This is a genomic window from Actinocrinis sp. (genome assembly GCF_035946395.1).
In the GTDB taxonomy this organism is placed as follows: domain Bacteria; phylum Actinomycetota; class Actinomycetes; order Streptomycetales; family Catenulisporaceae; genus Actinocrinis.
Genome location: NZ_DASYZI010000324.1, coordinates 1 through 48,921, shown reverse-complemented (window position 1 = coordinate 48,921; position 48,921 = coordinate 1). Strand labels below are relative to the sequence as shown.

Annotated in this window: 96 protein-coding genes, 2 tRNA genes and 1 pseudogene (1 of these 99 only partly in view); 87 read left to right on the top strand and 12 right to left on the bottom strand. The window is 68.0% G+C overall.

Going from position 1 to position 48,921, the window contains the following annotated elements:
• The 7 genes in view from VGS97_RS20335 to VGS97_RS20305 are tightly spaced (at most 29 nt apart) and all read left to right on the top strand, a layout consistent with a single transcriptional unit that may run on beyond the window.
• Positions 1 to 1,396, top strand: partial view of a hypothetical protein gene (locus tag VGS97_RS20335; protein WP_326855187.1) — the 3' portion only. Its footprint begins 1,670 nt before the window's first position; 1,396 of the gene's 3,066 nt are visible here — the last part of the coding sequence; its start codon lies beyond the left edge, outside the window; it ends in the stop codon at positions 1,394 to 1,396.
• Complete coding sequence (locus VGS97_RS20330) at positions 1,393 to 2,661, top strand: hypothetical protein (protein WP_326855186.1); 1,269 nt, start codon at positions 1,393 to 1,395, stop codon at positions 2,659 to 2,661. Before VGS97_RS20335 ends, VGS97_RS20330 begins: the two co-directional genes overlap by 4 nt.
• Before the next feature lie 16 nt (positions 2,662 to 2,677).
• Positions 2,678 to 5,653 carry a hypothetical protein gene (locus tag VGS97_RS20325; RefSeq protein WP_326855185.1) on the top strand — a complete coding sequence of 992 codons (2,976 nt, stop codon included), beginning with the start codon at positions 2,678 to 2,680 and terminating at the stop codon, positions 5,651 to 5,653.
• 4 nt (positions 5,654 to 5,657) lie between these two features.
• Positions 5,658 to 6,113 (top strand): hypothetical protein, encoded by a 456-nt coding sequence (locus VGS97_RS20320; RefSeq protein ID WP_326855184.1) that lies wholly within the window; start codon positions 5,658 to 5,660, stop codon positions 6,111 to 6,113.
• Between the two features lie 29 nt (positions 6,114 to 6,142).
• Positions 6,143 to 7,135, top strand: a complete 993-nt coding sequence (locus VGS97_RS20315) for a hypothetical protein (RefSeq protein ID WP_326855183.1) — start codon at positions 6,143 to 6,145, stop codon at positions 7,133 to 7,135.
• A 12-nt stretch (positions 7,136 to 7,147) separates the two neighbouring features.
• Positions 7,148 to 7,378 (top strand): hypothetical protein, encoded by a 231-nt coding sequence (locus VGS97_RS20310; protein WP_326855182.1) that lies wholly within the window; start codon positions 7,148 to 7,150, stop codon positions 7,376 to 7,378.
• The gene (locus VGS97_RS20305; protein ID WP_326855181.1) at positions 7,375 to 7,596 is read left to right on the top strand and encodes a hypothetical protein; all 222 of its coding nucleotides are present in this window, start codon (positions 7,375 to 7,377) and stop codon (positions 7,594 to 7,596) included. The genes VGS97_RS20310 and VGS97_RS20305 overlap by 4 nt, the downstream gene beginning before the upstream one ends.
• 54 nt (positions 7,597 to 7,650) lie before the next feature.
• On the opposite strand, the gene VGS97_RS20300 is transcribed toward VGS97_RS20305, so the two are convergent.
• The 4 genes from VGS97_RS20300 to VGS97_RS20285 all read right to left on the bottom strand — a co-directional run bounded on the left by VGS97_RS20300 (position 7,651) and on the right by VGS97_RS20285 (position 10,950).
• Positions 7,651 to 7,986, bottom strand: a complete 336-nt coding sequence (locus VGS97_RS20300; protein WP_326855180.1) for a hypothetical protein — start codon at positions 7,984 to 7,986, stop codon at positions 7,651 to 7,653.
• On the bottom strand, positions 7,983 to 8,849 hold the full coding sequence (locus tag VGS97_RS20295) for a hypothetical protein (protein ID WP_326855179.1): 867 nt from the start codon (positions 8,847 to 8,849) through the stop codon (positions 7,983 to 7,985). The genes VGS97_RS20300 and VGS97_RS20295 overlap by 4 nt, the downstream gene beginning before the upstream one ends.
• Positions 8,846 to 9,610 carry a glycosyltransferase gene (locus VGS97_RS20290; protein WP_326855178.1) on the bottom strand — a complete coding sequence of 255 codons (765 nt, stop codon included), beginning with the start codon at positions 9,608 to 9,610 and terminating at the stop codon, positions 8,846 to 8,848. The genes VGS97_RS20295 and VGS97_RS20290 overlap by 4 nt, the downstream gene beginning before the upstream one ends.
• 344 nt (positions 9,611 to 9,954) lie before the next feature.
• Complete coding sequence (locus tag VGS97_RS20285) at positions 9,955 to 10,950, bottom strand: NAD-dependent epimerase/dehydratase family protein (protein ID WP_326855177.1); 996 nt, start codon at positions 10,948 to 10,950, stop codon at positions 9,955 to 9,957.
• A 132-nt stretch (positions 10,951 to 11,082) separates the two neighbouring features.
• Between VGS97_RS20285 and VGS97_RS20280 the strand changes: the two genes are divergently transcribed.
• The 46 genes from VGS97_RS20280 (at position 11,083) to VGS97_RS20055 (ending at position 30,615) form a co-directional block, all read left to right on the top strand.
• The gene (locus tag VGS97_RS20280) at positions 11,083 to 11,958 is read left to right on the top strand and encodes a hypothetical protein (RefSeq protein WP_326855176.1); all 876 of its coding nucleotides are present in this window, start codon (positions 11,083 to 11,085) and stop codon (positions 11,956 to 11,958) included.
• 3 nt (positions 11,959 to 11,961) lie between these two features.
• Positions 11,962 to 12,285 carry a hypothetical protein gene (locus tag VGS97_RS20275; RefSeq protein WP_326855175.1) on the top strand — a complete coding sequence of 108 codons (324 nt, stop codon included), beginning with the start codon at positions 11,962 to 11,964 and terminating at the stop codon, positions 12,283 to 12,285.
• Positions 12,286 to 12,471: 186 nt separating this feature from the next.
• Entirely contained in the window at positions 12,472 to 12,756 is a 285-nt protein-coding gene (locus VGS97_RS20270; protein ID WP_326855174.1) for a helix-turn-helix transcriptional regulator, read from the top strand.
• Between the two features lie 164 nt (positions 12,757 to 12,920).
• A complete protein-coding gene (locus VGS97_RS20265; RefSeq protein ID WP_326855173.1) occupies positions 12,921 to 13,697 on the top strand; it encodes a hypothetical protein in 777 nt (258 codons plus the stop codon).
• Positions 13,698 to 13,734: 37 nt separating this feature from the next.
• Entirely contained in the window at positions 13,735 to 14,346 is a 612-nt protein-coding gene (locus VGS97_RS20260; protein WP_326855172.1) for a hypothetical protein, read from the top strand.
• On the top strand, positions 14,343 to 15,971 hold the full coding sequence (locus VGS97_RS20255) for a hypothetical protein (protein ID WP_326855171.1): 1,629 nt from the start codon (positions 14,343 to 14,345) through the stop codon (positions 15,969 to 15,971). Before VGS97_RS20260 ends, VGS97_RS20255 begins: the two co-directional genes overlap by 4 nt.
• Positions 15,968 to 16,171 (top strand): hypothetical protein, encoded by a 204-nt coding sequence (locus VGS97_RS20250; RefSeq protein ID WP_326855170.1) that lies wholly within the window; start codon positions 15,968 to 15,970, stop codon positions 16,169 to 16,171. The genes VGS97_RS20255 and VGS97_RS20250 overlap by 4 nt, the downstream gene beginning before the upstream one ends.
• The gene (locus VGS97_RS20245) at positions 16,168 to 16,716 is read left to right on the top strand and encodes a hypothetical protein (protein WP_326855169.1); all 549 of its coding nucleotides are present in this window, start codon (positions 16,168 to 16,170) and stop codon (positions 16,714 to 16,716) included. The genes VGS97_RS20250 and VGS97_RS20245 overlap by 4 nt, the downstream gene beginning before the upstream one ends.
• A complete protein-coding gene (locus VGS97_RS20240; protein WP_326855168.1) occupies positions 16,717 to 17,235 on the top strand; it encodes a hypothetical protein in 519 nt (172 codons plus the stop codon). It begins immediately after the preceding gene.
• The gene (locus VGS97_RS20235) at positions 17,225 to 17,410 is read left to right on the top strand and encodes a hypothetical protein (protein ID WP_326855167.1); all 186 of its coding nucleotides are present in this window, start codon (positions 17,225 to 17,227) and stop codon (positions 17,408 to 17,410) included. Before VGS97_RS20240 ends, VGS97_RS20235 begins: the two co-directional genes overlap by 11 nt.
• A gap of 341 nt (positions 17,411 to 17,751) precedes the next feature.
• Entirely contained in the window at positions 17,752 to 17,994 is a 243-nt protein-coding gene (locus VGS97_RS20230; protein ID WP_326855166.1) for a helix-turn-helix transcriptional regulator, read from the top strand.
• A gap of 104 nt (positions 17,995 to 18,098) precedes the next feature.
• The gene (locus VGS97_RS20225; RefSeq protein WP_326855165.1) at positions 18,099 to 19,007 is read left to right on the top strand and encodes a hypothetical protein; all 909 of its coding nucleotides are present in this window, start codon (positions 18,099 to 18,101) and stop codon (positions 19,005 to 19,007) included.
• Positions 19,008 to 19,030: 23 nt separating this feature from the next.
• On the top strand, positions 19,031 to 19,519 hold the full coding sequence (locus tag VGS97_RS20220; protein WP_326855164.1) for a hypothetical protein: 489 nt from the start codon (positions 19,031 to 19,033) through the stop codon (positions 19,517 to 19,519).
• Positions 19,516 to 19,821 carry a hypothetical protein gene (locus tag VGS97_RS20215; protein ID WP_326855163.1) on the top strand — a complete coding sequence of 102 codons (306 nt, stop codon included), beginning with the start codon at positions 19,516 to 19,518 and terminating at the stop codon, positions 19,819 to 19,821. Before VGS97_RS20220 ends, VGS97_RS20215 begins: the two co-directional genes overlap by 4 nt.
• On the top strand, positions 19,818 to 20,345 hold the full coding sequence (locus VGS97_RS20210) for a hypothetical protein (protein WP_326855162.1): 528 nt from the start codon (positions 19,818 to 19,820) through the stop codon (positions 20,343 to 20,345). The genes VGS97_RS20215 and VGS97_RS20210 overlap by 4 nt, the downstream gene beginning before the upstream one ends.
• The gene (locus VGS97_RS20205) at positions 20,342 to 20,596 is read left to right on the top strand and encodes a hypothetical protein (protein ID WP_326855161.1); all 255 of its coding nucleotides are present in this window, start codon (positions 20,342 to 20,344) and stop codon (positions 20,594 to 20,596) included. The genes VGS97_RS20210 and VGS97_RS20205 overlap by 4 nt, the downstream gene beginning before the upstream one ends.
• Positions 20,577 to 20,879 (top strand): hypothetical protein, encoded by a 303-nt coding sequence (locus tag VGS97_RS20200; protein ID WP_326855160.1) that lies wholly within the window; start codon positions 20,577 to 20,579, stop codon positions 20,877 to 20,879. Before VGS97_RS20205 ends, VGS97_RS20200 begins: the two co-directional genes overlap by 20 nt.
• The gene (locus tag VGS97_RS20195) at positions 20,876 to 21,163 is read left to right on the top strand and encodes a hypothetical protein (protein WP_326855159.1); all 288 of its coding nucleotides are present in this window, start codon (positions 20,876 to 20,878) and stop codon (positions 21,161 to 21,163) included. The genes VGS97_RS20200 and VGS97_RS20195 overlap by 4 nt, the downstream gene beginning before the upstream one ends.
• Positions 21,160 to 21,510, top strand: a complete 351-nt coding sequence (locus VGS97_RS20190) for a hypothetical protein (protein ID WP_326855158.1) — start codon at positions 21,160 to 21,162, stop codon at positions 21,508 to 21,510. Before VGS97_RS20195 ends, VGS97_RS20190 begins: the two co-directional genes overlap by 4 nt.
• Positions 21,511 to 21,513: 3 nt before the next feature.
• Entirely contained in the window at positions 21,514 to 21,753 is a 240-nt protein-coding gene (locus VGS97_RS20185; protein ID WP_326855157.1) for a hypothetical protein, read from the top strand.
• Positions 21,750 to 21,995, top strand: coding sequence for a hypothetical protein (locus tag VGS97_RS20180; RefSeq protein ID WP_326855156.1), 246 nt, complete (start codon positions 21,750 to 21,752; stop codon positions 21,993 to 21,995). The genes VGS97_RS20185 and VGS97_RS20180 overlap by 4 nt, the downstream gene beginning before the upstream one ends.
• Positions 21,992 to 22,393, top strand: coding sequence for a hypothetical protein (locus VGS97_RS20175; RefSeq protein ID WP_326855155.1), 402 nt, complete (start codon positions 21,992 to 21,994; stop codon positions 22,391 to 22,393). Before VGS97_RS20180 ends, VGS97_RS20175 begins: the two co-directional genes overlap by 4 nt.
• 9 nt (positions 22,394 to 22,402) lie before the next feature.
• Positions 22,403 to 22,975, top strand: coding sequence for a hypothetical protein (locus VGS97_RS20170; protein ID WP_326855154.1), 573 nt, complete (start codon positions 22,403 to 22,405; stop codon positions 22,973 to 22,975).
• A gap of 101 nt (positions 22,976 to 23,076) precedes the next feature.
• Positions 23,077 to 23,541 carry a FadR/GntR family transcriptional regulator gene (locus VGS97_RS20165; RefSeq protein ID WP_326855153.1) on the top strand — a complete coding sequence of 155 codons (465 nt, stop codon included), beginning with the start codon at positions 23,077 to 23,079 and terminating at the stop codon, positions 23,539 to 23,541.
• On the top strand, positions 23,538 to 23,834 hold the full coding sequence (locus tag VGS97_RS20160; RefSeq protein ID WP_326855152.1) for a hypothetical protein: 297 nt from the start codon (positions 23,538 to 23,540) through the stop codon (positions 23,832 to 23,834). Before VGS97_RS20165 ends, VGS97_RS20160 begins: the two co-directional genes overlap by 4 nt.
• Positions 23,831 to 24,013 carry a hypothetical protein gene (locus tag VGS97_RS20155; protein WP_326855151.1) on the top strand — a complete coding sequence of 61 codons (183 nt, stop codon included), beginning with the start codon at positions 23,831 to 23,833 and terminating at the stop codon, positions 24,011 to 24,013. The genes VGS97_RS20160 and VGS97_RS20155 overlap by 4 nt, the downstream gene beginning before the upstream one ends.
• Positions 24,014 to 24,190: 177 nt before the next feature.
• Positions 24,191 to 24,874, top strand: a complete 684-nt coding sequence (locus VGS97_RS20150; RefSeq protein WP_326855150.1) for a hypothetical protein — start codon at positions 24,191 to 24,193, stop codon at positions 24,872 to 24,874.
• A complete protein-coding gene (locus VGS97_RS20145) occupies positions 24,871 to 25,257 on the top strand; it encodes a hypothetical protein (RefSeq protein WP_326855149.1) in 387 nt (128 codons plus the stop codon). The genes VGS97_RS20150 and VGS97_RS20145 overlap by 4 nt, the downstream gene beginning before the upstream one ends.
• Positions 25,257 to 25,493: a hypothetical protein gene (locus tag VGS97_RS20140; protein WP_326855148.1), complete on the top strand. Its 237-nt coding sequence runs from the start codon at positions 25,257 to 25,259 to the stop codon at positions 25,491 to 25,493. Before VGS97_RS20145 ends, VGS97_RS20140 begins: the two co-directional genes overlap by 1 nt.
• 53 nt (positions 25,494 to 25,546) lie before the next feature.
• Positions 25,547 to 25,738: a hypothetical protein gene (locus VGS97_RS20135; RefSeq protein WP_326855147.1), complete on the top strand. Its 192-nt coding sequence runs from the start codon at positions 25,547 to 25,549 to the stop codon at positions 25,736 to 25,738.
• A 4-nt stretch (positions 25,739 to 25,742) separates the two neighbouring features.
• Positions 25,743 to 26,123 (top strand): response regulator transcription factor, encoded by a 381-nt coding sequence (locus VGS97_RS20130; protein ID WP_326855146.1) that lies wholly within the window; start codon positions 25,743 to 25,745, stop codon positions 26,121 to 26,123.
• On the top strand, positions 26,120 to 26,401 hold the full coding sequence (locus VGS97_RS20125) for a hypothetical protein (protein ID WP_326855145.1): 282 nt from the start codon (positions 26,120 to 26,122) through the stop codon (positions 26,399 to 26,401). The genes VGS97_RS20130 and VGS97_RS20125 overlap by 4 nt, the downstream gene beginning before the upstream one ends.
• The gene (locus tag VGS97_RS20120; RefSeq protein ID WP_326855144.1) at positions 26,401 to 26,670 is read left to right on the top strand and encodes a hypothetical protein; all 270 of its coding nucleotides are present in this window, start codon (positions 26,401 to 26,403) and stop codon (positions 26,668 to 26,670) included. Before VGS97_RS20125 ends, VGS97_RS20120 begins: the two co-directional genes overlap by 1 nt.
• Positions 26,667 to 26,915 carry a hypothetical protein gene (locus VGS97_RS20115; RefSeq protein ID WP_326855143.1) on the top strand — a complete coding sequence of 83 codons (249 nt, stop codon included), beginning with the start codon at positions 26,667 to 26,669 and terminating at the stop codon, positions 26,913 to 26,915. Before VGS97_RS20120 ends, VGS97_RS20115 begins: the two co-directional genes overlap by 4 nt.
• The gene (locus VGS97_RS20110) at positions 26,912 to 27,124 is read left to right on the top strand and encodes a hypothetical protein (protein WP_326855142.1); all 213 of its coding nucleotides are present in this window, start codon (positions 26,912 to 26,914) and stop codon (positions 27,122 to 27,124) included. The genes VGS97_RS20115 and VGS97_RS20110 overlap by 4 nt, the downstream gene beginning before the upstream one ends.
• Positions 27,121 to 27,411, top strand: a complete 291-nt coding sequence (locus VGS97_RS20105) for a hypothetical protein (RefSeq protein WP_326855141.1) — start codon at positions 27,121 to 27,123, stop codon at positions 27,409 to 27,411. The genes VGS97_RS20110 and VGS97_RS20105 overlap by 4 nt, the downstream gene beginning before the upstream one ends.
• Positions 27,398 to 27,595 carry a hypothetical protein gene (locus VGS97_RS20100; RefSeq protein WP_326855140.1) on the top strand — a complete coding sequence of 66 codons (198 nt, stop codon included), beginning with the start codon at positions 27,398 to 27,400 and terminating at the stop codon, positions 27,593 to 27,595. The genes VGS97_RS20105 and VGS97_RS20100 overlap by 14 nt, the downstream gene beginning before the upstream one ends.
• Positions 27,595 to 27,921, top strand: a complete 327-nt coding sequence (locus tag VGS97_RS20095) for a hypothetical protein (protein WP_326855139.1) — start codon at positions 27,595 to 27,597, stop codon at positions 27,919 to 27,921. Before VGS97_RS20100 ends, VGS97_RS20095 begins: the two co-directional genes overlap by 1 nt.
• Positions 27,918 to 28,160 carry a hypothetical protein gene (locus tag VGS97_RS20090; RefSeq protein WP_326855138.1) on the top strand — a complete coding sequence of 81 codons (243 nt, stop codon included), beginning with the start codon at positions 27,918 to 27,920 and terminating at the stop codon, positions 28,158 to 28,160. Before VGS97_RS20095 ends, VGS97_RS20090 begins: the two co-directional genes overlap by 4 nt.
• 1 nt (position 28,161) lies before the next feature.
• Positions 28,162 to 28,785, top strand: coding sequence for a 3'-5' exoribonuclease domain-containing protein (locus tag VGS97_RS20085; protein ID WP_326855137.1), 624 nt, complete (start codon positions 28,162 to 28,164; stop codon positions 28,783 to 28,785).
• On the top strand, positions 28,782 to 29,150 hold the full coding sequence (locus tag VGS97_RS20080) for a hypothetical protein (protein WP_326855136.1): 369 nt from the start codon (positions 28,782 to 28,784) through the stop codon (positions 29,148 to 29,150). Before VGS97_RS20085 ends, VGS97_RS20080 begins: the two co-directional genes overlap by 4 nt.
• Positions 29,147 to 29,410, top strand: a complete 264-nt coding sequence (locus tag VGS97_RS20075; protein WP_326855135.1) for a hypothetical protein — start codon at positions 29,147 to 29,149, stop codon at positions 29,408 to 29,410. Before VGS97_RS20080 ends, VGS97_RS20075 begins: the two co-directional genes overlap by 4 nt.
• On the top strand, positions 29,410 to 29,607 hold the full coding sequence (locus VGS97_RS20070; RefSeq protein WP_326855134.1) for a hypothetical protein: 198 nt from the start codon (positions 29,410 to 29,412) through the stop codon (positions 29,605 to 29,607). The genes VGS97_RS20075 and VGS97_RS20070 overlap by 1 nt, the downstream gene beginning before the upstream one ends.
• On the top strand, positions 29,604 to 29,840 hold the full coding sequence (locus VGS97_RS20065) for a hypothetical protein (protein WP_326855133.1): 237 nt from the start codon (positions 29,604 to 29,606) through the stop codon (positions 29,838 to 29,840). The genes VGS97_RS20070 and VGS97_RS20065 overlap by 4 nt, the downstream gene beginning before the upstream one ends.
• Positions 29,837 to 30,313, top strand: a complete 477-nt coding sequence (locus tag VGS97_RS20060; RefSeq protein ID WP_326855132.1) for a hypothetical protein — start codon at positions 29,837 to 29,839, stop codon at positions 30,311 to 30,313. The genes VGS97_RS20065 and VGS97_RS20060 overlap by 4 nt, the downstream gene beginning before the upstream one ends.
• Positions 30,310 to 30,615, top strand: a complete 306-nt coding sequence (locus tag VGS97_RS20055) for a hypothetical protein (RefSeq protein WP_326855131.1) — start codon at positions 30,310 to 30,312, stop codon at positions 30,613 to 30,615. Before VGS97_RS20060 ends, VGS97_RS20055 begins: the two co-directional genes overlap by 4 nt.
• Before the next feature lie 62 nt (positions 30,616 to 30,677).
• Here VGS97_RS20055 and VGS97_RS20050 read toward each other — a convergent pair whose 3' ends face one another.
• Complete coding sequence (locus VGS97_RS20050; RefSeq protein WP_326855130.1) at positions 30,678 to 30,866, bottom strand: hypothetical protein; 189 nt, start codon at positions 30,864 to 30,866, stop codon at positions 30,678 to 30,680.
• Between the two features lie 37 nt (positions 30,867 to 30,903).
• Positions 30,904 to 31,116: a hypothetical protein gene (locus VGS97_RS20045; protein ID WP_326855129.1), complete on the bottom strand. Its 213-nt coding sequence runs from the start codon at positions 31,114 to 31,116 to the stop codon at positions 30,904 to 30,906.
• A 180-nt stretch (positions 31,117 to 31,296) separates the two neighbouring features.
• Between VGS97_RS20045 and VGS97_RS20040 the strand changes: the two genes are divergently transcribed.
• A complete protein-coding gene (locus tag VGS97_RS20040; protein ID WP_326855128.1) occupies positions 31,297 to 31,752 on the top strand; it encodes a hypothetical protein in 456 nt (151 codons plus the stop codon).
• Positions 31,753 to 31,826: 74 nt separating this feature from the next.
• Here the strand turns inward: VGS97_RS20040 and VGS97_RS20035 are convergent, their stop codons facing one another.
• Entirely contained in the window at positions 31,827 to 32,102 is a 276-nt protein-coding gene (locus VGS97_RS20035) for a hypothetical protein (RefSeq protein ID WP_326855127.1), read from the bottom strand.
• Positions 32,103 to 32,149: 47 nt separating this feature from the next.
• On the opposite strand from VGS97_RS20035, the gene VGS97_RS20030 reads away from it, so the two are divergent.
• From VGS97_RS20030 to VGS97_RS20000, 7 genes are all read left to right on the top strand, one after another.
• Positions 32,150 to 32,605, top strand: a complete 456-nt coding sequence (locus VGS97_RS20030; RefSeq protein WP_326855126.1) for a hypothetical protein — start codon at positions 32,150 to 32,152, stop codon at positions 32,603 to 32,605.
• A complete protein-coding gene (locus VGS97_RS20025) occupies positions 32,605 to 32,880 on the top strand; it encodes a hypothetical protein (RefSeq protein WP_326855125.1) in 276 nt (91 codons plus the stop codon). The genes VGS97_RS20030 and VGS97_RS20025 overlap by 1 nt, the downstream gene beginning before the upstream one ends.
• An 822-nt stretch (positions 32,881 to 33,702) precedes the next feature.
• Positions 33,703 to 34,011, top strand: a complete 309-nt coding sequence (locus VGS97_RS20020; RefSeq protein WP_326855124.1) for a hypothetical protein — start codon at positions 33,703 to 33,705, stop codon at positions 34,009 to 34,011.
• Positions 34,011 to 34,262 (top strand): hypothetical protein, encoded by a 252-nt coding sequence (locus VGS97_RS20015; RefSeq protein ID WP_326855123.1) that lies wholly within the window; start codon positions 34,011 to 34,013, stop codon positions 34,260 to 34,262. The genes VGS97_RS20020 and VGS97_RS20015 overlap by 1 nt, the downstream gene beginning before the upstream one ends.
• The gene (locus tag VGS97_RS20010) at positions 34,259 to 34,663 is read left to right on the top strand and encodes a M67 family metallopeptidase (RefSeq protein WP_326855122.1); all 405 of its coding nucleotides are present in this window, start codon (positions 34,259 to 34,261) and stop codon (positions 34,661 to 34,663) included. Before VGS97_RS20015 ends, VGS97_RS20010 begins: the two co-directional genes overlap by 4 nt.
• Positions 34,656 to 34,940 (top strand): hypothetical protein, encoded by a 285-nt coding sequence (locus tag VGS97_RS20005; RefSeq protein ID WP_326855121.1) that lies wholly within the window; start codon positions 34,656 to 34,658, stop codon positions 34,938 to 34,940. Before VGS97_RS20010 ends, VGS97_RS20005 begins: the two co-directional genes overlap by 8 nt.
• 77 nt (positions 34,941 to 35,017) lie before the next feature.
• Positions 35,018 to 35,091: transfer RNA gene (locus VGS97_RS20000), tRNA-Met, on the top strand.
• Positions 35,092 to 35,219: 128 nt separating this feature from the next.
• On the opposite strand, the gene VGS97_RS19995 is transcribed toward VGS97_RS20000, so the two are convergent.
• Positions 35,220 to 35,414 carry a hypothetical protein gene (locus tag VGS97_RS19995; protein ID WP_326855120.1) on the bottom strand — a complete coding sequence of 65 codons (195 nt, stop codon included), beginning with the start codon at positions 35,412 to 35,414 and terminating at the stop codon, positions 35,220 to 35,222.
• Positions 35,411 to 35,632 carry a hypothetical protein gene (locus VGS97_RS19990; protein ID WP_326855119.1) on the bottom strand — a complete coding sequence of 74 codons (222 nt, stop codon included), beginning with the start codon at positions 35,630 to 35,632 and terminating at the stop codon, positions 35,411 to 35,413. Before VGS97_RS19990 ends, VGS97_RS19995 begins: the two co-directional genes overlap by 4 nt.
• A gap of 89 nt (positions 35,633 to 35,721) precedes the next feature.
• Between VGS97_RS19990 and VGS97_RS19985 the strand changes: the two genes are divergently transcribed.
• From VGS97_RS19985 to VGS97_RS19860, 26 genes are all read left to right on the top strand, one after another.
• Positions 35,722 to 36,114, top strand: coding sequence for a hypothetical protein (locus VGS97_RS19985; RefSeq protein ID WP_326855118.1), 393 nt, complete (start codon positions 35,722 to 35,724; stop codon positions 36,112 to 36,114).
• A gap of 6 nt (positions 36,115 to 36,120) precedes the next feature.
• Positions 36,121 to 36,194, top strand: a tRNA-Ile gene (locus VGS97_RS19980).
• Between the two features lie 52 nt (positions 36,195 to 36,246).
• Positions 36,247 to 36,864: an RNA polymerase sigma factor gene (locus VGS97_RS19975; RefSeq protein WP_326855117.1), complete on the top strand. Its 618-nt coding sequence runs from the start codon at positions 36,247 to 36,249 to the stop codon at positions 36,862 to 36,864.
• The gene (locus tag VGS97_RS19970; RefSeq protein ID WP_326855116.1) at positions 36,865 to 37,059 is read left to right on the top strand and encodes a hypothetical protein; all 195 of its coding nucleotides are present in this window, start codon (positions 36,865 to 36,867) and stop codon (positions 37,057 to 37,059) included. It abuts the gene before it with no gap.
• Between the two features lie 9 nt (positions 37,060 to 37,068).
• A complete protein-coding gene (locus tag VGS97_RS19965) occupies positions 37,069 to 37,371 on the top strand; it encodes a hypothetical protein (protein WP_326855115.1) in 303 nt (100 codons plus the stop codon).
• A gap of 571 nt (positions 37,372 to 37,942) precedes the next feature.
• Positions 37,943 to 38,188: a hypothetical protein gene (locus tag VGS97_RS19960; RefSeq protein ID WP_326855114.1), complete on the top strand. Its 246-nt coding sequence runs from the start codon at positions 37,943 to 37,945 to the stop codon at positions 38,186 to 38,188.
• Positions 38,181 to 38,378, top strand: a complete 198-nt coding sequence (locus VGS97_RS19955) for a hypothetical protein (protein WP_326855113.1) — start codon at positions 38,181 to 38,183, stop codon at positions 38,376 to 38,378. Before VGS97_RS19960 ends, VGS97_RS19955 begins: the two co-directional genes overlap by 8 nt.
• Positions 38,378 to 38,878 carry a hypothetical protein gene (locus tag VGS97_RS19950; RefSeq protein WP_326855112.1) on the top strand — a complete coding sequence of 167 codons (501 nt, stop codon included), beginning with the start codon at positions 38,378 to 38,380 and terminating at the stop codon, positions 38,876 to 38,878. The genes VGS97_RS19955 and VGS97_RS19950 overlap by 1 nt, the downstream gene beginning before the upstream one ends.
• Positions 38,851 to 39,045 (top strand): hypothetical protein, encoded by a 195-nt coding sequence (locus VGS97_RS19945; RefSeq protein WP_326855111.1) that lies wholly within the window; start codon positions 38,851 to 38,853, stop codon positions 39,043 to 39,045. The genes VGS97_RS19950 and VGS97_RS19945 overlap by 28 nt, the downstream gene beginning before the upstream one ends.
• Positions 39,042 to 39,554: a hypothetical protein gene (locus tag VGS97_RS19940; protein WP_326855110.1), complete on the top strand. Its 513-nt coding sequence runs from the start codon at positions 39,042 to 39,044 to the stop codon at positions 39,552 to 39,554. The genes VGS97_RS19945 and VGS97_RS19940 overlap by 4 nt, the downstream gene beginning before the upstream one ends.
• The gene (locus VGS97_RS19935) at positions 39,551 to 40,024 is read left to right on the top strand and encodes a hypothetical protein (RefSeq protein ID WP_326855109.1); all 474 of its coding nucleotides are present in this window, start codon (positions 39,551 to 39,553) and stop codon (positions 40,022 to 40,024) included. Before VGS97_RS19940 ends, VGS97_RS19935 begins: the two co-directional genes overlap by 4 nt.
• A 4-nt stretch (positions 40,025 to 40,028) precedes the next feature.
• Positions 40,029 to 40,352: a hypothetical protein gene (locus VGS97_RS19930; RefSeq protein WP_326855108.1), complete on the top strand. Its 324-nt coding sequence runs from the start codon at positions 40,029 to 40,031 to the stop codon at positions 40,350 to 40,352.
• The gene (locus VGS97_RS19925; protein WP_326855107.1) at positions 40,349 to 40,750 is read left to right on the top strand and encodes a hypothetical protein; all 402 of its coding nucleotides are present in this window, start codon (positions 40,349 to 40,351) and stop codon (positions 40,748 to 40,750) included. Before VGS97_RS19930 ends, VGS97_RS19925 begins: the two co-directional genes overlap by 4 nt.
• A complete protein-coding gene (locus tag VGS97_RS19920) occupies positions 40,747 to 40,893 on the top strand; it encodes a hypothetical protein (RefSeq protein WP_326855106.1) in 147 nt (48 codons plus the stop codon). Before VGS97_RS19925 ends, VGS97_RS19920 begins: the two co-directional genes overlap by 4 nt.
• Positions 40,883 to 41,128, top strand: coding sequence for a hypothetical protein (locus VGS97_RS19915; RefSeq protein WP_326855105.1), 246 nt, complete (start codon positions 40,883 to 40,885; stop codon positions 41,126 to 41,128). Before VGS97_RS19920 ends, VGS97_RS19915 begins: the two co-directional genes overlap by 11 nt.
• Positions 41,125 to 41,352, top strand: coding sequence for a hypothetical protein (locus tag VGS97_RS19910; RefSeq protein ID WP_326855104.1), 228 nt, complete (start codon positions 41,125 to 41,127; stop codon positions 41,350 to 41,352). The genes VGS97_RS19915 and VGS97_RS19910 overlap by 4 nt, the downstream gene beginning before the upstream one ends.
• Positions 41,349 to 42,152 carry a hypothetical protein gene (locus tag VGS97_RS19905; protein ID WP_326855103.1) on the top strand — a complete coding sequence of 268 codons (804 nt, stop codon included), beginning with the start codon at positions 41,349 to 41,351 and terminating at the stop codon, positions 42,150 to 42,152. Before VGS97_RS19910 ends, VGS97_RS19905 begins: the two co-directional genes overlap by 4 nt.
• Positions 42,136 to 42,420, top strand: coding sequence for a hypothetical protein (locus tag VGS97_RS19900; RefSeq protein ID WP_326855102.1), 285 nt, complete (start codon positions 42,136 to 42,138; stop codon positions 42,418 to 42,420). The genes VGS97_RS19905 and VGS97_RS19900 overlap by 17 nt, the downstream gene beginning before the upstream one ends.
• A complete protein-coding gene (locus VGS97_RS19895; RefSeq protein ID WP_326855101.1) occupies positions 42,420 to 42,545 on the top strand; it encodes a hypothetical protein in 126 nt (41 codons plus the stop codon). Before VGS97_RS19900 ends, VGS97_RS19895 begins: the two co-directional genes overlap by 1 nt.
• Positions 42,546 to 42,590: 45 nt before the next feature.
• Entirely contained in the window at positions 42,591 to 43,079 is a 489-nt protein-coding gene (locus VGS97_RS19890; RefSeq protein WP_326855100.1) for a hypothetical protein, read from the top strand.
• Between the two features lie 34 nt (positions 43,080 to 43,113).
• The gene (locus tag VGS97_RS19885; RefSeq protein WP_326855099.1) at positions 43,114 to 43,530 is read left to right on the top strand and encodes a hypothetical protein; all 417 of its coding nucleotides are present in this window, start codon (positions 43,114 to 43,116) and stop codon (positions 43,528 to 43,530) included.
• Between the two features lie 265 nt (positions 43,531 to 43,795).
• Positions 43,796 to 43,936, top strand: coding sequence for a hypothetical protein (locus tag VGS97_RS19880; protein WP_326855098.1), 141 nt, complete (start codon positions 43,796 to 43,798; stop codon positions 43,934 to 43,936).
• Entirely contained in the window at positions 43,933 to 44,571 is a 639-nt protein-coding gene (locus VGS97_RS19875) for an ADP-ribosyltransferase (RefSeq protein WP_326855097.1), read from the top strand. Before VGS97_RS19880 ends, VGS97_RS19875 begins: the two co-directional genes overlap by 4 nt.
• Before the next feature lie 61 nt (positions 44,572 to 44,632).
• Positions 44,633 to 44,794 carry a hypothetical protein gene (locus VGS97_RS19870; protein ID WP_326855096.1) on the top strand — a complete coding sequence of 54 codons (162 nt, stop codon included), beginning with the start codon at positions 44,633 to 44,635 and terminating at the stop codon, positions 44,792 to 44,794.
• Position 44,795: 1 nt separating this feature from the next.
• Positions 44,796 to 45,353 (top strand): hypothetical protein, encoded by a 558-nt coding sequence (locus VGS97_RS19865; RefSeq protein ID WP_326855095.1) that lies wholly within the window; start codon positions 44,796 to 44,798, stop codon positions 45,351 to 45,353.
• Positions 45,350 to 48,103 carry a hypothetical protein gene (locus VGS97_RS19860; protein ID WP_326855094.1) on the top strand — a complete coding sequence of 918 codons (2,754 nt, stop codon included), beginning with the start codon at positions 45,350 to 45,352 and terminating at the stop codon, positions 48,101 to 48,103. The genes VGS97_RS19865 and VGS97_RS19860 overlap by 4 nt, the downstream gene beginning before the upstream one ends.
• Here VGS97_RS19860 and VGS97_RS19855 read toward each other — a convergent pair.
• The 3 genes and pseudogenes from VGS97_RS19855 to VGS97_RS19845 all read right to left on the bottom strand — a co-directional run.
• A complete protein-coding gene (locus tag VGS97_RS19855; protein ID WP_326855093.1) occupies positions 48,094 to 48,303 on the bottom strand; it encodes a hypothetical protein in 210 nt (69 codons plus the stop codon). The genes VGS97_RS19860 and VGS97_RS19855 overlap by 10 nt on opposite strands.
• Before the next feature lie 5 nt (positions 48,304 to 48,308).
• A complete protein-coding gene (locus tag VGS97_RS19850) occupies positions 48,309 to 48,671 on the bottom strand; it encodes a hypothetical protein (protein ID WP_326855092.1) in 363 nt (120 codons plus the stop codon).
• Between the two features lie 63 nt (positions 48,672 to 48,734).
• A pseudogene (locus tag VGS97_RS19845) lies at positions 48,735 to 48,921 on the bottom strand (hypothetical protein); the annotation flags it as partial.

The window sequence follows — 48,921 nt, the reverse complement described above, 5'->3', positions numbered from 1 at the left end:
CTTCAATGAGGGCATTGGTTTGATGTCGCAGCTCGGCGGCGGCTTCATCTCGATGTTCCAGACGTTCACCGACGCGGCGAGCAAGGCCGGGCCGATCGTGTCCGGGCTGGGCTCGGGGCTCGTGGCGATCATGCAGGGGCTCGGGCAGCTGTTCGAGGGGCTGGTGTCCAGCGGCGCGGGGGCGGGTCAGACGATTCAGGCGATCCTCGGGTTCGTGGGCGATCTGCTGGGTCCGATCGGCGATCTGATCGGGGCGGTGTCGGGCGCGCTGGGTCCGGCGCTGGCGCTGCTGCGCCCGATCCTCGACCAGGTTGTCAGTGTATTGATGGCCGGACTCACCCCGGTTATCAAGGACTTGTCTCCGATCCTGGTCGACGCGGTCAAGATCATCGGCGACCTGGTGCGCGCGGCGGCCCCGCTGGTCCAGCCGATCTCCCAGTTCATCCAGATCCTGCTAACCGGACTAACTCAAGTCCTTGACCCTCTGATGCCGCTGATCGCGCAGTTCGCAGGCATCCTGGGCCAGTTCCTGCTGTCCTCGATCACGTCGCTGATTCCCCTGGTCCAGCAGCTCGTCACCTCGCTCGTGCAGCTGATGCCCGTGCTGGTGCCGATCATCTCCGACCTGCTGATGCTGTACCAGGCGTTCGCCCCGCTGATCCCGATCGTGATCAAGCTGGCGACCACGTTCCTCGAGACACTGCTACCCCCGATTACTCAGGTATTGCTATGGGTGGGTAAGCTGATCGACTACATGGTCGGCCAGATGGCGCCCGCGATCTCCAAGACGATCACCGACGTGGTCGGCTGGGTCGGCACCGCCGCAGGCTGGATCGAGACGCACCTCAGCCACATCAAGCAGTACTGGAACGACCTGATCAACTTCCTGACCGGGATCCCGGGCGCGATCGGCCGCGCCCTGTCCGGCATGTGGGACTCGATCTGGCAGGGCTTCCGCTCCGCGATCGACTCGGTGATCAACGGGTGGAACAGCCTGCACTTCACGATGCCGTCCATCGACCTCGGCCCCCTCGGCCACTTCGGCGGCTGGACCATCGGCGTCCCCTCGATCCCGCTGCTCGCTACCGGCGGCACCGCGACCGAGCCCGGCGTCGCGATCGTCGGCGAGCAGGGCCCCGAGGCCCTGTTCCTGCCGAAGGGCGCCACCGTCGACCGGAACCTCAACTCGATCACCGACCGGCTCGGCCAGGGCAGCAGCGTCGGCGCCTCGACGAGCCGGAGCATCATCATCCAGCAGTTCACCGTCCAGATCGACATGAAGGCGATGGCCGACTTCAGCAACCCCAACTCGCTGAATACTGCTGCCAAGCTGTTCGCCAGGCAGATCAGGGACGCGCTCCTCCAAGTGGACAGGGATACGGCGGTGCCGGCATGACGCAGTTCGGTGTAATCAACCTGGGCCGGTTCCCGCTGGTCGAGTTCCCGACCAAGGCGGCGACCGACGCCAGCACGTCGCCGTCGTCCTCGACACCCACCGGCCGCACGCTGAAGCTGGTCGGGCAGGAGTCGGTGCCGTCGGCCAACGAGATCGGCACCACCTCCAACCGGCTCGAGGCGATCCGCGCGGACATGGCCGGCCTCGTCGGGTCGTTCGTGTCCGTCACGTTCAGCGACAAGGTCGGGCTGAACGGCTACTACACGATCGTCGACAGCTCCGCGGACCTGCAGAACTGGGAGGGCGAGCAGCAGACCCTGACCTGGTCGCTGGACCTGAACCGGGTGGGCACCGACTTCGAGGTCGACATCGAGTCCAGGCTCACGGGCACGACGCGGAACAACATGTTTTCGATCACCGGGGTGCGCTGGCACTCGCCGTCGATCGGGCACTACGCCTACTTCTCCGCGGTCGGCAACACCCCGACCGTTGTGCGCCGGGTCGGGCAGGACGGCACGCACGTGGTGTACCTGAATCTGCCCACGACGCAGACCACGATCCCGCGGTGGGGGTGCGCGGTCGGGAACTACATGAACGGCCGTACGTTCTTCCTCGACGCCAACAGCATCGAGCGGTCCGGGATCCTGTTCAACAACAACAGCCCCACCAGCTGGGTGCTGTCCAACGGCCTGGTCAACATCAACCCGCTGACCAGCGCCGGTGGCGTGCTGAACATCGCGTCGTACACCTCCGGTGCGACGTCGTACCGCAACAAGAACTGGGACATCCAGTACGCCGGCACGAGCCTCGGCCAGCCATTGAGCGTGTCGCTGCTGCGCAACGAGCCCGAGATGGTCGTCGCGCGCCTGCTGTGGTCCACGGCGACCCTGGTGCGGGTGACCGGGGACCTGACGCTGCGCCGCGGCGCGCGGCATGTCGAGCTGTACCTGCAGTCCCAGGTGGCCGGCCAGTTCAAGGTCGTGCGCTCGAACGCGGAGATCGGCAGCTCGGCCGCCAACGGCTCCTACATCGCCGCGACGAGCAACGACAGCGACGGCAACAAGTACATCCTCGGCTCCGCGCTGACCACGACCCCGGACCTGGTCAACGGAGGCCTGTCGAGCTCGGCGAGCGTGCTGTACATGGACGCGTTCATCGGCGCCGTCATCGGCGGCACCAGCGCGGTCACCGGGGACCAGGCGGCCGACCTGTACAACCAGTACATCTCGACGCCGTCCGAGCTCGTGCAGGGCATCCGCCGATGAGTGGGGTGGTGTAGACGTGGCGATCACCGAGACCATCATGAGTCCCGGGTCGTGGTCGGTGACGCTGTCGCCGGACACCCCCCGGACGATCCTCGACGCGCTGCAGTACTTCCAGCACATCGTCATCTCGACGGGGCGGCACAACCCGCAGCTCGAGGGTTCGTCGCTGTTCACGTCGGGCCGGTTCACCGGGGTGATCACCGGTCTGGACTTCAGTTCGAAGAAGGCCAACCAGGGCATCATCCTGTCCGGCGACACCATGGCCACGTGGCTCGGCAACGGCTCCGGCGTCGGCCCGGTGATCGAGGGCAACAACACCCCCGGCTCGTCCGGCAACGGCGCCCAGTTCACGAGCGCGGCGTACTCGACCGTGGTCAACACGCTGGTCGGGGTGAGCTCGCTGAAGGTCGGCACGATCTACTCGATGCCCACCTCGGCGACCTACACGGGCGGGTTCATCTGGACGACCGTGGCCAAGGCGCTGACCTCGTTCGCGACGCAGATCACGCAGGGCGCGCTGCCCACGCAGATCGCGGAGTGGCGGGCCAACGGCAACGCCACGGTCGACTTCGGGCCGGTCGCCTCCCTGTACCGGACGAGCCCGATCACGGCGATCGTGCCGAACAACCCCGGCATGGACATGTCCATCCGCGGCCTGGACGGCGTTGCCGAGCTGATCGAGGACGTCAAGGACTACACGACGCGCACCGTGGTGCTCGCGTCCGGCTCCGGAGCGGCCACGGCGGTCGGGGCTGCGAACATCGGCGACGTCGGGGGCACCAACCCGTACACGGACTTCTACGGCAACCCGATCGTGATGACGCGCACGATCAGCGCGTCCGGCGTCTCTTCGGTCAACGCGACGGTCAGCGCGCAGGCGGCGCTGATCCCGTACACGACGCCGGCCGACCAGGTCCGGCTGTCGTCGACCGAGTACGACATCAAGGGCGACCTGGTCTGCGGCGACTACGTGTGGCTGTACGACCCCGACGCCGGGTTCATCGACACTTCGGGCGCGAACGAGATCGTGTTCCGCGGCGAGCGGATCAACCCGACCAAGCAGCGGGTGATCCAGGTCAACTGGCCCGTCACCAGCGATATGACGGTCGCGTACCGGGATCAGCACGGCAACTGGTACGACCTGACCGATTACGTGCAGTTCGAGGACGGCACCGCGACGAACCTGACGGTCGGCGGGTACAACCGGAACCTGGTGTCGACCTCCGAGCCGACGGCGGGCCGGCCGAACCCGGATACGACGATCCCCGGTGTGCCGGTGTTCGGGGCGCACTCCACCACCGTGTACCAGAGCTCGTCGGACGGCCGCACCCGCGCGCAGATCCAGATCAACTGGTCGACGCCGTCGAACACCGACGGCACCACGATGATCGACCTGGACCACTACGAGATCCAGTACCGGCCCGACCTGGGGATCTTCGCGACCAACCCGTCCTACAACGCGCTGCAGTCGGCGGGGTACACGTACAACGCGCTGAACGCGCTCGGCGGCACGTACAAGCAGCTGATCCCGCAGGCGGTGTCGAACTGGAAGGTGACGTTCGTCGCGGGCGGTGTCAACACCCTGCTTATTCAGGAGTTGACACCAGGGGTCAACTACGATTTTCAGATCAGGGCCGTCGATACGGCCAACCCGCCGAACAACGGCGCGTGGTCGGCGACCACCACGATCCAGGCGTCCGCCGACACGATCCCCCCGCCGACCCCGGACGCGCCGACGGTGGCCACGAACATGGCCAGCGTGCAGGTCACCTGGGACTGCGGCACCTCGGACGGGGGCACGTTCACCCAGGCCGTCGACCTGCACCACGTCGAGGTGCACGGCTCGTACGACCCGCTGTTCACGCCGTCCAACGCGACCAAGTTGGGCAACCTGCCGGCGAACATCGGCAACATCACGGGGCAGATCCCTGTCGTCGGCAGCTTCACGATCCCACCCGGCCAGCCGCCCGCGCAGGCGATGTTCATCAGGCTCATCGCGGTCGACGAGGCGGGCAACAAGTCCAACCCGTCCGTGTCGGCCGGGTCGACCGCCACCCTGTGGTCGAACGCGTACATCACTGACCTGACTGTCTCGAAGCTGACCGCCGGAACCGTCACCGCGTCGATCATCATGGCCGGCCAGATCACCACGGGCCTGACCGGGCAGCGCGTCCTGATGGACAGCACCGGCTTCCACGCCTACGACTCGTCCGGCAACCTGACCTTCGACGTGAACAGCAACTCGGCAGTGATTACCCTGGGCAAGACCGGCCAGGGCAACAAGATCACTATCGACATGTCGACGCAGGTCTACCCCACGATCTACCTGTGGGACCAGACCGGCACGGGCCCGGCGTTCATCAACGCCGTCGAGTTCGGTGCCAGCGTCGGCGCCGGCATCGGCATCAACACGGCCGAGTACACCTCGTCCTTCGACTCGTCGCAGGTCGGTCAGCGTATCTACCTGTCCGGGCCGCCCATCGGCGGTGTGTTCCAGGTCATCGACATCAACCAGGCGATCCACGGCGGATCGTTCAGCGTGACCGACTCCGGCGCCACGATGATCGTCGGGAAGCACGGCGCCCAGGACGGCGGCGAGATCTCCATGTCGCGCACCTCCGCCCTGTACGGCCTGTTCCCCAGCGGCGCCACCCACGGCGGCCAGTTGCTGATGAACTACAACTCCGGCGCGGGCGACGTGTCGTGGGAGCTGGACGGCTACCGCGCGAACGCGGGCAGCGTGGCCCCCCAGAGGCAGGAGGCGGAGTGGGGCGGCGAGATCGGCAGCATCAGCGGCACCGGCCTGACGTGGAGCTACGGCACCACGATGTTCAGCACGCCGACCCCGGTGGCGGTCCCCCGCGACATCAACACCACCACCATCCCCGCGTGGATGATGACCACCAGCAGCACCACCGGGTTCGGACTGATCGCCAACGCCTCCTACACCGGTCTGTTCTCCGTGATGTTCTGGGCTTTCCGGTGGAGGTAAACCGATGACGACCACTTACACGATCTTTCAGGTGCTGAACGGAACAGCCATCCTGCGGGGCGCCGAGCAGCCCGTCTGGATGGTCTCGTATATCCGAAGCGACACCGGGCTGGCCCACACCCACGGATTCCCTCACGAGATCTTCGTGAATCTGTGCGCCGAATACGAGCACGACCCGCACGACATCGATACGTTGATCCAGCTGGTGCTGCATCAGCCGCACATGGACATCCAGCACACCGACGACGACTTCGTGTACAAGGCCACTATCGAGCAGGCGCGCGCCGGTCACCTCGCGAAGCTCGCCAAGAGCCAGCAGGACCACGTCTACGTCGATGAGGGCAACCACCTGGACGCGATCCGCCAGCAGCACGATCCCGCCGACCCCAGGATCGCCCCGCGGTGTGAGAAGGTCCGCCAGGTCCGTAGGAACCACCGGCGCAATCTCGGGCTGGCCTGAGATGAACGCATCGATCAAGGAGACGGATAGTGGCTGACACATTCACGCCGAATATCGGCGCGATTATCGCGGACCTCAATGACGTATTCAATTTCGGTGCGCACGTCGAAGCGAACTTCACCCTGTTCGACTCGCTGATGGGCGCGGTGGACTGCCTGTCCACCGCGCGGCCCACGGTCACGTACAAGGGCCAGATCGTCTACGAGCACGACTCGCTGCGGTACGCCCAGAACACGGGCACCAAGGCGAGCCCCGTGTGGACGTACATGTCCCACGCGGCCATCACGGGGACCTCGTCCTCGCGGCCGACCTCGGGTCTGTCCGCGGGCGAGTTGCTGTTCGAGACCGACACCCAGTACCTGCTGAGCTATACCGGCAGCAGTTGGCGCCACCAGTCGTTCTGCAACTACTCGGTCACCAGCAGCTCGCACCCCAGCTCCGTGTTCACCGGGCTGGAGATCTACGAGAGCGACACCGGGCTGTCGGCCGTCTACAACGGATCCAACTTCATGTACCAGGTGGCCCAGGCCGCTCCCACCCAGACCCTGGGGACCACCACCGCGTCCGTCACCTTCTCCGGGCTGCCTACGGGAGTGAACGCGTTCAAGGTCAGGTGGTCGGCCCGGTGCTCCGACGCCAACGCGGCCGAGCAGTTCAAGGTGCAGCTGAACGGGGCCGTTGGAAGCAGCTATATCTGGGAGGTGAACCAGGCCAACAACACGACGGTCGCCGCGACCACGTCGGCCGGTGCATCGACGTTCATCCAGATGGGCACCGTGACGGCGGCCAGCGCGACCGCCGACTACTGGGCCAGCGGAGAGTTCACGGTGGACAACGGCGGCGCCTCCCAGTTCCCCAACGTGCAGGGCACCGCGGCGGCTTTCGCGACGACCACGAACATGTGGTGCGGTGTGTACTCTGGGCTGTACGCGGTGGCCGGCTCGGTCACCAGCATCACGATGTTCGGCGCCACCGGGTCGTTCATCGCCGGTAGCCAGTTCTCCATCTACGCACTTCAGTAAGGGATGCTGACGGTGAGAAGTGAAGAGGACCGTCCGGTCCACCTCGACCACAACGTCACCACCGGAGCGACCACGGTTACGCCGATCACGGATGCGGAGTGGGACGCGATGGAGCAGCGTGAGGCCGAGGCGATCGCCGCCACGGCGGCTGCCGAGCAGGAGCTCGCCGAGCTCAAGGCCGCGGCCGCAGCACACACGGACCCGCTGGTGCAGGCGTTGGCGAAGAAGGCAGGTTTGCTGTGAGCGAGGAGCCCCGCGCACCAGAAAGCGCCGTCGGCACGCCATTCGTCCTCCAGGAGTTGGAACACCAGGTACACTCCCTGACCACCAACCTACTGATGGCGAACGCCCGGAGTAGGGAGCTGAGCAACGAGGTGTTCCTACTGCAGGAGCAGAACGTGGCCTTGCAGAAGCGCGTGACCGAGTACGAGGACCGCGACGGCGCGCCGGACGCCGCCTAAAGCGCACTGCCTGCGCCCGTACGTGGGTCCGGGCGCAGGCAGTGTATCCATCGGCTAGTCGTCGCTCAGGGCCTGCCGCAGGGCGTCGTGCTTGGCCTTCCATTCGCCGGCCTCGCGCCGGGACTGCTCGAGCGCGACCTCGAGCATCGCGGACTCGTGCACCAGCGACGCGATCAGCCGGGCGTTCTTCATCTGGGTGGCCTGCTGGAGCATCTGCGGGTCGACCTGGATCTGCACCTGGTCGGCGCGCACCTCCTCGTGCTTGGCCGGCCCGGGGTTGACGGAGTCGACGACCGCCGCGACGGTCTCGGCGACCTGGTCGACCGTCACGTCGGTCGGCTTGCCGGTTGGGTGGCCCTTCGGCCAGATGTCGGCTACTTTCGTGGTCACTTGGTCTGCTCCTCGGCGATCTTGCGGTAGCGGTCCAGGATGTCGGTCGCCCGCACGATGTGGCCCTGCGGGTAGAAGGTGTAGTGCGACACCAGGGCGTCGCCGACGATCACGTTGTCCTTGCCGACGACGGCCGGCCGGTGCACGGTGATCCAGTGCTCCTCCTCCGGGTAGTCCAGCACGCCCGGTTCGGGCAGCGTCATGAAGTCGGCGCCGTCGATGACGTGGCAGGAGACGCTGAACTGCTGGCGCGGGGCGAGCGGGTAGTTCTGGTAGAAGTACGCCTTCTCGGGGGTGCCCTGGTCGAGCCAGCCCAGCAGCAGCCGGTGGATCTTCACGGCGAACTCGCCGTCGCCCCAGCCGACCGGGTCCATGCAGAACGGCGCCGTCACCTTGCCGAACGACTCGGGGATGATGTCGAGCTTCTGCGCGTACCAGGACGTGATCGCGTTGTTCCACATCAGGGCGAAGCAGGCCAGGGTGCCGGGGAGCGCGACCTTCGCCTTGCACAGGTTCTCGACGGCGTCCTCGTGGACGTACACGATGTCGTCGTCGAACCGGAAGAACAGGGCGTCCGGGTCGGCCATGTACCGGTAGGCGTAGCCGGTGTTGCGCTGCTTCGGCTGCAACCTGGGGCAGTTCTCCGGGCGCTCGATGATCCGCACGAAGCCCTTGTACTTCCGGGCCAGCTTGTACGCGTATGCCAGGTCACCGATCTGATTGTCATCGGTATTGAGAAACAGCCAGTATTCGTCGATCAGGCCGCGCTCGTGCTCCCGCAGCAGATACTGGAACAGGATGCTGACGGTGCTCTCTCGGCCGAACGGCGTCCAAGCGATGACGCGCTTCCCGGCAACGCTCACGTGCGCTCTCCAAACAAAATCGGATCCCAAAGCTGGGCGGCCAGCTTCTCGATGGTGAACTCCACGGCGACCTCGCGGGCCGCGCGGCCCATGGACTCGCGCAAGCCCGGGTTGTTGATCAGCTCGCGGATCGGTGTCTCCCAGTCGCCGCCGGGCTCGACGAGGAACCCGGTCACGCCGTCCTTGACGAACCCGCGGTACGGGGTGGTGGCCGAGGCGACGATCGGGATGCCGAGGAACGCGGCCTCGAGCGCCTTGGTGGGCACCTTGGCGTCGTTGTAGTCGGACTTGCGGTAGGGGGCGACCCAGATGTCGAAGTCGATCGTGTCCAGGTAGTTGGCGGTGCCGTCGACCCAGCCGGTGACCGAGACGCCGGGCTTGACCAGGCCCGTCTTGCGCATGATCGGGTAGGGGACGCCGACGACGTGCAGCTTGCCGCCCCACTCGTCCACCCGGGATAGGGCGTCCTTGACGTTGGTGGTCAGCTCCCACTGCGTGAACGACGACCCGGCCCAGCCGACGATCGGCTTCTGGATCGACTTCTCGTCGAGCATCCAGCGCGCCGGCCGGTCGAGGTACTTCGCGGGCAGCCCGTTCGGGACGACCACGACGTTGTCGCAGAACTGGGCGAACACCTCGGCGATCCTGGAGGAGGCGCAGGTGGTGTACGTGGCGCTCGCGGCGTTGCCGAGCAGACGCGCCTGCGTGCGGCTGTTGCCGTAGTCGATCGCCGCGGCCCCGAACTCGGGGTGCTGGTGCATGTGGAAGTAGTCGTCGTCGGCGTCGAAGACGGTGGTCTTGCCGCCCTGCCAGTTCCAGCGTGCCCATGCGATCGAGGATCCGGGGATCCAGATGCGCTGGCCGAGGATGGCGTCGGCGTCGGCGTAGGAGTCGTCGAACTCGATGCCCTGGCCGACGTCGTGCCCTAGTCCGCGGAGTGCTTCGGCGACGATGACGGTTCTATACCATCCGCACCCCCCTGGATCAGCGGAGTATGGACCACAGCCAGGCCTTCTTGCCGGAAGTGGTCATGTGCATCACCTGTCTTTCTTGGTGCGGCGGTCGGGACCGCGCGATCTGAGCGTGGTGCATTCAGAGACAGCCCTTAGCCACGGATCTTGTCCCTGGGCCGGTACTTGTCGCCCAGCTCGACCCTGGCGCGGTAGTCCGGCAGCCAGTGCTCGGCGTACCAGGCGACGGTCTCGCCGATGCCCGTCTCGAGCGGGATGAGGTACTCGGGGGGCATGCCGATGTCGTGCATGGTGTCGTTGCGCGCGATGATCCGCGCGCCGGGCGTCTCACCCGGGCGCATCGGGAGGTGGACGAGTTCGGGCTGCTCGACGCCGGCCAGGTCGAGCGCGGCCTTGCGGACGAGGTCGGCGACCTCGTTGACGGTGCGGTGCTCGCTGGGGCCGACCTCGATCACGTGGTCCAGGACGGTGCCTTCGGCGGCGAACTCGAGGGCGTTGACGAGGGCTGCGGCGACGTCGGTGACGAACACGCAGTCGGACACCTGCTCGCCGTCGCCGTAGATCTCGATGGGTGCCCCTGTGAGGGCGCGGGCGACGAACGCGGGCATGATCTTGCGGACCTTGCCGACGCCGTACGGGGCGGCCATGAGCTGGCGGGGGCCGTAGGCGTTGACGACGCGGACCTGGTTGAGGCGGGCGCCGCGGTCGCGGACGTACATGTGGCCGAGCGTCTCGACGCAGGTCTTCGACGCCGAGTAGGGGTTGGACATGCCGGCGTTGCCGACGCAGATGTTGACCGCGGGGATGCCGTACTGGACGGCGGCCTCGAACACGTTCATGCCGGAGATGACGTTCGTCATCACGGCCGGGCGCGGGTTGCGCACGGTCTCCTGGGTGCCGAGGACGGAGGCGAGGTGGATGATGCCCTCGACGTGCGCGGCGAGCTCGGTGACCTGGACCTCGTCGCGGGTGTCGCCCATCATGCTCGGCAGGTAGGCGAGCGGCTCGTCCGGGAAGGTGTGGTGCTTGGCCCGGTGGTCGAAGATGACGGGCTCGTGGCCGCGCCTGTGCAGCTCGTCGACGACGTGTCCGCCGATGAATCCGGCACCACCGGTTACTGCGATCTTCATAGCGCTCCTCGCTCAGGGGTCAAAGTCCGCCCGTCGAGCTTACCCGAATCCGATAGTTCGTCGAGATGCCCAGCGGGGATGCCAGCAAGGTGTTGTCTGGCCGGTACAGAGGTCCGCTGCTACCTTGAGATCATGACTGACGTACTGATCGGAGACAGTGCGTACCCGCCTGCGTCCTATCCGACCGCTTTCGGCGGCATCCCGCTGCAGGGCTGGTTCGTGTACATCGGCGGGAACGCCTACCACGTCTGGACCGAGGAGGAGATCGCGGCCCTTCGGGCGCAGCCGTGGTGCCGGTACATCGTGCCGTGCTTCGTTCGCTCCAACCCCGAGTCCGCGGACCCGGTGGCCGACGCGGACGCGGCGATCGCCTGGGCCCGCGCGCACGGCCAGCCGTCCGGCACCGTGGTGTGCTGGGACGGCGAGACCGCGGTCAACAGCGCCTACTTCACCGCGGTGGACCGACGCCTGCAGTCGCAGGCCGGCCTGCACGAGCTGCTGTACGGCTCCAAGGCCACCGTAATCCAGAACGCACGGCCCTCGGGCGGCTACGACGAGGCTGCGTGGACCGGACAGGCCTACGCGCCGGCCGACGAGGCGGACCAGTTCGCGAGTTTCGCCGCCTATGACCTGGGCGAGTTCAACATCGGGCCGTTGTGGGATCTGCGCGCCCCGGTGACACCGACTCCCGCGCCGGGCGCGGGCAGCCTCAAGGAGGACGACGTGAGCACCACTTCGGTCAGCGGCCGCGCGGGTCTTGCGTGGGCGGCCGGTTCTCGGCATGTGTTCGAAGCCAACTACGCGGCGGCCGGGCAGCCCGATCTGGTTCTCGGCGTGGAACTGAAGCTCTTCGGCGGTCCGCTGTATGCGGCGGACTTCACGGTCTCGCACCTGACCGGCACCGGCGCGTACGAGATCCCGGCCGAGCACATTGCGCAGTGCCGCGGCGTGATCCTGACGGTCAAGTCCGGGCCGCAGGACGCCGTGTTCGACGTGTGCGCAGTCTGACCGATGTACCTCACTCTCCAGCAGGTAGGGCCGTGGGGCATCGTCGCGCTCGTGGTGGCCGCGGTGGTGTTCGGGTACCTGGTGCCCAGGCCTTTGCTGGAGGAGACCCGCAAGGTCGCCGACATCTGGCGCGAAGCGTACGAGCACGAGAAAGAGTCCCGGCTCCGGGCAGAGACGCAGCGTGATGAGCTACTGGTCGAGTACGCCAAGACGACGCACCTCGTCGCCACCGCTCTACCCGGCGCGGCAGTTGGTGGCCCCGGCGCCGGTCCGGGTGTCGCGGCTCTGGATCCTGGGGGTGATCCTGGTGCCGCTGTGGCCGTTTAGCCGGCGTCGCGCCGAGATCGAGCAGGAGTTGCGGGCCGCGGAGGTCGCGCGGCGTGCGGCCCGGGAGCATGCGCAGCGTGTGCGTGCTCGCGGGCCGCTCGTGGTTCCGGCGCCGGGTGCGGCCAGGGCGTTGCGGCAAGATCGGCGAGCCTAGCCCGGGTGGCAAGCCCGTGCTAGTGTTCCAGCATGGACAGTCCTACCCGAACGCCGCCTTCGCCGACGCTCATGGAGTTCGGCAAGGCTGTCGACGTGCACTTCACCACGGCCAGCCGGTACCGCAACGGCGAGCGCGTGCCGTCGACCGGTGTCGCGCACCGGATCATCCAGTACTACAACCTGGATCCGGGTGAGCTGCTGGCGGCGATCGCGGCGGGCCGTGAGGCGTTCGGCCACTACATGCGGATGCACGTGTTCGGGCCGGAGCCGGCGGTGGACTTGAACCCGGACGGGTCGGAGAAGCTGGCGGCGTGAAGGTGCCCCCATCCTGCTGGGTGGGGGCCTGCTTTTTTCGGCGCAGTCCCATGCCCAAGAGCTTGACAGGCTGGCAAGGTGGGTAGGAGGATGGATACTGCCCGATCATGCACCCGACAACACGACGGCACACTGCCGAACAGGATCGAACGGAAGGCGACATCGTGACCGAACAGGACAGCATCGAGGTCTACGGCGACGGAGACCAGCCGTGGACCCCGGCCCCCGCTGAGCGCTACGCGTCGGTCTGGCCGCACACCCTCGGCGACCACGAGCACTGGAAGGACGCCGTAGCCGTGCTCCAGGCCAACGGCGCCCTGGTCGTCACCCAGTGGGGCGCGCCCGGCGCGGTCCCGCTGAAGATCTACGCCCCCGGCGCGTGGATCAGCGTCGACCACGTCGGCGACTACACGCCGCACCCGGTGCCCAGCGGGGCGCCGTCGGTCCGGGACCGGATTGTGCCCAGCGAGGAGGTCGCCCCCGAGCTCAGCGGCGAGCGCACCGGCGAGATGCCGAAGTACCGCGACCCTGTCGAGCAGCTCGATCCGGACCTGCTCGACGCCGAGAACGGCGACGTGAACCACCGTTCCGGCGTCGGCGTCCTCGTCCCGCGCCAGCCCGCACCGGCCCCCGGTTTCGGCACTGCGGACCCGGGCGAAGGTGGTGCCGCCCCAAAAGCCGTAGCCGCGGCGGAGCCCACCGCCGAGGACCCGGCCGACACGGACGTCAGCGTGGCTCAGTTCGTGCTCGGCGTTTCGTTGGACAGGCCGCGACGCTGGCTGCATGCGCGGCCCTGGCAGCGTCGCCCTCGGTCGCTGGATCAGATGCTGGGCGGTACGCCGACCCACCTGCTGTCGGCGGTCCTTCCCACATCGCGCGCCATGTGGTGGTTGCTGGCGGGATTGCTTCCGTTGCTGGCGCTGGTCCTGACGACCCGCTGATCCACACCGAACCGCTCACTCTCGAAAGGCAAGCAGCATGACCGCGACGACGAACCAGCACGCGATCGACCTCATGCCGCAGCTGCGCGACGTGCTCGGGCTGCCGAAGGACCTGGACCTGCCGCCCCTGTACTCCGCTGCGTTCACCGCGTACCACAACGCGCCCGGCTGGACGGTGCGCGCTCAGCTCGGCAGCCTGCCCGACGCGGAAGCGTGGGAAGCCCTCAAGGCGTGGGCGCCCGGCGCCGAGCGGCAGTTGGATGACCCGACCGAGTCCGAGGCCAGGACGTCGGGCTGGTACCGGAAGGCATGGGTGGACGTGCGCATCGGCGACGTGGCCGTGCAGATCTGGTGCCATGTGGAAGGTGCGTTCGAACCGCCTGCGGAGATCCTGCACCGCGACGAGGGAGAAGCGGTCAGCTGGGGCTACAAGGAGGGCATCCGCAAGACGTCCTGCGGCTACAAGCGGGCGTCCGAGGTCACCGACATCGAAGCCGACGTCACCTGCGAGGACTGCCACGCCATGCTCAAGGCGGCCACCGAGGCACGGGAGGAGTGGGCCGCGGCGACGAGCGCGCCGATCGAATCGACGTACTCCGACCCGGCGGTACGCAGCGCGATCGCCGACACCCTCGGCGGCCGGCCGTGAACGGCCCTGTGCCCGAGCGGCGCACCCGCAAGCCCACTGGCAAGCCGTCCTGGCCGATGATGTGTCTCGCCGGTGTCGAGAAGTCCGGCAAGTCCTGGGCCGCGGCCGCGTTCAGCGCGTCCGAACTGGTCGGGAAGACGTACTTTATCGAGGTCGGCGAGAACTACGCCGATGAGTACGGGCGCCTGCCGGGTGTCCGGTACGAGATCGTGCCGCACGACGGCACCTACCGGGACATCGCCGCATCCGTGGAATGGGCGGTCAAGCAGCCGCGTGACGAGTCCGGCAAGCCGAACTGCATCATCTTCGACTCCGGCACCGTCCTGTGGGACATGCTCTCCGATCATGCGCACCGCGCCGCCTACCGCAGGTGGCGCAAGAACAACCCGAACGATCCGGAGCCGACGGACGAGATCGTCGTCACGATGGACCTGTGGAACATCGCCAAGGACAAGTTCGCCGCGATCGCCCGCATGCTCTACCACCACGACGGCCCCGCGATCATCACGACCCGGCTGGAACAGGTCGCCGTCGTGGTCGGTGGCAAGCCCACGACGGAGAAGGCGTGGAAGGTGCGCGCCGAGAAGAACCTCCCCTTCGAGGTCGACGCCGTGATCCAGGCCCGCAAGCCGCGCACCTGGGAGATCACCGGGCTGCGGTCGACGCAGCTCGAGCTGCCCGAGGGCAAGACGATCCCGATGCCGGGGTTCACGGTCGAGGGGTTCCTGCGCAGGCTCGGCCACGACCAGCCCGACGCGACCGCGCCCAGGAGCGTCACGCCGCTGCGGGAAGACCCGCGCCCGCAGCACCAGGTCGCCGCCGCGGTGGCACGCAAGGAGCAGGAGGACCGCGCCCGGCTGCCGCGCGCGGTCGAGTGGCAGCGCACCGCGCTGGTGCTGCTGATGCGGGACAAGCTGGGCATCACCGACCGCGGCCAGCGGCTTGCGTCGATGTCGCGGCACCTGCGCCGCAAGATCGACTCGTTCACCGACATCACCGCGGGCGAAGCCGACGCCACGATCCGAGCCCTGGGCGCGCTTGCGGACCACGTGCCCCCCGCCGCGCCCGCACAGCAGGCGCCCCCCACGGCCGCACCGGCTCCGCAGATGCCCGCGGCCGAGTCCCCGGTCGAACCGCAGCCGCCGCGCACCGCGCAGGACCCCGGCTTCCGCCTCCCCGGCGCCGTGGGCCCGGAAGGGATATGCGCGGACATGGAAGCCGAGATCGAGGCGTGCACGGACAAGGCCGAGCTCGACCAGGTCGGCCAGCGCATCGCCGAAATGGCCGGCAACGTCGTCCTGTACCAGTCGCACCGGGACCGGCTGGATGCCGCGTGGCGCGCGAAGAACACCGCGCTGAACCCGCCACCACCGGCCGCGCCCGACCTTGCGCCGCCTGACCGGTTCACGGAGCTGGCCGACGCGATCGGCAGCGCCGACCTGGCCGGTGTCGACGCCCTGGTCGCCACCGCGACCGAGGCGCGGGCGGCAGGGGAGATCGACGCCATGCAGCTCGGCGTCCTCACCTCGCTCGCCGAAGGGCGCGCACAGGACCTGGTGCGGGGCGACCCGACGCCGAACGGCTGGTCTCACCGGGCACTCGCCGACCAAGGGGCGCCCCTGTGAGCGAACTCAAGAGGGGCGACCGGGTCAAGGTCGTCAGGGACGTGTACGGCGACTCCGAGCACCTGCTCGACCAGACCGGCACCGTGGTCCAGCCGCCCCAGTACTACCAGGGGAAGATCGCGCTGGGCGCCAGCGTGCTGCTCGACGGCGCCACGGATGTCCTGGAGTTCATGCCGGAGGAGATCAACGTATGCACATGACGACGAAGATGACGTGCACGCTCTGCCACACGGAGGTGCTCGTCTTCCCGGCGCTGGTCCAGCACAGGCCGAAGGACGCCGCGTTCTCGATGGAGATCTACGTGGAGTTCCCGGTCCAGTGGACGCTGCACTACGCCACGCAGCACCCCGAGGAGTTCGAGGAGATGGTCCAGCGCTGTGCAGAGGCGAACCGCACCATCGACGCGATGCCGCGCGACGTGGACGGTACCTTCCTCCCGAACGGTGTCGAGGTGGGCGCACGCTACCGGGAGTTGGCCGCCGAACAGCAGAAGGAGAGCAGCGTGACGCCTGAGCGTATGGCCGAGATCAAGGGCGACCCGCCGGACCTGAACCACGACCTGGCCGTGGAACTGAACCGTGTCGAACGCGAGCGGGACGCCGCGCTGGCCGAACGCGACGAGGCGCGCAGCATCGCGATCCTGATGCGCCGCTGGGCCGGGACACCAGCGACTAAGGCGCTGGTCGACCGGAACCTGGAGCTCCAGCAGGTGCCTCACTGGCTTATCGACGACAGGGAGAACTAGATGCCTGACAGGATCGTGCTCGAGGTCTACAAGGACGGTTTGACCGGCCAACTGCAGCTCAGCATCAGCAAGCTCGACGAGAACAACAGGGGCTCGGGCTACCGGCTGGTTGGGCCGAAGTTCAACGGGGCAAGCGAGCTTATGCTTGAGCACACGCTCGACCAGCAGGACGCGGGCGAGATCCGCTGGTACCTCGCTCTGGGCTTCCCACCGAAGGCCATTGATGCCGTAGTAGGCGAACAGTCCCCGACTGAGCCGGCCGAGCTCGGTGTGTGGCTGCGCGCCCTGCCGCACCGCACGATCCTGACCGATCGCGACGGGAACGCCTGCCAGATCGACACCGGCGAGGAGCACATCCACCGGGCGCCGAACCGGCACTTCCGGGCCCTGTGCCTCGGCGGCCACCCCTATGAGATCACCGAAGGGCACGAGGAGATCGAGGCCCTGGCCAAGTGGTCCGGGCCGTTCACCGTGCTCAAGCGCGGCGCCCTGGCGGAGAGCGCCGGCGATGCCGCGTGAGCTGATCCCGTGCCCGAGCGAGGCGGCGTACCGGCGGCACCTGGCGCACGGCGAGGAACCGTGCCCGGAGTGCCGGGCGGGGAACCTGGCGAACAACCAGCTCGACTGGCAGGCGTCCCGCATCGTTGCCGCGATGACGCACACCGATACGGAAGCAGGTACATCCGATGTCTGAGTTGCCGCCGCTTGAGGATCCGGAAGGTCACCGGTGGGTGCGTCCGCGGGCGAAGGAGTGCCCGGACTGTCCGTGCTGCCGGGCGTTCGTGTGCGAGAGCAAGGAGTGGTCGCTGTACGACGCGCCGGAGACGCGGCCGGCGAAGCCGTGCCCTTGTGAGCAGGCGTTCTTGAGTCACTGGCTCGCGGAAAGCGGCCTGTAGGTCTGTGCAGAAGCCGGTCTCGTCTCGGTTGAGGCGGGGCCGGCTTTCGCGTTCCGCGACTAGTCGGGTGTCTAGCGCCACGTAAGTCACTCGAATGCGGCCGTTGATCTATACCCACATCCCTCCTATCATTTGAGGTATGAGCGTGAAGAGTGAGCTTGAGCGGATCCAAGAGCTCAGGGCCTGGATTTCCACGGGTCGCGCTCGCGAGATCCGCGAGGAAGCGGGGCTCAGCCAGGAGGCGGTCTGCCGGGCGCTGGGGTTCAACAGCAACAGCGTGCTGCGCTGGGAGTCGAAGAAGCACTTCCCGCATCCGCGCAACGCGGTCGCCTACCACGAGTTCCTCGAGCAGCTCGCGGACTCTGCTGCGAGCACCGAGTGATCGCCGATGCGGACATAGGTCCCCGATCGCCGCGTCTAGGCGCTGGCGCTGTGCAATGGCTGAGGCGAGTGATCGGACGGGAGCAGAGTGTGCAACATACGCCGGTGCGCCGGAACGACTGGGAAGTGGTGGTGCGCCGTCTCGCGCTGCCGGATGCGGCGAAGCTGCTGGCGCTGCTGCTGGCGACGTTCGCGAATCCGGACGGCAGCAGCATCCGTCCCGGGGACGAGCTGGTGGGGGATCTGTGCGACTGGTCGCAGAAGTACGTGCGGGAGCAGATGAAGGTGCTGCGCGACTTCGGGTTGATCGAGTGCGTGCGCCCTGCTGCGCGTCGGCGGGCCGCGGTGTATCAGCTGACGTTCCCGGGGGAGGGCACGGAGCCTGCGCCGCTGCGGGTGGATCCGGCGGGGGTGCGGCTGGTGGAGCGCACGCGTGGGCGGGGGGGTCGCAAGCCGAAGTTGACCGGAACTCCAGTTCCGGTCAACCAGGATGATGACGGGAACTCCAGTTCCGGTCATGATGAGGATGACCGGAACTGGAGTTCCCCCCAAGAGCCCGATGACCGGAACTGGAATTCCGGTCAAAGCGGCCCGGACGGCCCAATGACCGGAACTGGAGTTCCGGTTACAGAGAGTTCACCGGAACTGGAGTTCCCAATGACCGGAACTGGAGTTCCGAATGACCGGAACTCCAGTTCCCCCCACCATTACAGACCACTCCAAGACCAATCCTGGGTTGAGACCGACCTACCCCCCACTAGCGAAGTGGATCAAGAGGCCTCCGAAGAAACATCCCCGAGTCAACATAACCTCGCAGACCCCGAACGGCTCCGGGAGGCCTACCGCAAAGCCCGCGGTGTCATCGCCGCCGCACCCGAAACCCAACGCGCCGCGGCCATGGATCACGGCATCCGGCTCGCCGCCGAACGCGGACTGACCGGCGCGCGCTGGCCGACGATCCTCGCTGCCGAATACCTCGACGAATTGTCCGTCGCCGCTGATACGATCCGATAACCAACTCGACTGAGGAGACGCCCATGGCGAAGGGAAAATATGCGGCTCGCGCCGCCACCACACGAGCCGAGAATGCCACCGAGAAGGCCGCGCGCCTCGAGGCCGCACTCGCCGCTGAGCGCGCCGCTCACGCCGCCGTGGCGGCCGAGCTGAAGAGCCAGATCCAGCAGCTCCAGGGGCAGCTGACCCGCGGCCTGACCGAGCTGGCCGGTGGCGCCGTCGCCGCGGCCCACCGCGACGCCCGCGAACTCGTCGAGGCCGAGCGTGCCCAACGGGACGCCCAGGCGCTCGAGGCGTACAAGCTGATGCTGGACGTCATGCCGGGTCTCGAGCACGAGGACGCGCTACGGATCTGCGAGCTACTGGGCATCCACCCCGGCGAAGGGATCCGCCACTACGACATCACGAACCGGGGCGCCCGGCGCATGTCCGGCAAGCGCATGCGGCACGCCCTGGACCGGTACGAGCAGGGCGCCGCGCCGGTCTTCAACATGCCGAAGAAGCGCGCATGATCAAGACGATCCCGATGTACGCCGCCACTTGCGATGTCTGCAGCGCGGAATATGAGGACGAATTCGCCTGGTGGGCGGACACAGACAGGGCCCTCGAACGAGCCCGCGAAGGCGAGTGGTGGGCCACCGAGTACGTCGTCCTGTGTGGCGCAACCAACCCCGAGCACTCCGCCAAGGCAGCCGACATCGCTGACAACCTGATCAAGCACGACACGGACGGCGAAGCCGTTGACGACTTTCGCCAGTGGTGCGAAATGGTCGGCTACGAGCTCGAGGTCTTCGCCGAGGAACAGAGCACATGACCGCCCCGCCCCCGCGCTGCCGCCGTTGCCGTCGCCCGCTTCGGGTGCCGTCGGCGCACGGCTACGGCCCGCACTGCTGGCGCCTGGTGCGCCCCGAGACGCCACCGCAGCCCGCACCGGACCCCGAGCCTGCGCCACGCCCCCGCAAGCCGCGACAGGCCCGCACGCAGGTTCCCGGGCAGACCGAGATCAACCTCAACGACAGGACCGACACGATGCCCAGTCCCGCCGCACAGCGCGTAGCCCGCTTCATGCCCGAACTCTGCGACATCCCCGACGAGTCGATCGAGGCCCGGCTCGGCGCGCAGCAGCTCGCCGAGGACGTCCAGACCGTCATCGACGAGCGCGACGAGGCCATCGAACACCTGAAGCGCGTCGTCGACCACCAGGACGACCCCTGCGAGTTCAACCACCACGGCCGCTGCGAGACCCACCACGTGGACGGTACCGGCCAGAACAAGTGCGGGATCGCCGAAGCCCGCGCGTGGCTCGCCGCGCTGCCCGTCGAGGAAGACCTGCCGTGACCGCCGAGCCGTGCTCGACTCCCGGGAAGGTCCGCTACGCCACCCCGATCACCGCGCGGCGCTCAGCGGACCGCGACACCGCCATCCACGGCACGCGCCACACCCCGTATCCGTGCGAATGCGGCTGGTGGCACACCACCACCAGCGAACGTGACCGCAAGATCCGCGTCGCCCGCGACGGCACCGTGTACGCCCGCAAGAAGCGCAAAGCCAAGCCCCCTGGGAGCGACGGTGACCACGAAGCCACCTGACCCGCGCCGGAAGTTCATCGACCTGCTCGAGGCCGAATGCGTCGCCGCGGGCAACGAGAACGCGAGCTACTTCGCCAGGCACTTCGTGCTGAAGCTCGACGCGGCCGGCCTGCTCATCACCGAGGCGCCCCGGCGCGTCGAGGACCCGGTCGCGGATCCGCGGACCGACCCGGCGATGCGCGGCGACCAGGCCGCGCGCGGCGACACCACGTCCGGCGCTGCTGCGGCACGTGCCGTGCTGGCTGCTGCCGCGGCCGCCCGAGCGAACAGGAGCAAACCATGACCACGACCACCACCGACAAGCCGCTGACCTACACCGAGCACCAGGTCATCAAGGGCATCGTCCGCCACGAGGTGTACCAGGTCCTGAAGAAGCCCGGCACGTGGCGGCAGGGCAAGGACGGCTACTCGCACGTCGTCACCTCGACCATGCGTACGCTCATCACCCGCGGCCTGGTCGTGCCCGACGAGTCGTTCACCGGCGAGCGGCGCGGCGCCCGGCTGACCCAGGCCGGCTACACCGCGCTGAGCCGGGCCACCCGCCGACCGCCGAAGAAGGCCCGTTGACCCCTCGAGCTTCCCGTCCGCCCGCACTGTCCGAGGCCCAGTTCCAGCAGCGCATCCTCGACCTCGCCGCGCTCACGGGCTGGCGCGTCTACCACCACCCCGACTCCCGCCACGCCACCACCGCCGGCCTGCCGGACCTGATCCTGCTGCACATGACGACCGGCAGGATCGTGTTCGCCGAACTGAAGAAAGTCGACGGCCGCGTGCGCCCGGCGCAGGCCGAGTTCCTGAAAGCCGCCGCGAAAGATCCGCGCAACGAGATCGCCCTGTGGCGCCCGGCCGACTGGGACCAGGTCGTCGCCGTCCTACGCGGCGCCCCGGTGCCCGCACCCAACCAGAAGGACTGACCCGTGACCGAACCGATGGCCCCCGAGCGCCTCGACGAAATCCGCACCGCCGCGGCGCGCTGGCTTGAGGGCGACCTGAAGAACCCCACCACGACGAGCGTCTTCCGCCACCGCGCCGAGCTCCTGGTCGAAGTCGACCGGCTGCGCGCCCGTGCCGACCACCTGCAGCGGCTCGCGGATGAGCGCGCTGCCACGATCCTTGAGCTGAGCGATGATCTCGACAAGGCAGGTGTCGAGCGATGATGACCCCCGAGCGCGCGGACGAGCTGCGGCGCCGCTACCCGAGCCTGAAGTTCGTCGGCGAGATGGCCGACGAGATCGACCGGCTGCGCGGCGCCTACGAGCGTCTCGCCGCCTGCGTCGGCAGCCTCGACTTCGACCGCTCCGAGTCCGCGCTGCCCGAGACGCAAGAGCAGTGGATCGAGTTCATCCGCGAACTCGACGACCGCGCGCAGGCTCTGATCGAAAAGGACTACGAGCAGTGACGCCGCCTCGTCCAGTCAGCCGGACCGACCTGGCCATCGACAACCTGACCTACGCTCTCTGCGGCCCGGCAGGCAACGCCTGGGTTCAGAAGGACGACGTGCGCGCCCTGCTGGCCGAGGTCGATCCGGCGCGCGCCCGCACCGACCGCGACCGGCTCGAGGTGATCCAGGGCCAGTGCGATCAGCTGGCCAAGGAAAACGGGACGCTACGGCGCGAGCTCGCTGACGCCGCCCCGTACATCGAGGCCGGGAAGAAAGCCGCGCTCGAAGCGGCCAAACGCGAGTACTACAACGGCACCTGCGACGACTGCTCGTGCTGCACGACCGCGCAATGCCGCGAGGGCCACTGCCCGACGAACTCGATCGGCGATTCCATCTGCCCGTGCACCTGCGACTAGGAGGACCAGATGCCCGAGATCCCGATTCCCGAGCGTGCCCGCAACCGCCATGTCAGGTCCGGACTCGCGGTGCCCTACATCACCTTGGAGATCGACGGCAGGACCCTGTGGGGCGAGACCCACGGCCGCAAGGTCGTCGACTGCATCGTCAACCGGCTGTGCCAGCTGTGCGCGCAACCCCTGGGCGAGAAGTTCGTGTTCCTGCTCACCGAGGAGCAGCTCGCCGAGCGCTTCACCCGCGAGCCCCCGCTGCATCCCGAGTGCGCGGCCTATGCGCAGCGCGCGTGTCCCATGATCGCCGGGCGTATGACGCACTACGCGTGGATCGCGCGCGAGCACACCGGCAAGGGCTGCGTCGAACCCGGGTGCGGGTGCGGCGGCTGGATCACCCACGAGGACAACGGCGACAACCGCGGCCGCCCGGCCGAGGCGTGGTTCGCCGCGTGGTTCACGGACTACGCCACCGGCATCAGGGAACTGCACGAAGAGCTGACGATCGGCGACGTCACCGGCTGCGTGCTGACCGGCGAGCCGCTGAAGGTGCGGCCCGTCGTTGCCGACGCGCCGCGGTCCGGGGATTGACACCCGGGAAAAGGAAACAATAGGATGGTCAGGCGGTGGCCGTTGTGGCCTAGACCGCACCACCAGGCGCACAACGGCCCCTGAGACGAAGGACACCCTTCTTGAACATTCTCGACGAGAACCGCAGAACCCTCGCCCACGTCATCTCCCAGGAAGTCGGCCGCGAGATCCTCTCAGGCGACCTCCCTGCCGGACACCGCATGGTCGCCGAGAACATCCAGACCCGCTACGGCGTCTCGCGCACCGCGGTCCGCGAAGCCCTCATCATCCTGACCGGCAAGGGCCTGCTCACAAGCAAGCCCAACGTCGGCGTCGTGATCAGCACGTCCGACCGGTGGCACCTGCTCGACGCTGACGTACTCGCCTGGTCGCCGATCGACGGCTGGCTCGCCGCCGACGCCCGGCTGCTGTACAGGCGCCTGACCGCGAACGTGGAGGTCTGCGCGGACTACGTCGAGGGCGACCTGTTCGTCAAGCAGCTGCTCGACACGCTGCGCCGCTTCACACCCGACGAGGCCGCCGTACTCGAGGCGGTCGCCGACCCGGACGAGGAAGTCGACCTGTGAGCGACCAGCACGGCCGGGTGCAGCCGCCCGACTTCCCGGCGAGCGGCATCCTGGTCCTGATCGAGAAGCACGGCGACCCCGAGTGCCGCATGCGGGTCGCCTCGTCCACCGACGCAGGGAACCCGCTGATCAAGGTGGGGCAGATGCTGTTCACCCAGGCCGAGATCACCACCGCGGCGGAGCAGGGCTGGCTGCAGCTCGAGCACGACGCCGACGCGGGCTGGCTGTGGCTCTCGCCCGGTGAGAAGGGCGCGGCGTGGCTCGACCGCCCCGGAAGGATCCGGCGCCCATGACCCACGTGATCATCGGCCTCGTCCTGATCGGCGCGGCCGGCACCGGCCTGGCGCTCGACAAGAAGATGGAGGCCCTGTTCAACCGGCACCCCGCGTTCGCGCTGCTCGTCGAGTTCGCGATCTTCGCCGCCGTCCTCGTCGGCCTCGTGCAGATCGCCGACGGAGCGGCCGCCCTGTGAACCGCATCCTCGGCAAGATCAAGTGCGCGCTGCTCGCGCATCCGCAACCAGCACCCCCCCCGCGACCCAAGGCGACACCAGCCAGTGGACCGCCTGGATCCACTCCGGCCGCGGCCGCTTCTACCGCACCCGCACCTGCGCTAGGTGCGGCCTACAGCTGAAGGAGTTCGACGGCTGATGACCAGCGAGACCATACTCGGCCCCGAGCAGGTCGGCGACGCCGAGTTCGACTGCATCCTCAACATCCCCGGCGAAGGAGCCGGCCGCGGCGCCGTCGTGCAGCTGCGCGACGCCCGGTGGACCCACCGCGGCCGCTGGCACCTGACCGGCCGACTGCACGGCGCGGCCGACGACCTCGAACTGCTGCTCGCCGCAGACCGCATCGAGATCGTGTACCCCGACAAGGCGAGCGAACAGGTCCGGTTCGTGCGCACCGACGTGGCTCTACGGTTCGAGATCACCGGCGACCGCCTCAGCGCCTACACGCACGGCCCGGTCAGGTACCCGCGCGGCTGCAGCCTCGAGCGCCGCGTCGGCATGGAAGTCGACTTCGGCGTCGTCCCCGTGCTGCACAAGATCCTGAACGACTACCTGCCCGGCCTCGTGGACGACCAGCGACGCACATGGATCGTTGCCGCGCTGCTCAAGTGGCGCACCCACGAGATGGCGAACGCCACCAACCAGCTCGCACGCCAGCTCGCCGACGAGATCGACGCCCGCGCCACGCTGCGCCGCAAGATCGCCGACGTGATCGCCGTGTGGGAACCGGACGTCCCCGAGGACCCTGACGACTACGTGCGTGCGCGCCTCTACGACCTCGAGCGCATCCTCGACTGCGACGAGAAAGGACTACCGCTGTGAGCAACGGCCGCACCCAGCCCACCCACACCGTCAGGTATTCGCTGAACGCTCCGGCCGGCGGTCTGACTCCTCGCCATGTCGCCGACTTCGTGGCCAAGCTAGAAGAGATCGGCGTCGGGCACTTGGCGGACAACACGCTCAGGACAGTCCCCAACAGCGACAGCATGTACGTCGATGGGCCGCTTCCGGCCAGTTTCAACGCAGACGCCTGGGCTTCCAGCTACCCGGAGACGTACAAGGCACTCCAGAAGGCCCGCACTACGGCCGAGCGGTGGGCCCGGAACGACATCGACGTGCTCACCGCGATGCGGGCGATCTGCATCGACCTCGGCGTCGACATGTTCCCCGAGACCAAGTCCGACCGCGACAAGGACGACGACTGATGGTCCTGGACTTCCTGTACCGGCTCGTCCACCGGCTGGCGCACCGGCACGAGGACCTGACGAAGGACGGTGTCGGCCGCGTGCGGATCTGCAGCGTGCGGATCTTCGGCCCGGTGCGCAACGCCTACTACTACCCGGAGGGCGACGGCACCGAGCACGACGTCGCGCCTGAGCGGCTGAAGGACCTGCTGGCGTGCGTCACGGTCGGGCAGGCGCTGCGCACCATCGGCAACTGACCCGGCTCTGCCAAGATCAAAACGAGACAATCCACGAGGGGAGAACAGCCACAGTGATGGAGTTCGCAGGCGCGGTCGCGACAGTGGCTTCGGCCATCGCGGGAGGCACCGCCATGTTCGCCGCAGCCACCGGCCTCTGGACCGATTCCGCCGAGGTCGGCGCCGCGGGGATCCTCGCCTGCTCGCTGACCGGCGCCGTCTGCATCGCCGGCGTCCAGGCCGTCCGCGCCCTGCGCAGGCGGTGACCGCATGGTGTGGCACAACCCCGAACCCGGCACCCCCCTCGGCAAGCAGGAGCTCGCGGTCCTGATCGCGATCGCCACCCACGGCAGCGACGGCGACACCCTCGCCGAACTCCTGCACGTACAGCCCCTGACGGTCAAGACCCACAAGCACAACATCGCCCGCAAGCTCGGCGTCTCGGGACAGGTCCAGGCCACCACGGCGGCCTGCGTCGCCGTCGGGTTCCGCACCGGGCTGCTGAGCAAGTCCGTGCTGCCGCCGTTCGCCGTCCCGTCCCCCGAGTACCGGCGCAAGCGCGAAGCCGACCCCTACGTGATCCGGCACGAGGACGGCACGACCGAGACCAGGAACACGTGGCTGCGGCCCAAGACAGGAGACAAGCAGTGAGCACCGCGCGCGAGCAGCTGCTCGAGATGGTCCGCAAGGTCGTCGACCAGTACTTCGGAGACTCCGACGACTACGAGGACAACGTCAAGCCCATGGCCGACGACCTCCTGGCCGCGCTGACCGCGAACGAGGTCACCGAGGGCTGGCTGATCACGGGCAAGCGGATCCTGAAGGTCGAGGAGACGAGCCTGACCGACCCGGGCGACGAGAACTGGGCGTACGACGTCTACTGCACGCCCCCCGAAGACGACGAAGACGATGAGGAGACCGAGGACTGATGAGCGCCACCGACGGACTGATCGAGCTGGTCAACGAATCGATCTTCACCACGCTGGACACGTCCGGCCGCGAGCCCAGCGAGATCGTCGCCGAGCGCGTCGTCGACCACCTGAAGAACGCCACCGACCAGGCCAGCGGCATCGGCTACCTGATCGTGGGCGGCGAGGTCCGCGCCGTGAAGGCCTGCGAGTCCGAGGGGTGCGATGAGGACTCCGACGGCCCGTACACGATCTGGATGGTGTCGACCCACGATGAGGAGAGCAAGTGAACGCCCCGGTAGAGCTGACGCAGGCCGTCCTCGACGGGATCGCCAACGCCCGCAAGAACAGGGGCACCGTGGGCACCGAGGACTTCGTGGCCAGTGTCATGAGCAACATCTGCGCCTCGGACTCGACACGGACCGGCTGGCTGATCATCGGCGGCCGCATCATGGCGGTCGACCAGGCAGAGTGGGCCCAGGACCTCGGCGACCGGCAGGCGTGGACGGTCACCACCTGGGTGGACGAAGCATGAGCGGCCTGCCCTGGTGGCTCCAGTCATATCTGCTGGTCGCGGTGTTCGCGTTCGGCCTGATCCTTGGCCAGCCGCAGACGCCGAGCAACAAGCTCAACCCGGTCGTCAACCTGATCTGGTCGGCGATCCTGGGCGCTGTCTGGCCCGCGACCGCGCTCATGATCGCGGGCTCGTATGCGGCCGACGCCGGGAAAGACGGCAAGAAGTGAGCGCCGCTGACGAGCAGCTCGAGGAGCTGATCCGCACCGCGGTGCACACCGCGCTCATGGATACGCGCATGTTCGAGACGGTCCCCGAGACGGTCGACCGCACCACCAAGGCCGTCATCGACGCCCTGCAGTGGCCCAAGCGGGCGCACGACCCAGAAAGGAAGGGCGCCGGCTGGCTGTTCGTCGCCCAGGGCGTCCACCTCATCTCGGAGTACCTGCGAGTCTTCACGGGCGTCACGTCCGTGGAGTGGGAGGTCTACACCGAGGTGGCCGATGGCCAGGATTGACCTCGGTGAGCAGGTCGCGGTGTGGCAGAACCGCGGCATCGACGGCTGGCGCACCCGTCCTGGGCACATCGTGGGGATCTTCGGCCGCTGGCCTCGCCGCCAGTACGCGATCGTCGTGCCGCCGTCCGAGCAGGCGGTCATCTACAAGCGGCGCGAGTTCCACCGCCTGCGGCCGCCGCTCTGATGGGCACCTTCACCGAGGGAAGAGAGCTTTACGTGAATCAGGACCCGGCCGGCCCGGTGTCGCGCCCGATCCCCGTGGACATCGGCACCTCGCGCCCGCGCCTGGACGACCGGTGGACCGACGCCACCGGCGACGACTGGGCCGTGGTGGCGACGCAGGACGGCCCGCGGCTGGCGCTGTGCAACAGCACCGGCTACCCGCCCGCACGGGCGGTCAAGCGCACCGCCGAGTACGTCAGCAGCGAGTACGGTCCGCTGACCCTGCGGCTGCGCGCGGGCCGCGAAATCCCCTACAAGATCACGATGAGGATCGGAGGCACGACGTGAGCAAACCAGCCCCCCGGGCGATCCCGGCGACGGTGGAACTCCCGGACAAGGTGATCGGCGTCGCCCGCAAGAAGGGCAGCACCGACATCTGCCTGGTCGTCAACACGAACGTCGGCCAGGTGCACGTCGACATGGAACCCGCCGGCGCGGCCCAGCTGATCGCCGGTCTGGCCAAGGCGATGACCGAGACGATCGACGACCTCGGCCAGCAGCTCGTCGAGTGGATCGGAGTCGGCTGACATGCGATTGTACTACGATTCAGAGTTTGTGGAGGACGGGCGGACGATCGAGCTGCTGTCGATCGGCATGGTCCGCGAGGACGGCAGGGAGCTGTACCTGATCGTCGGCGACGACCACGGAGCCGTGATCAGGGCCGTGAACAACGAGTGGCTGCGCGACAACGTCGTGAAGCACCTGCCGATCAACGTGCACGACCACGGCGCCCCGGGCAGGCGCGGCTACCGGTGGGACTGGGAGTGGGAACCCAGGCATCCCGACTTCAAGCACGTCCACTCCCGCATCAAGGTCCGCAACCGGGTCCGCAAGTTCGTCGCCGAGACCCCCGACGTCCAGCTGTGGGCCGACTACTCGGCGTACGACCACGTCGCCTACGCGCAGCTGTTCGGCCGCATGATCGAGCTGCCCGCGGACTGCCCCATGGACACGATGAACGTCCACCAGGAACAGCTGCGCCTCGGCGTCCCGGACCACGAGCTCAACGCCGCGCTGCCCCTGAACGGCCAGGTGCACTCCGCGGCGTGGGACGCGGCCAACGCGAAGGACAAGCACGAGCTGCTCATGCACATCGAGCGCAAGCGCTTCCACGGCACCGGAATCGAACCGTACAGCTGGGAGAACAGGTGAAGGTCAAACTCTGGTGTGCGATCACCCACGGTGCGGACAGCTTCGGCGTCCTCGGGACGCTGCTCACGCGCGAAGTCGAGATGGGCGCACTGCCGAACGGCGACGAGATGAGTTGCATCGACCTCTGGCGCGAAACGGAAGAAGGCGCCGGCAGCTACAGCGCCAGCGTCAAGCGCCGGTACTGGGACTTCGACGGCATCGCGAATCTTGAGCTGGTACAGATGCATGTCGACCCTGTCGGCCCGCTGCGTGATCACTGGCGGGGCTCGCCCGAGTCCACGTTCAGTATGCAGTGGGACACCAGCGTCGACCCGGATCCGATGCCGCTGATGCTGGCGTCGGGATGGACGGAGTACAACCCGTGAGCGCCGTGCTGCCCCGGGACTGGGATCTGCGTCGGATGCCGTGGCTGGGCCTGGTCGACGAGGACGGGCGCACGCTGCACCTGAAGGTCATCTGCATGCGGCCGCCCCGCGGCCCGGCGACCATCGTGACCTCCGAGGACGGCCGTGACGGGCCGTCCATCGAACTGCCGAGTATCGGCGACGCCGAGCGCGTGCTGTCGCTGATCGAGGCCCTGGCCGGCCGCAAGTGGCTGACCGCTCACGTGGGGAAGCGGGACTGATGGGGCACTGGATTGCGCTGGCCGGGTACCTGCTGGTCGGTGTGGCGGATGTGGCGATGGCGTCGCGGGCGATGAAGAAGAAGGGCATCAGGTCGACGCCGTTCGACGAGTGGGTGGTCGGCGTGATGCTGTGGCCCGCCGTCTGGATCGTCTTGCTGCGCCGGGCGGCCGCGAGGAGACAGGAGTCTCGGCGATGATCTTCGAGTATGAGGCTGAGGACGACGCTGTCCCGGTCAAGGTTGTGATGCGGTTCACGCGGCCGCTCGGCGAGGTGCTGGTGAACGAGGGCAGCCGCGTGTTCACCGCGCTGCCGCCCGCGCCCGGCGCGTCCGTGTTCGTCCGCGGCACCCCGCACAACATCAGGTCAACGCACTGGTACACGTATCCGGACAGTCCGGAACTCGACTGGGTAGAGGTGGTCTTGGCGTGAGCGCGAAGGACGGAAACACCGAGCTGATGCCGCCGGTTCTCGGCGGGGACGAGGTGGCGGCGCTGATCCCGGAGCGCGTGACCGAGGTGCACGCGCACGAGCGCCAGGATGCGCCGCAGCCTGCGATCCCGCACCCGACGTCACCGTTCCTGGACGTGCACCGGGCGCCGTCTTTCCAGGAGTGGTCGGCGAAGTGGGTGGCTGCGTTCTCGGCGGTGGCCGAGGGCCTGGTCGCGGTGCCGGGGTCGAACGGCCTGGTCGCGAAGGGCCGCAGGTACGCCCGCGCGCAGGGCCGCACCGTGGGCGACGTCGAGGCGCTGGAGCTCGGCTGCTGGCTGGCGACGGCCGAGAACCTCGACCAGGTCGAGCACGCCGTGCTGCAGTCCCAGCCCGCGGACCTGTCGGCGTGCATCCAGGTCGCGCTGCACGGCCTGGCCGCGCTGTACGTGCGCGAGCACGGCGGCCGTCTTTGACCATCGAACCGCTCGAGGAGCGCCTGCCCGGCCCGGAGACGCAGCTCGCCCAGGCCCTGGCGTGGCTCGCCGCGGTCGGCCCACGGGGCGCGATCAGCGCGCCGATGATCCACGCGATCCAGGAGCACCACCGCGCCCTGAAGACCGACCCCAGCGTCCTGGTGGCGGCCGCGGTCCGGTACCTGACGACGCGCAGGGGCCGGTCCGATGACCGGCTCAACCGGTACTGGCACATCGTGGACGACGTCTCCGCCCAGACCCGGGCCCGCTACCAGGGCGTCGAGCCGAACACCCTGAAATAACCCAGACACCCCGTGACGCCCGACTAGTAGTCAGGCGTCACGGGGTGCGGGTGTCTACGGGGTCACACGAGCAGGACGGGCACCTCGGTCCCGCGCCGCTGCCGTGCCTCGCGCGCCTGGTCCAGCCGGACGGCGAGTTCCGCGGCCGGCCCTGCGGCCTGCAGGTTGCCCTCCTCGGTCAGGATGTCGGCCTGCAGATGGACCAGCTCGGTGATGCGGTCCAGGTCAGCGGGCGTGAGCTTCATCATCATGGGTGCGACTCCTTCGTCGTGTGTCGGATTGTGCGTGCTAGCGGATGGCGCGGGCGTAGACGTTGTGCGCCGTGATGGTCTCGTTCAGCCGGTCGCGCTCCTCGCGCAGCTGCCTGCGCTCGATGAGCAGCGTCTCCCAGTCGTCCCTGGGGATGTCGGCATCCAGCGTCCGGCGGATCTCGTCGAGCCGGGTGTGCACCTGCGCGATCCTGCGGCAGGCCCGGCGGTAGTTGATCTCGCGGTGGTCCACGGTGGCCTCCTCGTCCCGCGCGCCCGGCGGACGCGGCTAGTAGTATTAGTTCATGGGATTGCCCCCGAGTCAAGTCGGACCGGCGCGGAATCGACCGCAACCCGCCCCTTGACAGGTCGGCAAGGTCGCAGTGTACTCACAGAACAAGCACATACAGCACACTGCGAAGGGACCGCGACGATGACCACGACCACGATGGTGATCCGCGTAGACGACGAAGTCACCTGGCCCAACAAGATCCCCCTGGCCAACCACCCCGGCCGCGTCATCGAGGTCGGCTACGAGAGCGTGAAGGTCGTCGAGTACGGCCACGACGTGTCGCACACGATGCCGCTGGACCTGTCCGAGATCCGGGTGACCAAGCCCCGGCTGCAGGCCGGCGACATCGTGATCCTCGCCCCCAACCTCGACCGGCCGGCGCCCGGCCTCGTCCAGGGCGTCGTGCAGCCCGTGCGCTGGCTCGACGGGCTGCGCGGCTACACCGTGCACTGGGAGGACCACGACGACAACGCGGCCGCGGAGCGCGGGGAACTGCTGCGCAACCACCGCCGGTACCTGGCGCAGGAGCTGATCCGCGTCCCGATCCCCGAGCAGCACCCCGAGCTGTGGCCCGCGGCCGAGAAGGCCGCGAACTAGAGCAGACACAGTACGGCCCCACCCGGCGCGAATCTGGGTGGGGCCGTACTGCGGTTTCCGCGTCCGGAGCGAGCCTACACGGCTGGTGCGACCGTCGCGGGCACCGTCGGGTCGGGAGCCGGGACGTCGGCCGGCGAGACAGGGGCCGCGGCGGCTGCGGTCTTGGCCGCTTCCGCTGCTGCTTCTGCGGCGTCGATCTCGTCGATCGCCGCGATCAGCCCGGTGTACACGGTCTTGAACGCGTCCACCACGGCTTGCGGGTCCGAGTCCTTGTCGTTGGTGATCTTCAGGGACGCACCGTCCGGCTCGTCCTGGATGTCGGAAAGAAATACCTCTACGAAAACGGCCATGCCCGCCACGATAGCGCCGCCCGCGCCCTGCGCGTAGCCTGGGAGGCATGGCAGAGGGCGGAACCAGGCCGATCGCGGCCAAGCTGTACCAGACCCCCGCAGACTCCGGGCAGAAAACGCAGGCCCCCTACAACCCCCCAGGGCGCCCACAGCCCCGCGAGCCCGAGGCGACCCTCGGCGTGCGCCGCAACAACCCCGAGACCGCCCAAGACAGCCACCGCACCGACCCAACCCCCACCAGCCGCCCCACCGCCCCCCCCGTCGGCACCGAGGTCGTGCACCGCACCAGCGGGCAGCGCGGCACCGTCACCGGACACGCGAGCCACGGCTACTCCGGCACCGCCGTCCCCCAGGTCACCTGGGCAGGCGAAGACGCCTCCTGGCCCCAGGGCGTCTCCGCCAACGCCCTGCGCGTCGAGGGATCGCACCCGAACGACCTCTACCAGTACAACGAGGACGCCACCAGCCACAGGCCCCTGAACCGCAACACCGGAGCCCAGTGATGTCCAACCGCGCCTACACCCCCGCCGACAGCGCCGACCGCATCCCCCGCTCCACCTCCGACGCCATCCCCCCCGCGCTCGACGGCACCGGCGAGACCGCCACCCCCGCCATCGGCAGCCGCGTCAAGCACCGCCTGTCCGGAGCCGAAGGCGAAGTCGTCGACCACCAGGCCGATCCATTCGTAAAAGATTTAACTCATGGCATTGTCAACTGGGTTGGCGATGGAGACGGGTTCGGCCAAGGTTTCTCCTCGACGAACTTGATTAAGTTTTGACGGAGATGGCTTACTTGGGGCATGCCCGGTGGTGTTCCCTGCGTTGACCCGTCTCATCTGGACCGCCGCATGGTGGTCTACCCCAACGGAAGCACGGCCGTTCGGTGCTATGACTGCATGCGAGAACGCGCACGACAATATCGCAGGAACAATGCTAAGACTGTCCGTCAAAAGGACAGGGAACGAAGCAAGAATAATAGAGCGGCTAATGCTGCCTATCAGGTGGAATATCGCAAGGAGAACCGCGACCATCTGATCGCCAAGGACGCGCAGAGGCGTAGGCTGCGGAAGCAGGCTGCGCTAGACGCGTACGGACGCCAGTGCGTGTGTTGTGGCGAAGCGGAGCTAGCCTTCCTGACGGTTGACCACATTGTGCCCGGGATTCCAGAGAGCGGACCCGATTACAGCCTGATGAAATGGCTTAAGGTCAATGACTACCCGCCCGGATTCCAGACTTTATGCATGAACTGCAATACGGCCAAGCGCAACCGTCCTGCGTGCCCTCACAAGCATCCTGTCATTCCGGCCAATGCTGGGCAGCGGGCTACCCGAAAACTCAAACTCGCGACGCTGGCTGCCTACGGGGGCGCGTGCCAATGCTGTGGCGAAACGGGCCCAGATTTTCTGCAGATCCACCACCCGCTCGGAAACGGTCGAGCACACCGCGCGTCTCTGAACGGCAAGTCCGCCAACAGCTTCTACACCGCGTTACGACGCCTGAACTGGCCCACTGACACGCCACTTGAGGTGCTCTGCGCCAACTGCAACTGGGCTGTCCACCTAGGCATTTGCCCGCACCAACTCAAGAGGTAGCCTGAGGCCATGAGCAAACCCTTCATCCTGGGCCAGCGCGTCCTGTACACCGTCACCGCCGACGAGGCCGAAGCCGCCAACGAGCGGCGCCAGACCGCGGTACTCCACAAGCAGCTCGACGACGGCACCCACACCGCACAGGTGCTGCGGATCGGCAACACGGTATACAAGGGCCAGCAGTACCCCGCCGACGTCGTCGCCGTGTTCGACCGCCAGTACGCCAACCTGCAAGTCCACCTCGACGGCAACGACCAGCTGTGGACCACATCGCGCTGCTGGGGCGACGGCGAGGGCTTCTGCCAGGAGACGTCGTTCTGATGTCCGAGGCCTACCACGAGCCGCTCCAGGCGGTCGAGGCCCGGTTCGTCTGCGACTGGAAGAAGCCGCTCGACCAGGTGAGCGTGCAGTTCCAGCTCAGCGCATCGATCCAGGGCCGCGACAACACCGAGTGGGCGCCGTTCACCCCGTCCGGCACGATCAGCATGGTCGTCAACGGCCCGGCTGGCGCCGTGTTCGCCGCAGGCAAGCGGTACCGCGTCCTGATCGAGGAAGTCGGACCCGACGAATGACCCTGACCCTCACCACCAGTGTGCGCGACCAGATCCAGGCCCACGCCCGCGAAGACCACCCAATCGAGGCCTGCGGCGTCCTGATCGCATCCGACACCCACCCCGGCACCGCCAGGTGGGCCGTGCGCATGGCCAACGTCGAGAACTCCGAAACCTGCTTCCGCTTCGACCCCGTCTCGCAGCTCAGCGTCTGGCAGCAGGCCGAAGACGAGGGCAAGCACGTCATCGCCGTCTACCACTCCCACACCGGCAGCGACGCCTTCCCGTCCGGTGTCGACATCGCCTACGCCGCCGACCCCGACGTCCACCACGTCATCATCTCCACACCCGACGACGAGGCGCGCGCGTTCCGCATCATCGACGGCACCGTCACAGAAGAGGACGTGATGATCAGTGAGTGAAGATGGATGGCCTGGTTCGGCCGGTCCGGCGCGCCTGATCCCCTGGGACGCCACCAGCGACCACGAGGTGCGCGAGCTCCTGGCGCTGTTCGCCTACGATCACCTGCCCGAGTACCTGCAGACGGTGAGCAAGCCGTTCCACAAGCTGGCCCACCAGGCCGTCGAGGGGCGGCCGCCTGGTATCCAGGTCCGGCAGGGCCTGTGGGACCTGCTGCGCGCCAAGGACTGCTTCGTCCGAGCCGCAGTCGCCGCGCCGCACGACCCGTCCGACGGGTAGCGTGCTACGGTGATTCCCGTCGCCTGAGACGGCAATGGACCCCCGCGGGACCGCTGCGCAGCCTCGGGCGACCCCTTCGCGGCGTAGAGCAGCTCGGTAGCTCGCTGGGCTCATAACCCAGAGGTCGCCAGTTCAAATCTGGTCGCCGCTACAACCCAAGATCAAACACACATAGAAGAGCGGCCCCCGCAACCAGCGGGGGCCGCTCGCTTACACTGGCGTCCTGTTCTCTCGAGCGGGAACCGGAGCGGCCCTGTTGTGAGCGGGGCCGCTCCACCGTTACCCGGCTGCCTCCTCCGGATACAGGCCCGGCAGCCCGATGGCCGGGCACTCGTAGTCCACCCCGCCGCGCCGCACCTGGTGCCACAGCAGCGTGCGGTCCTCGCGCGCCAGCCGTAGCGTCTCGCACACCGGGCACGAGAGCAGCAGCGGCGCGGCCTCGAGCAGGCTCGTCGGCATCCCGTCGGCGCTCACAGCGCGACCCTGGCGGTGTCGTAGTCCGCGTTCAGCTCGGCCGCGGCGGTTGCTGCGACCTCCTTGTCGGGGGTAGAGCCGTGCTTCACGTCGCCGATCCGGATCCAGCACCAGCTGTCATCCCACGAGTCCCAGACGCTCCAGAGCGTGGTGCCGTCCGTGGACGTGCCGAACTTGCGGACCTGGTACTTCTGCTCGAGGGTCGCCTCGCTGGTCATGGCAGTCGCTTCTCTCTCGAATGAGGTCATGCGACTAGCGTCCCCTAGCCCCATAGTGTCAACGGGCTAGGGGACGCTAGACTAGGGGCATGCAGCAAGAGCTCATGTCCACGATCGAGATCCGCAAGCTCCTCGGCGTCGTCCGCCAGCGCGCCTACCAGATCACCCAGCACCCCAGCTTCCCCCCGCCGCTCGCCGAGCTCGGCATCGGCAAGGTCTGGGATGGCGCCACGGTACGCGCCTGGGCGGCCGCACGCGCCGGTAAGCCCATCGCCGTCCCCGAGCCCCGGCGTGTCACGTGGGCGCCGATCCCCGACAAGCTGCTCGACGGCGCCAGCATCGCCGACGTCGTCGCCCAACAGCAGCACACCCGCGCCGCCGCGCAGGCCCAGCAGCTCTACGACCTCGAGCACGGACGCGTGCCCGTACAGCAGGAACTCGAACCCTGGGACTACCCGGACGAGATCCCGCCCGAGGACTAACACCCCGGGGGCGTAGCTCAACCGGTTAGAGCCGCGGTCTTATAAACAGCGAGACGTGGGTTCAATCCCCACCGCCCCTACCCCGCGCCACACCCATTGCCCCCACGGCAAGCTGAACAGTACGATGCCACCATGGCAATACCCGAGACCACACTCATCGCCCAAGCCCAAAACGGCGACACCAGCGCATTCGCCACCCTCTACGAACAAACACGCGACGAACTCACCAAAGCCGTCGCCGCGAAACTCCACCGCTCCGGGGCCCACCCAGACCACGCCGACGACATCGTCCACGAAACCTACTTTCGAGCCATCCGCGGCCTACCCGACTACGAAGACCGCGGCCGCCCCTTCATCGCCTGGCTGCACACCATCGCCGGATTCCTCGTCCTCGACCTGCTCAAGTCCTCCCGCCACCGCCGCGAATACACCTTCACCCACCTGAGCAGCGGCGGAGACAGCGCCAGCGACGCCTGGTTCGACCGGCCCGACCGCGAACACCAAAGGCCCGAGCAGCAGGTCGTCCGCGCAGACGAGTTCGACCAGCTCATCCCGCTCCTGCACAAGCTCACCGACCTGCAGCGCGAGGCGATGCTGAACCGGTACTACTACGGCCTCACCGTCGAGGAGACCGCCCGCGAGATGGGTATGAAAGCGGGAGCAGTCAAAACCCTGTGCGGCCGCGCCGTCACCGCCATACGGCGCCTACACGCCGCCGAGTATCCGTCCGAGCTCGTCAGGATCACGTAGATGGACTGTGAATCCAGGAAGCGCAGGTACGACACCGAAGCCGCTGCCGAGGCGGAGCTCGCCGTGATCCTCGCGAACGGCGGGAAAAACCGGCACGAGCAGCGCGCCTACGGCCCGTGCCCCTTCTGCTTCGGCTACCACCTCACCAGCCAGAAGCCCCCCGATCCTCTGGCGCGTAGGCGTCGGCGCCCGTAGCCTGAGGCTATGGACACGGCTGACAGCAGGGCCTACGACAGCTACCTCGGCGGCATGAACCCCGGCCCCAGGTACACGGGGCAGCCGAACGTGAAGCCGGCCGACAACTCCCAAGGCGTCCCGGGCACAGCGGTCCCGTCGGTCGGCGACACCGTGAAGCATGCGAAGTCCGGGCAGCTCGGCGAAGTCACCGGGTACGCCGACCACGGCCCCCACGCCGAGCGCTACCCGACCGTCCGCTGGGAAGGCCAGCCCTCGACCGGGTTCACTGCGGACCAGGGCTACTCGCTGGACTCCCTGACCACGCCGTGACGTAGAATCGTCGTCTCGAATGAGCGCCAATGCGAAGCGATCTGACTAGCCCTGCCGAGGTGCGGGGCCGCGCGGTCATCGTCTAGCCGGCCACGCCTGACGGGGCGCAGGAGAGCGAGCGGGACAGGCCCGAAGTCGATACCCCCGGTGGCCGAAAGCACGGGGGTATCGGCGTCTCCAGCGCGCGGTAGGCTGCCAGGATGTGTCCGACATGCGGTGACAGCGGCAGGTTCGTCACGTACAAGTGGGTCGACGGGAAGCGCTACGTGCAGTACACCTGCGGTCAGGGCCACAACTGGCTCGAGGAAGCCTGACGCCGGTAGAGTGGCCGTGCTGTCGCGGCGCTTTCCGGTACCGGCGGACAATCGCAAGCGTGTGGGCGTCGCGGCAGCAACACCGGCCGGTGAGCGCCTCGTGCAGTCGGCCGACTTGATTGCGAACGGCCCGAGTATCGGCCCAAGGTGGAGCGCCGCCGGATGAGATCCGCCGTCGGTTGCAGAGAAGCCGCACCCTACTGTTGGGCGAAACCGATACCCGGGCCGTCCGCGCGCCGCAGAGCTATCCTGCTGGTGTGACAGCCACCTTCCTCTCTCCGCCCGAGGCGGGACGCAGACCGGCGTATCCCTGGCACGAGTGGCTCGACGGCCGCGAGCACACGCTCGTGCGGGGCCGCGACTACTGGGGTACCAACGCCGACTTCTGCCGGCGACTACGCGGTGCGGCCAACGCCCGCAGCCTCCGGTACAAGTTCGACGACCACGACCCCAACTTCCCGATCGTCCAGGCCCTCGGCCCTAGCAAGGTGTCCCGTGACTAGGAGTCGGCGGAAGCCCGCGGCGCAGCGGTACGCCGAGCGTAAGATCCGCGTCGCCCTGGACGCCGTACGCCGCCGTGAACGCGAGGCCGCAGCCGATGCCGCCTACCAGCACTGGACCACCCACATCGCCCCGTTCGAAGACGCCTGGTGCGAGATCGTCGACACCCGCAACCCCACCCGGAGCGCATGATGGCCAGGTCCGCGGCTGCCGTCGCCCGCTGGGAGCGGGAGAAGGCCGAACGCCGGCTCCTCGTCCAGGAAGCCGTCGAGATGCGCAAGAACGCGCACTCGTTCCGGGCGATCGCCGAGCACCAGGGCTGCTCCGTCAACACCGCCGTCGCCAGGTACCGGCGCGGCCTCAAGCAGTACCTCCCCGGCGAGCTAGTCGAGAGTGCGCGCTCGACCGAGCTCGACCGGTTCGACGCCCTGACCCAGATGAACCTGACGCTGCTCGCCGAGGCCGTCACCCGAGGCGACATCGACGCCGTGTGCAAGCTCCAGGACAAGATCCTCGCGATCCACGACCGCCGCGCCAAGCTCATCCCCATGCAGATCCCCGTCAAGATGATCATCGACCAGACCATCGACCACACCACCGACCAAGACCGCGAGCTCGCCGAACTCCTCAGCGCAGCCGCCCAAGACGTCGAGGAGAAAATCGCATGGCTCATGGACAACACGGCCGAGTAGACCCTGCGCGCTGCGGCACCTGCAGCCCGACGTTCTGCGAGGCCGGCCTGTGCGCCGACCCCGCGCCGGCACCCGGCGGCCGGCCGTGGCCGATCGCGCTCGCGTTCCTGGCGTTCGCACTCGCCTCCGCGTTCGCCGGCGCCGCTGCCTGGATGGTGATCCGATGACCGAGATCACCGGCCGCGAAACCGAGTTCGACGGCCCCTACGGCCGCGCCGCCGCATGGCCCGTGCCCGACCACCCGTCCGCTGCCGAGACCGTGTGTAGCTGGATCATCACGCACCCGCAGGGCCACCCGCTGTGGAGTCAGTACCTGCTGGCCGTGGTCCGGCTCACCGACCACCCGGACTTCCTGCCACCGATCCGCCAGTTCGACGGGGCAACCCACGAGCTGCTCGTGATCGCGCTCGACCCGGACAAGGGACCGTACGCGCCGGACACCATGGACCGGTTCCTCGACGCCAGCCTGCCGTTCCTGACCCCGGTCAACGTCGCCCACCAGATTGAGGGCACCGACGCCGAGGCCCGGCTCCTCGCCGCCTACGGCGCCTGGGGCGTCACCGTGGGCGCGCTGTGGCCCGAGACCGCCGACGCGCCAGACCGTGTCCGCGCGCAGTGGAAATCGAGCCTCGTCAAGACGCTGGCCCACATCCGCAACGAGGAGCACGCACTGTGACCGGCCGTACGCTGCGCGCCCAGCTCGCCGCCCAAACGAAGCTCGCCGTGTTCGGCGCGTTCGACGGCGTCGTCACCGTCCTCGGCGCTGTGTTCCCAAACACCGGCAACCCGCACGTGCTAATGCTGACCTGCATCGGGCTCGCCGCCTCCGGAGCGGTCTCCATGGGTGGGGGCGAGCTCGTCTCCGACAGCAACGCCGGCTGGGCCGCGTCCACCGCGATCGGCGCCACCACCGGGCTCGGCACCCTCGTCCCGGCCGCACCGTACCTGTGGACCAGCGGCACCGCGGCCGTCGTGCTCTCAATGCTGCTGTGCGTCGCCGTCGCGCTCGGCATCAGCTGGATCAAGACCACCGACGGCGCGGGCGCCCCTACCTTCCGCCGAGCAGCAGCCCACACCCACGGCATCCTGGCCGTCGCGGTTGCCTTCACGCTGCTCGCCGCATGGGCCACCGGGGCCGTAGGATGACACCGTGGCAAACAACGACGAACCCGACAGCCCCGTCCCGCCCGCGCGGCACGACCACGGCCCCGGCGAACACGCCTGCACCACCGCCCTAGTCGCCGCGATCGACCAGTACCTCAAGCAACACGGCCTGTCCCAACCCGACGTCGTCCTCACCGACGTCCTGATCGCCGCCGCATTCCGCGGCTTCAGCAGCGAAGGCACCAAGACCGCCACCTCCGTGGTCTGCCCCACCGACTCCTCCGTCGCCACCCTGCTCGGCCTAGCCCAGCACGCCAACATCTTCTACGGCAACATGGCCGCCCGCTCCATGGAAGGCGGTACACGGTGAGCCGCCTCGGAGACCACGCCGTCGCCGCCACCTGGCCGGTCGACGTCCCCGTGCCGCTGTGGCGGTACCACACCGACGGCCGCTGGGAGTCCACCGCCCGCTCCCTGCGCTCACCCGGCGCCGACGGCTCGATCGCCTACTACATCGAAACCCTCTCGCCCCTGCTCGTCCGCGACGACGCACCCATGTACGACGACGGCCTGGCGCGCGCCGCCTGCCAGTACCTCCAGGCCTGGGCACTCAAGCACGACATCGAGATCGCCGACGGCCCCTTCCTGCAGCTCCGCGAAGACGACGGCGCCATGCCCCGCGGCTTCATCATGCTCCGCGCCATCGTCTGGTGCGACGAATTCGACTTCATCGTCCCCGTCGACACCCCGGAAGCGGTGGCCGCGTGAACTGCGAGGCCGAGCTCTGCCTGAACTGGACCGGCCAGGGCTGCATCTGCGCGGTCCTCGACCTGGAACCGCAGGTCGAACGGTGGTCCGACGGCATCGACGATTACGACGAAGAGGACGAGGAGCTCGACGATGACGACTGAACGCAAGATCGTCACCGCCCCCGCCGCGCACACCGTCACCTACACCCCGACCGAGGGCGGCATCCTCGTAGGGCACACCCGCTGTTCGGCCCCGGGCGTCTTCGTCCCCGTGCGCCCGGACACCCGCCACGTGCTGGCGATCGACACCTTCCAGGCGATCCTGTCGCACAAGTGCCCGCCCGGCGAGGGAGACAGCGGCATCGAGGACGACCCCGAGAGCTGGATCGAACCGTGACCCGCGACGAGCAGATCGCGCTGCTCACAGCGGCAGCCAACGAATGTCTGGGTGCAGACGAGCCGGACGTGCTTCCCCAGGGCAACGCGTTCGCCACTACGGCGGCAGCAATGAAGCGCGACGCCAACCACACCCCGGACGACCTGGACACCCAGCTGTACTGCGCCGAGCACGTCCAGGAGTACATCGACTCGGTCAAGCTACTGAAAGCGGTATTCGGATGAACCTCTTCGACACCACCAACAGCCCGCTGGAGCCGCTGCAGCCCACACCGGAACAGCTCGCTGCCCGCATGACCCGGGTCGCGGCTGACACGACGGCCACCGAGGCGCATACCCAGATGGAGGTCGGCACCATCATCGCCCTGGCCGAGGCCGGCGGCGAGGAGCACATGACCGCCGTCGCCGAGGTGATCGCCCGCATCCCGAACGGACCGCCCCCGCCGAACGCGCCGATGTACGAGGCCTCGAGCGGTCGCCCGGCGTGGCACGAGAACAACATCCTGCTGTCATGTGAGGTCCGGATCGACGGTCGGGTGTTCGCCGCCCGTGAGGCGTTCGACCCGATGATGCTCGAGATCCAGTTTGGCGGCACCGACAGCGACCGGTTCGAGCACTTCATTGACTTCTTCCTGAAGACCAACTTCGGGAAGGTCGCCGTCGCCGACCCGGCGTCGACCAAGTTCCTGCGCGACCGGGTATGGATCGTCAAGCCGGGCGACACCCACGACTTCCGGCGCTGCGCCAAGAACAGCGAGCCGCCGGTCTATCCGCGCTGCACGATGGGCGTCATCACCACGAAGCCGTTCGAGATCGTCCCCGGCGAGTACGACAAGTGGAACGTGAAGATGCCGCCGTATGCGAAGGTCGACAAGAGCGCGGTGCTCGGCCAGTGCCCGTGCCGCTGCCACCGCGACAACTTCTACGGCAACGGGGCGAAGCGCTTCGCTGCGCTGAACGGCCTCGCGGTGTTCGACGAGCTGATGGTCGACGAGGAAGGCAAGCCGCGTGACCATGATCGCTAATCACATCATCGTTGACCGCGACGAGCACGGCGCACCCTGCCTACGCATCGACGACTTGGTGTTCGACTTTGCGATCGCCAACCGCGGCATCACGGTGCCAGCGCCGTCGCTCGACGAGACCCCGACTGTCACCGTGACCTTCCTCGCCGAGAAGGTGACGATGATCAACGACCTGGACAACATCGTCCGCTCAGCTGGTCCGCCCTACCGCTGTGGCCACCGCGGTTGCCTCGGCCACCACGACACGATGCATGAGAGCTGCTGCTGATGTTCGATCTGATCGACCTGGTGCTGGACACGATCGAGGACCTGATCGAGCTCGCGGTCGCCCCGCTGGCCCGGCGAGCAGCTCGCGCACGGCAGCGTCGCGCCGAGGTTCAGGACGGCCGCTGAGCGCCGCCGCTACCTGCGACGGCGAACACGAGGCACACTGGTTCCATGACCACACGGCGACCGGTCGGCTCCGGAGACGCGCTCGGCGGCGACAACCTCAACGCCACCCGCCGCGACCGCATGACCAAGGGCTGGCCCATGGACGTCGGCTCAGCCGGCGCCGACCCGTCCGCCGCGCAGGGCATCAACCAGTGGCCCGGCGCCAACCCCACCACGGTCAAGAAGCCGTCCGTCCTCGACTACCAGACCTACGAGGCCGTCCCCGGCCAGCAGCACGTCGTCATGCACCGCGGCGTCCCGGTCGGGTATGTGAGCAGGTACCAGGATCCGGGCCACGGCCCGCTCTGGTCGGCCACCCTGGCGGACGGCTTCCACGCCAGAAACCCCAGCCACGCCCAGACACAGCGCGGATTCGTCAACGCGTCCGACGCCCACGGCAACCTCATGGACAGGCACCGAGATGTCGCACAAATCGAAAACGTCGGAGTCTGGCGACCCGCGCTCGACGGCGGACCCAACCTCCCCGGCCACTAACGCTTTCGGCCAGCCGGTCGACGGGCCGCTCTTGGTGAGCAAGTACAGCGCTCCCGGGCTGCTGCCGATGTGCGAGCCGATCGAGTACCCGCCGATCCCGGACTGGGTCTTCCAGCACGACGCCTTCATGCGCAACTGCGGCTACCAGCGCGCGGATTTGGGGCTCGACGCGGACATGTCCAACGTCGTTGCCCGCTACACGCGTGCCGACAAACCGGCGCTCACCTGGCAGGAAGTCTTCGGGGCGATGGATCGGCTCGTCGACAAGAGCCGGGCCGAGCAGTGGATGCTGGGGCCGCTGCTGCTGCCGCACTGGCTACCCGAGCCGCTGCGGCCCGTCGCCGAACTGTGGGCGCGGGAGCACGGGTGGGACGGCGTCGTGTACGACGAGCCGCCGTCATGGCTGCGTGACCGTCCGATGAAGACCAACCCGGAAGTGTGGCATGGCTGAGATGGACAAGCCGTTGGGCCCCGACGAGATCCGAGTCATCAGCCGCAGTCCTCTCGTAGTCATGGTGCCGAGCTGGACGACGCCGATCGGGTGCGAGCGGGTGCTCGAGGCCTATCCTGGTGCTCAACTGGTTTACGCCGACCCCGCATAACTAGTCTGCGGACTAGTGATCGTGTCTACCTGGAAGGAGGTTCCCACTGATGCCAGCAGAGAAGAAGAGCAGCGGCCACCGTAAGTCGCCTGGGCCCGACCACTCGCAAGCTCAGTGGCGAATAGATTCCTCTACGCCACCGGCAAACCGTTCGCGCACCGCTGGGCTGAGGAGATCGTCGCGACCCGCGGCCCGAAGACCGGCTACCACTCGCTGCCCGAGAAGAAGACGGCGTCGGCGAGGCGCGGGAAGTGAGCTGGGCCGAGTGGGACGCCCACCGTGCGCTGTCCGGGGATGCGGTGCGCGACTCGCTGGAGCAGTCGCGGGGTCGGCTGACTAGCGAGTCGGCGCAGCGTGTCCGGCACTACACGGGCGACGGGTTCAGTCAGATGAACAAGCGGCTGCGGGACGGCACGCAGGACGCGGCGGACAAGAAGGGCACCGACGCCCTGGGGAAGATCGTGGGGAAGTCCAAGGCGAGCAGCGACATGGTGCTGCTGCACGGCCGCACGCACCTGGCGGAGGTGAAGCCGGGCGACGACATCCACGAGCCCGGCTTCCTGTCGACCACCACCGACAGTGCGATGGCCCGCAACTTCGCCGGCGTCGGGAAGAACAATGCGATCGTCCGGGTGCGGCTGAAGCAGGGCGAGTCGGCGCTGTCCACCCGCGGGCTGACGGACAACCCGACCGAGAAGGAGGTGCTGCTTCCGGCGGGGCAGCACTACCGGGTGCTGAACGTCCAGACCGTGAAGGGCCAGTTCGGTCAGCCGACGCGCCTGGTGGACGTCGAGATCCACCACGACGAGGACGCCGGCAGTAACCGCGCGCTGACCGAGACCACCCGATCCGCCCGGCGCCTGTCGGCGGACGTCGAGAAGGGCAAGTGAACCCGTGAGGATGCAGTGCGATCAGGAAGGCCCGGGTAGCCGGGCCCAGATCGTCGAGTACGTGCAAACGGTGCTCGAGCAGAACGTGGCCGGCCTGCAGCCAGGACGCTGTGTGTCGTACGGTCTTCCCGGGTTGGCCAACGGCATCGTAATCTCGATCTTGCACCGGCTCGGGATCGAGGATCCCCACGCGCCGTTCGTCGACTACGAGGAGTTCGAATAACATGATCACCCTTCCGCCTGTGGGGTCGATCGGCCTGGTCAAGGTCCGCGGCATCGTCGGTGAGGCGATCGGGGCCGCGGAGTGGCTGGCCGACAAGATCGACCGCAAGACGTTCACCGACTACGAGCACGCGTTCGTCCTCACCTCCGTCGGCGACCCGGCCGACCCGCTCGCCCAGGCCCGCGTCGCCGAAGCAGAGCCCGGTGGCGTGCGGGTGAGCTACCTGAACGAGTACCACGGCCGCGACGTACTGTGGATCCCGTGCCCCCCGCAGTACGGCACCGCGATGGTCCACTACGCCCTGTCGTACGTCGGGGTCGGCTACTCGGACCTGGACTACGTTGCCATCGCCGCGCACGTCCTCGGCCTGGACCCGTTCCAGTTCGGCCGCGACATCGTCGACCACACTGGGCACGTGGTCTGCTCGATGATGGCCGTCGCCGCGGCGCAGAGGTCCGGTTGGCCGCTCGTCGCGCCGTCCGAGTTCGCCGGCTACTTCACGCCTGACGACCTGGCCAAGTACGCCCCGGCCGGGGCGGTGCCGCAGCTGATCGCATGACTACCATCGCCGACACGCCTGCGGCGATTGACCCAGACGAGCCGCCGTCGTTCCCCACTGCCATCATCTCCCCGTCCGAGCACTTCCAGTACCTGGCCGGTGAAACGTCCGAGACGTTCGACCCAGACAGGTACGTGCGCTCACGAGACCGCACGCACAAGGGCAAGAGCCTGCTCGCCACCAGCAGCGAGTACCGCCGCATCGCGACACGGCTGGACCCGATGCTGTTCGCGCTGCTTTACCTACGTCCGCACATGCGCAGCGAGGCCACCCGCAATCAGATCACGTTCTGCGACGCGCACCTGGACTGGTGCAAGGAGGCACTCGGCTGGGCTGCGCCGTCGCGCATGCCCCGAGCGGACCGCGATGTCTACGTCGCCCCGCGCGAGCTCGGCAAGGCCCTGACGCTCGACACGCCGATCCCCACCCCGTCCGGCTGGACGACCATGGGCAAGATCCGGGTCGGCGACGAACTATTCGACCAGGACGGCAACGTCTGCCGCGTCACGGCCAAGTCGCAGGTCTGGGACGACTCCACATGGCGGGTGCACTTCGGCGACGGCACCCACGTCGACACGCACGCTAACCACGAGTGGGTGGCGGTCGACAGCCGTGCGAAGGAGCGGTACAACACCGGCCGGATCGGTCGCGGAGGCCCGCGCACCGGGTCGCCGAAGGACTGGCGTGACCACTGGAGCCAGCACACCACAGTTACCACCGAGCAGATGGCCCAGAGCCTTCGCTACGGCAGCCGCGGCGACTACCGGTGGCGTGTGCCCAACGCCCGCGCCCTGCAACTGCCCGACGTCGACTTGCCGATCGACCCGTACGTGCTCGGGTTCTGGCTCGGCGACGGCACCGCAGCCAACGGCCAGATCACCGTGAACATCGACGACTATCCGGAGATTGCCCACCGATTCGGGGCCCACACACTACCGCCCTCTGGCGAGCAGCGCGGCGCGTACCGGATCAACGTCACCGGCCTGATCGGGAAGCTGCGCGCCCTAGGGTTGCTCGGTGCCAAGCACATCCCCACCCAGTACCTGCGCGCCTCGATCGCCCAGCGGCGCGAGTTCGTGCGCGGCCTGATGGACTCGGACGGCTACCGCACCACCAAGGGCGGCGACGAGATCAGCCTCAACGACATTCGGCTGGCCGGCGACGTCCTCGAGTTGTTCCGTTCCATGGGTCTGGCCGCACGTATGCATTCGGCCGAGTCCAAGCTCAACGACCGCATCACCGGTATCCGGTACCGGATCAATGCCAGGTTCGACTTCCGCCCCTACACGTTGGCCAGGTACGGCTGGGCGCCCGCGACTGTCCAGGCCTCGCGCATGACGAGCCGCACCGTGACCGCTATCGAGGAGCTCGATGCGCAGCCCACGCAGTGCATCACCGTCGACAGCCCCTCGCATCTGTTCCTCGTCGGCCGCGCGATGGTGCCGACCCATAACAGCACGTGGTTCTTCCTGATCCTGCCCTTGTGGGCCGCGGCGCACGGGCACCGGAAGTTCATCGCCGCGTTCGCCGACTCCGGCACCCAGGCCGAGATGCACCTGTCGACGTTCAAGAACGAGCTCGAGTCCAACGTCCTGCTGCAGCGGGACTACCCGATGCTGTGCGAACCCGCCACCCGGCGCCGGGGGATGACGCAGTCGGACACCAAGGGCCTGACGATCCGCAAGTCCGGATTCGTGTTCGGCGCCCGCGGCGCGGACTCCAAGGCGCTCGGTATGAAGGTCGGGCACCAGCGCCCGGACATGCTGATCCTCGACGACATCGAGCCCGGCGAGGACCAGTACAGCGAGTACCAGGTCCAGGGACGCCTGACCACGATCATCGACGTGATCTTCCCGCTGTCCGAGTACGCTCGCGTCGTCCTGGTCGGCACCGTCACGCTGCCCGGTTCGATCGTGCACCAGCTCGTCAAGTCCGTCACCGAACCGGACGACGACGTGCCGGAGTGGATCGGCGAGCAGAACATGCGGGTGCACTACTACCCGCCGATCATCGCGAACGACGACGGCACCGAACGCTCGATCTGGCCGGCGAAGTGGCCGATCGCCTACCTGCAGGCGATCCGCCACACCCGCAGCTTCTTGAAGAACTTCGCCAACTCGCCGATGGGCATGGACGGCGACTACTGGTCGAAGGACGACTTCGTCTACGGGCAGCTCGAGGGCAAGACCCGCGTCATGCTCTCCATCGACCCCGCCGGGAAGGACAAGAAGACCAGCGACTGGACCGGCCTCGCCGTCGTCGGCTGGGCACCCCCGGCCAAGCGCACCGGGATCACCCCGATCGACCCGGACGACGTCCAGGCCGCGATCACCGGCAACCTGGGCATGTGCGAGGTCATGTACGCCAAGGCCGTGAAACTCATCGGGGAGCGTTTGCGGGCGGAGGTGCTGCGGATCCTGGAGATGTACCCGGAGATCGGCCTTGTGCTGATCGAGGTGAACCAGGGCGGCGAGCACTGGCTCGACATCCTCCACCACCTCCCCTGCAAGATCCAGATGATCGACCAGTCCGTCGACAAACGCGTCCGCGCCTCGCAGTCCTTGGCGCACTACCAGCGTCGCCGCGTCGTCCACTCCGCCCGGCTGAACGCCGCCGAGGAGCAGATGGTCAGCTTCCCGAAGGGCCCGAACGACGACATGGTCGACGCCATCGGCTCCGCCGTCACCCGGCTGCTACGCCGGCCGAAGAAAACCGGCATCCAGGCCAGCAACGTCGGCAACTACGCCTGAACCCGAGCCTGCGCCGGGCGCTGGCTGCGCGGGGTGGTGACGCACAGCGGGCACTCGTCCGGCACATGCCGGTCGTCCGGATTGACCGTGTACTCGCCGAACTTCACCACGGCCTGGAACCGGCGGATCGTGGCCGCCGTGGCGTGCCCGTACCGTATCGCGGCGTAGTGCAGGCGCGCCTGCTTCTCGCCCGTCTGCATGCCCATCAGTGGCCCAACGCCAATGCGAGGGCCCGGACGATCTGGTCGGCGATCCGCTCCAGTTCGTTGGCCATCTCGACGTGGCCGAGGTCGCGCTCGCGGTACGACTCGGCGATCAACATGCCGCCCGCGATCGCGGCCTGACCTCGGTTCAGGTAGACCGTGACAACCGGGCTGCCGCTCTCGGTGTTGTCCTCCCGTACCGCGGCGCCCGTGGTGGGCTCCTGCTTGGCCCAGCCGAGCCGCTCGAGGACATCGAACGTCTTCAGCGCGATCTCCGCGACCTTGCGGCCGTCCTGGAGCACATCGCGGAACTCGAGCAGCAGCGCGTTGCGCAACTCCTGCTCGACAGGCGTCCATTCGGTCATCGTGAACTCCTAACATGGGTGCGTCCCGTGCCTGAGGAGAGCAGGCACGGGACGCAGGGTGGGCTACTTCTTTGCAGCGATCATGCGCGCGTACAGGTCGATCGCCGAGTCCTGGAGCTCGGCGACGGTGGGGGCAAGCTTCTGCCTGGCGGCGTCCCTGGCGGCGTCCCTGGCGGCGTCCCTGGCGGCGTCCCTGGCGGCGGCCCAGGCGGCGTCCCTGGCGGCGTCCCTGGCGGCGTCCCTGGCGGCG

Bases quoted from the DNA above. Each gene is read 5' to 3' on its own strand.
- VGS97_RS20330 (WP_326855186.1), top strand. From the start codon at position 1,393: ATGACGCAGTTCGGTGTAATCAACCTGGGCCGGTTCCCGCTGGTCGAG.
- VGS97_RS20320 (WP_326855184.1), top strand. From the start codon at position 5,658: ATGACGACCACTTACACGATCTTTCAGGTGCTGAACGGAACAGCCATC.
- VGS97_RS20290 (WP_326855178.1), bottom strand. From the start codon at position 9,610: ATGCACCAGCACCCCGAGTTCGGGGCCGCGGCGATCGACTACGGCAAC.
- VGS97_RS20285 (WP_326855177.1), bottom strand. From the start codon at position 10,950: ATGAAGATCGCAGTAACCGGTGGTGCCGGATTCATCGGCGGACACGTC.
- VGS97_RS20280 (WP_326855176.1), top strand. From the start codon at position 11,083: ATGACTGACGTACTGATCGGAGACAGTGCGTACCCGCCTGCGTCCTAT.
- VGS97_RS20275 (WP_326855175.1), top strand. From the start codon at position 11,962: ATGTACCTCACTCTCCAGCAGGTAGGGCCGTGGGGCATCGTCGCGCTC.
- VGS97_RS20270 (WP_326855174.1), top strand. From the start codon at position 12,472: ATGGACAGTCCTACCCGAACGCCGCCTTCGCCGACGCTCATGGAGTTC.
- VGS97_RS20260 (WP_326855172.1), top strand. From the start codon at position 13,735: ATGACCGCGACGACGAACCAGCACGCGATCGACCTCATGCCGCAGCTG.
- VGS97_RS20245 (WP_326855169.1), top strand. From the start codon at position 16,168: ATGACGACGAAGATGACGTGCACGCTCTGCCACACGGAGGTGCTCGTC.
- VGS97_RS20240 (WP_326855168.1), top strand. From the start codon at position 16,717: ATGCCTGACAGGATCGTGCTCGAGGTCTACAAGGACGGTTTGACCGGC.
- VGS97_RS20235 (WP_326855167.1), top strand. From the start codon at position 17,225: ATGCCGCGTGAGCTGATCCCGTGCCCGAGCGAGGCGGCGTACCGGCGG.
- VGS97_RS20230 (WP_326855166.1), top strand. From the start codon at position 17,752: ATGAGCGTGAAGAGTGAGCTTGAGCGGATCCAAGAGCTCAGGGCCTGG.
- VGS97_RS20220 (WP_326855164.1), top strand. From the start codon at position 19,031: ATGGCGAAGGGAAAATATGCGGCTCGCGCCGCCACCACACGAGCCGAG.
- VGS97_RS20215 (WP_326855163.1), top strand. From the start codon at position 19,516: ATGATCAAGACGATCCCGATGTACGCCGCCACTTGCGATGTCTGCAGC.
- VGS97_RS20210 (WP_326855162.1), top strand. From the start codon at position 19,818: ATGACCGCCCCGCCCCCGCGCTGCCGCCGTTGCCGTCGCCCGCTTCGG.
- VGS97_RS20195 (WP_326855159.1), top strand. From the start codon at position 20,876: ATGACCACGACCACCACCGACAAGCCGCTGACCTACACCGAGCACCAG.
- VGS97_RS20180 (WP_326855156.1), top strand. From the start codon at position 21,750: ATGATGACCCCCGAGCGCGCGGACGAGCTGCGGCGCCGCTACCCGAGC.
- VGS97_RS20170 (WP_326855154.1), top strand. From the start codon at position 22,403: ATGCCCGAGATCCCGATTCCCGAGCGTGCCCGCAACCGCCATGTCAGG.
- VGS97_RS20155 (WP_326855151.1), top strand. From the start codon at position 23,831: ATGACCCACGTGATCATCGGCCTCGTCCTGATCGGCGCGGCCGGCACC.
- VGS97_RS20150 (WP_326855150.1), top strand. From the start codon at position 24,191: ATGACCAGCGAGACCATACTCGGCCCCGAGCAGGTCGGCGACGCCGAG.
- VGS97_RS20140 (WP_326855148.1), top strand. From the start codon at position 25,257: ATGGTCCTGGACTTCCTGTACCGGCTCGTCCACCGGCTGGCGCACCGG.
- VGS97_RS20130 (WP_326855146.1), top strand. From the start codon at position 25,743: ATGGTGTGGCACAACCCCGAACCCGGCACCCCCCTCGGCAAGCAGGAG.
- VGS97_RS20120 (WP_326855144.1), top strand. From the start codon at position 26,401: ATGAGCGCCACCGACGGACTGATCGAGCTGGTCAACGAATCGATCTTC.
- VGS97_RS20110 (WP_326855142.1), top strand. From the start codon at position 26,912: ATGAGCGGCCTGCCCTGGTGGCTCCAGTCATATCTGCTGGTCGCGGTG.
- VGS97_RS20100 (WP_326855140.1), top strand. From the start codon at position 27,398: ATGGCCAGGATTGACCTCGGTGAGCAGGTCGCGGTGTGGCAGAACCGC.
- VGS97_RS20095 (WP_326855139.1), top strand. From the start codon at position 27,595: ATGGGCACCTTCACCGAGGGAAGAGAGCTTTACGTGAATCAGGACCCG.
- VGS97_RS20085 (WP_326855137.1), top strand. From the start codon at position 28,162: ATGCGATTGTACTACGATTCAGAGTTTGTGGAGGACGGGCGGACGATC.
- VGS97_RS20070 (WP_326855134.1), top strand. From the start codon at position 29,410: ATGGGGCACTGGATTGCGCTGGCCGGGTACCTGCTGGTCGGTGTGGCG.
- VGS97_RS20065 (WP_326855133.1), top strand. From the start codon at position 29,604: ATGATCTTCGAGTATGAGGCTGAGGACGACGCTGTCCCGGTCAAGGTT.
- VGS97_RS20050 (WP_326855130.1), bottom strand. From the start codon at position 30,866: ATGATGATGAAGCTCACGCCCGCTGACCTGGACCGCATCACCGAGCTG.
- VGS97_RS20040 (WP_326855128.1), top strand. From the start codon at position 31,297: ATGACCACGACCACGATGGTGATCCGCGTAGACGACGAAGTCACCTGG.
- VGS97_RS20035 (WP_326855127.1), bottom strand. From the start codon at position 32,102: ATGGCCGTTTTCGTAGAGGTATTTCTTTCCGACATCCAGGACGAGCCG.
- VGS97_RS20030 (WP_326855126.1), top strand. From the start codon at position 32,150: ATGGCAGAGGGCGGAACCAGGCCGATCGCGGCCAAGCTGTACCAGACC.
- VGS97_RS20025 (WP_326855125.1), top strand. From the start codon at position 32,605: ATGTCCAACCGCGCCTACACCCCCGCCGACAGCGCCGACCGCATCCCC.
- VGS97_RS20020 (WP_326855124.1), top strand. From the start codon at position 33,703: ATGAGCAAACCCTTCATCCTGGGCCAGCGCGTCCTGTACACCGTCACC.
- VGS97_RS20015 (WP_326855123.1), top strand. From the start codon at position 34,011: ATGTCCGAGGCCTACCACGAGCCGCTCCAGGCGGTCGAGGCCCGGTTC.
- VGS97_RS20010 (WP_326855122.1), top strand. From the start codon at position 34,259: ATGACCCTGACCCTCACCACCAGTGTGCGCGACCAGATCCAGGCCCAC.
- VGS97_RS19990 (WP_326855119.1), bottom strand. From the start codon at position 35,632: ATGACCAGCGAGGCGACCCTCGAGCAGAAGTACCAGGTCCGCAAGTTC.
- VGS97_RS19985 (WP_326855118.1), top strand. From the start codon at position 35,722: ATGCAGCAAGAGCTCATGTCCACGATCGAGATCCGCAAGCTCCTCGGC.
- VGS97_RS19975 (WP_326855117.1), top strand. From the start codon at position 36,247: ATGGCAATACCCGAGACCACACTCATCGCCCAAGCCCAAAACGGCGAC.
- VGS97_RS19970 (WP_326855116.1), top strand. From the start codon at position 36,865: ATGGACTGTGAATCCAGGAAGCGCAGGTACGACACCGAAGCCGCTGCC.
- VGS97_RS19965 (WP_326855115.1), top strand. From the start codon at position 37,069: ATGGACACGGCTGACAGCAGGGCCTACGACAGCTACCTCGGCGGCATG.
- VGS97_RS19950 (WP_326855112.1), top strand. From the start codon at position 38,378: ATGGCCAGGTCCGCGGCTGCCGTCGCCCGCTGGGAGCGGGAGAAGGCC.
- VGS97_RS19945 (WP_326855111.1), top strand. From the start codon at position 38,851: ATGGCTCATGGACAACACGGCCGAGTAGACCCTGCGCGCTGCGGCACC.
- VGS97_RS19940 (WP_326855110.1), top strand. From the start codon at position 39,042: ATGACCGAGATCACCGGCCGCGAAACCGAGTTCGACGGCCCCTACGGC.
- VGS97_RS19915 (WP_326855105.1), top strand. From the start codon at position 40,883: ATGACGACTGAACGCAAGATCGTCACCGCCCCCGCCGCGCACACCGTC.
- VGS97_RS19905 (WP_326855103.1), top strand. From the start codon at position 41,349: ATGAACCTCTTCGACACCACCAACAGCCCGCTGGAGCCGCTGCAGCCC.
- VGS97_RS19895 (WP_326855101.1), top strand. From the start codon at position 42,420: ATGTTCGATCTGATCGACCTGGTGCTGGACACGATCGAGGACCTGATC.
- VGS97_RS19890 (WP_326855100.1), top strand. From the start codon at position 42,591: ATGACCACACGGCGACCGGTCGGCTCCGGAGACGCGCTCGGCGGCGAC.
- VGS97_RS19865 (WP_326855095.1), top strand. From the start codon at position 44,796: ATGATCACCCTTCCGCCTGTGGGGTCGATCGGCCTGGTCAAGGTCCGC.
- VGS97_RS19860 (WP_326855094.1), top strand. From the start codon at position 45,350: ATGACTACCATCGCCGACACGCCTGCGGCGATTGACCCAGACGAGCCG.
- VGS97_RS19855 (WP_326855093.1), bottom strand. From the start codon at position 48,303: ATGCAGACGGGCGAGAAGCAGGCGCGCCTGCACTACGCCGCGATACGG.
- VGS97_RS19850 (WP_326855092.1), bottom strand. From the start codon at position 48,671: ATGACCGAATGGACGCCTGTCGAGCAGGAGTTGCGCAACGCGCTGCTG.